Source organism: Seinonella peptonophila, assembly GCF_900129355.1.
Lineage (GTDB): Bacteria > Bacillota > Bacilli > Thermoactinomycetales > Thermoactinomycetaceae > Seinonella > Seinonella peptonophila.
On sequence record NZ_FQVL01000017.1, the window covers coordinates 1 to 53283 of the forward strand.

The window sequence follows — 53283 nt, forward strand, 5'->3', positions numbered from 1 at the left end:
CTGTCTATTTTCATATACAAAACAACCTTTTAGCTAATTAAGACTGATTATATCATATAAGAATAAAAAGGGCAAATGTTCTAAAAACAAATGCCACTAGGCTATCGCCTAGCTGAAATTCACCACCCACTTAGCAACTTGAAGTGGGAGTACTCTTTCAGAAAAACTGATAGAATAAGGGAGAATCGGCTTTGATGATGATTTGGTAGTATTTTTCTTAAACTAATTCGTACATACTGAAGAAAATAGGAAGATAAAAAGTTTAGTAGATTTATATATGAAATGGATGTATTTGAATGAAAAGGAGTAAAAGGCTGTGGAAAAAAGTCAGAGCAATTTACGCTTTGTCGTTGCTGGATTGTTATTAGGTATATTTATGTCATCAATGGATAATACAATTGTTGCGACAGCTATCGGGACAATTGTCGCTGATCTAGGAGGATTAGATCAGTTTGTATGGGTAACTTCTGCTTATATGGTTGCAGTGATGGCTGGTATGCCGATTTTTGGGAAGTTATCGGATATGTATGGGCGTAAGAAATTTTATATTTTTGGTTTGTTTATTTTTTTAATTGGTTCAATTCTATGTGGTACTGCACAAAGTATTGTCCAATTAAGCATTTATCGGGCGATTCAAGGAATTGGTGGGGGAGCCTTGATGCCTATTGCTTTTACCATTGTTTTTGATATTTTCCCGATTGAACAGAGAGGTAAAATGACAGGACTATTGGGAGCTGTTTTTGGTTTCTCAAGTGTATTAGGTCCACTATTAGGCGCATATATTACTGAAAATATAAGCTGGCACTGGATTTTTTATGTCAATGTTCCGATTGGTATATTGTCGTTGATTTTTGTGTTAAAAGCATATAAAGAGAATCATCCTACTGTAAAGCAGCATATCGATTGGTGGGGAGCGATTACGCTTGTGATCTCAGTTGTAAGTTTAATGTTTGCTTTAGAATTAGGTGGAAAAAAATATCAATGGGATTCGCCCCAAATTATTTTGCTTTTTGTATCATTTATTTGTTTCTTTCTTATCTTTTTGTTTGTTGAAAGGAAGGCAAAAGACCCGATTATTTCTTTCTGGATGTTTCAACGAAGAATATTTGCTGCTTCTCAAGTAATTACACTACTATATGGGGCTACATTTGTGATTTTAACCGTTTTTATTCCAATTTTTGTCCAGGCAGTATATGGAGGTACGGCTACAAATGCAGGCCTAATATTAACGCCAATGATGCTAGGTTCGGTTGCTGGAAGTGCAATTGGCGGGGTTTTTCAAACAAAACTAAGTTATCGTAAATTAATGTTGGTCTCAGTGATAGCATTTGCAGTAGGAATGTATCTTTTAAGTACAATGACTCCAGATACAAGCCGTTTCTATCTAACAATGTATATGATCCTAGCTGGCTTTGGTGTTGGATTTTCCTTTTCTCTTCTCCCTTCCTCTTCGATTGATAATATAGAAAGTAAGTTTCGAGGTTCTGCTACTTCTACAAATTCGTTTTTTCGTTCTTTGGGTATGACTATAGGTGTTACCATTTTTGGTGCCATTCAGAGTAAATCTTTTATGAACCAACTTAAAGATGCATTTGCGGAAATGGGGAAGAATCCATTAGCCAAAATTGGCGATCCAAGTACAATTTTTCGGCCTGAGATTCGTCCGAAAATCCCCCAACAAATTTTAGATAAAATTGTGTTAGCAATGTCTTCATCCATTACCCAGCTTTTTCTATATGCTTTAATTCCGATTGCACTTGCATTTATCGCGATATTACTTTTAGGTAGTCGCAAAGTTGAGCCTGAAGATAGATAATTCTTGATTTAATGTGTTGAGGTGGAGTGATTACCCTTAGACTACAGAATATAACTGCTTACAAATTTGGAAGCCCGGATCGGAGCGTCGCCGTGAACTGCGGTCACGAACAGATCATGTAACTTAGTCTACGAGCTGAGGGGAGCGCCCTCCTTTTTTAGTTTTTGTCTTTATTTAACGTAGGTTGATGATAAGTAATTTTTGTTTTATTTGTATGCTTTTCGATTGCATATTCAATGAGACAATCGATCAATTTTGCATAAGGCAAGCCTGAATGGGCCCATAACTGAGGAAACATGCTCTGCGGAGTAAAACCAGGTAGCGTATTAATCTCATTAATTAAAACTTGATTTTCTTCTGTATAATAGAAATCAATTCTTGCCAGCCCAGAACATTGAATCGCTTGAAAGGCACGGAGAGCCATTTCCTTTATCTTTTCATAAGCTTGTGAAGGTATATTGGCTGGAATCATTAATTTTGTATCATTCGCATGATATTTAGAATGATAGTCATAAAAATCACTGCTGAATTGGACTTCGCCTGCTACAGAAGCGATGGGCTGATCATTACCGATCACACCTATTTCGATCTCTTTCCCCTTGACCGCTTCTTCAATGATTACTTTTTGATCATATTTCAGAGACTGATGAATCGCTGCTTCCAGTAATGATATTTCAAGGCATTTTGAAATACCCACACTCGACCCAGCATTCGCTGGTTTTACAAAACAAGGAAAGCCGAGTTCTTGTTCAACTTGTTTACAACATGTTTTTATGTTTTCTTTCAATTTGTGTTGAGTAAAAGATAAGTAATTAGGTTGGGCAAAGCCATGTGTTTGGAAAAGGTCACGTAGGATCACTTTATCCATTGCAATTGCTGAAGCGAGTACATTTGCTCCTACATAAGGAATATCTAATAATTCAAATAAACCTTGGACGGTTCCATCTTCACCATTCACTCCATGTAGTAGCGGAAAAATCACTTGAAGATCTGATGGGGGATCTTGCAGATTTTGTATGCGGGCAAGAGGAGAGATTGAGGCTATGTCTGACGTTTGTCTATCGGTTACATCGATTAATGTTTTCATATCTTTTATCGGTTCTGTGAGTGGAGGACAGGGAATCCAATCGCCCGATTGATTAATATAGACTGGATGTACATCATAACGATCTATATTAATAGCTTGCATAACTGATAAAGCGGTATGTAAGGAAACCTCATGCTCTGTTGATTTACCACCATATAGAATGGCAACCTTTATCTTTTTATTCATCATCATTCACCTCACAGAAGAAGTTTTCAAATTATATTCAGAAGTTGTCGGATTAGGTCTTTAGATTTAACATTTGGTTTTTAAAAAAAAATATGGAATGATTGCCCTAATTGTGGTTGGATATATAATTGAATATGTAGTAAATAAAATTCTCTTTAGTGAGTGAAGCTATTTAACTCCTATATTACGAATATTACAAATACACCACTCGTATAGCTGCTCTTTATCTATGTTGTATATATTAGTTTTTATTTATATATAAAATATAATCGTGACGATTCCTTATTTAAAGGGGATGTGTTAGATTGCGTGATTTAAAAAGATTTTTGGTTGGTAGACCTTTAAAGTCTAGTGCTTTAAAGGAGCAGAGGTTAAATAAGTTAAAAGCCTTAGCTATTCTATCATCAGATGCGCTCTCATCCGTTGCATATGGCCCTGAGCAAATCTTAATTGTTTTAGCATCGATTAGTTTATTAGCTTTTTGGTATTCAATCCCGATCGCATTGTGTGTATTAATTTTGTTAGCAGCGTTAATCCTCTCATATCGCCAAGTGATTTATGCCTATCCTTCGGGAGGTGGTGCATATATTGTCTCCAGAAATAATCTGGGAGAGAATGCAGGTCTCATTGCAGGAGAATCATTATTAATTGACTACATATTAACAGTTGCGGTAAGTGTTTCAGCAGGAACGGATGCACTTACATCAGCCTTTCCCCAACTTCATGATTTTACGGTTTTGATTGCATGTGTATTTGTTGTTTTGATCACCCTTTTAAATTTGCGTGGTGTAACAGAATCGGCATCCATTTTGTCATACCCCGTTTACTTATTTGTTTTTGCTATTCTGGTCATGATTGGTGGAGGATTATGGAAGATTGTCAATGGAGGAATTCCTCAGCATCATACGCCGATCGGTACTTTTGTACCAGGGATTAGTCTCTTTTTACTTTTAAAGGCATTCTCATCGGGATGTTCTGCACTAACTGGTGTTGAAGCTGTATCGAATGCAGTTCCGAATTTTAAAGAACCACCAGCTAAAAATGCAGTTTATACGCTCTTTATGATGGGAAGTATCTTAGCTGTTCTTTTTGCTGGAATTATGTTCTTGGGTTATTGGCTTGGCATTACACCAAAAGCTGAGGAAACTGTGGTTTCGCAAATTGCATCTGAAATTTTTGGGCGAAATTGGGTTTATTTTATGATCCAAGGCACCACAATGTTAATTCTCATATTAGCCGCAAATACTGGTTTTTCTGCCTTTCCATTATTAGCAGTCAATTTGGCACGTGACAAATATATTCCTCGTATGTTTCTCATACGAGGAGATCGATTAGGGTATTCAAATGGGATTGTAACCTTAGGGGCTGCTGCAATCCTGTTAATCATTATTTTTAGAGGTGAGACTGAACATTTAATTCCGCTTTATGCAATTGGTGTATTTATCCCTTTTACTCTTTCTCAATGTGGGATGATTACAAAATGGGTACGTGAAAAATCAGTTGGGTGGGTTTCTAAATTAGTCGTGAACTTGATCGGGGCTATGATTTGTTTTATTGTTGTTACCATCTTTTTTGTAACGAAGTTTACCCAAGTATGGCCTGTTCTCATCTTTGTCCCTCTTATCGTCTATCTTTTTCATCGTATAAAGAAACATTATGTAAGTGTAGAAGAGCAACTTCGACTCACTGAGACAGAAAAGACATTGCAATTAGATGGAAATGTTGTACTTGTACCAGTCGCAGGGATTACAAAAGTGGTGGAAAATTCACTTCATTACGCTGAGTTGATTGGGGATACAGTGTTAGCTGTCTATGTCGCTTTTGATCGAGAAAGTGAAATAGAGATGAAACAAAAATGGGAACAATGGCGACCCAATATTCGGTTGATTACGCTATATTCACAATATCGAAGTATTACACAACCACTAACAAGACTAATCGATATTGTACAAGCAAAAGCGCAAGAAAATAATCATTCTTTAACTGTTGTGATTCCTCAATTTATTACCAAAAAGCGATGGCATGATATATTGCATAATCAATCTGGGCTATTGCTTCGATTATATCTTCTGTATCTGAAAAATATTATTGTGACGACGGTTCCTTATCGGCTAAAAAAGTAAATAAAGGTCAATTTCAGTGAGAGCTTCAAGAAAAACAGCCTTGAGAGAGGGGTGATCCTACTCTCTCAAGGCCCAACGGAATCGTTTGCTTTTTCGCTCGCAAAAAGTGAAACAAATGAAGTTGTTATGGTAATGGTTAATAAATTTTTTTTCCATCAGGATAGATAATGGCAGGGAGTTGTACGTCTTGTGCTTTAGGCCATGTGTAGAGATGCAAATGTTTCATCAATTCTGGATAGAAAAGCACCTTTGCTAGAAAAGGGTCAACTCGCTGCCCATTTACCTGTAAACTAACTGCTGCGTGAAATGGTTGTAAATGTAGAAAATCATCATATTGAAACAGTTTGATCTGTTCACTCCATCTTTGTGCATCTTCAAACGATTGTGTTCGAAAGATCACTTTATTGGCAAAGAGATTATCGATGATTTCATGCATATTAGGGTGAATATCACGGTAGGTAATGGCTCCTGCAACAATGCGAACCCCCAGTTTTAGTGAGTGGATACAAAGCAGTGTCATCATTCGACCCGCAAATCCTGAAAAATCATCAAAAAATAGATTCGTCATGATTTTATTTCCTGAGCTATGCATTCGTTTGGAGTAAAGCAATGTTTGATAGATTTGTGTAATAAACATGCTAAATGTAAACGAATAAAAATCATATCGCCAATCCCAATTCCCGCCATGTAAAAGAACGATCGCTCGTTCATCATAGAGTGCTTTTTCCAAATCAATGGTACAAGGATGGCATAACGTTTTTGTTAAAGGTTCAATAGATAAAATACGATTTAATATATCAACAACTGGCATTAGTGTGGTTGCGTAATATCGACGATTTTTAAAATAATGTATCTGTTCTGACCAATATAGAAAGAGTATAGAATTTCGGGGAAGCGCTTTGATTACTTCATGTCTATATTGATGATTCACAAGTATTTCCCGAATATGTCGTAAATCAATTGAGGGGATCACTTTACGCCATGCTGGAGAGCAATCTCTTACAAGACGCAAAGTCATATAGGCTTGTTTTACATAACTGATATTTTTGATTCGATCTCCATACACGTCTTCCAGTATATTTCCTAATTGTTCTGCAATGATATCAGCAGCTATCTGGTCATTATTTAAAAAATTAATCCCCCAATCTCCTGGATCATCCATATTCATGATATAAACTTTTCTCGTGGGTGGGATAAATGCTAAAAAATGTTCTGCTTCTTCAATCGTACTCGCAATAATAACTGAAGGTTCGTCCTGTCGATAAAATGATGGGATTGCTTGCGACACAACAGCTTTTGTCTTACCATATGGTGGTGCACCAACAAAGAGTACATGGTCTTGTAGCATTTGTTCTGTTAGACCAACGCGTTTTCCTTGTTCCGTTTCAAAGATGGGGATTTTTACTTCCGGCTCTTTTGGTACTAAAGCGGGAACGGGATACCGTTGATTGCTCATGCGAGCCATTCCAGACGTTTTAAGCTGCGAAGAAGGAATCTGTAAGAATCCAGCTAATTGTTTTGCCGAAAATAAAATCTTCGGTCCAAAAAGATGGATTGGTAGGTTCCATCGATGCTCTATATATTTGATTAATTTTGCATATATTCGGTTAATAGGGCGAAGAGGGATCGGTGTGACCGCTTTTTTTAATATGTTGACCAATCCAGTAAGTTCATGCTTTTGCGTAGCAAAAAGACGAATTTTTGATGCAAATGGTGTAACCAGTTTTTTTCGAGTGAATAATTTCCTTTTTTGATATGGAGTGATGAAAAGCTGTATGCCAATCGCTCCATGATGTGAGTCCATGCTCTGTAATAAATGATCGATCATCGAATGTTCATTGATATATTCTTGATCATCGAATGGATAGAAACAAGAGATAAGCCTCTCTTTTAAGCAGGTCGATTCTAGCAGAGTAGGCATATTCATATGGCGATCAACTGCTTCAAATCGTAGGTGAGGATAGGTTGCTTGGAAATTTTTTAAGATCATTTCAAGTAATGAACGATTGGCAGATAGATAAATATTTTTTTGCCCATTTTCCGATATAATTTCCCATGAAAGAGTTTGCGCACCTAAATAATGGTATTGAAATGGATATAAGGGGGATAAGAGACGATGTAAAAAGTGTATAAACGATAACATACTTTTATAATTAGGTTGGTCATATCTACTCAATTTTAGGCGAACTGTATGAAATGTATGAACTTGCTGATGCTGGTGATAGATTCTTGATAATCTTAATAACAGCCATATCAAGAGGCATATTCCCATCAGAGAGCACAATCGAATGCTCCATATTCCAAACATTTTTCTCCTCACTCTCTAATTGATTTTAAAGCATGATTTGACAATTGAATACCTAGCACTTGTTCTACTTCTGGATAAACGGAGGGGTCTTTTACGCTTGAGCTTAATGGTAACTGTTCTTTGGAAATATGGAAAACGGAGATTTTATCTCCTTCTTGTAAATGGCCTACGCTGACTGGTCTACCAGTATTTGTTGAGATCGTTGTAATCACATCTGGAAAAGTGGCGAGACGATTACCTTGAGCATCTTCAACAGCCATATGCTCATTCATAACATGTATAGTGAGAAAATCATTTTCTACTTCGATCGTTATGGTGCCGATATCGAACGCTTGATGGTAGGAAACATCAACTTTTTTAACGATACCTTGACCAAGTATGGCGCCATGTGTTTCTTGGCAGATGGTTTCAAGGATTATTTCAGATCCTTGATCTTCTGCTGCTAAAATTGCTTTCCCTAAATCAATTGCCTTGGAGACCCCACCGATCGCTGCATGTTTTTTGATATAACTCGCGGGTAAGGGATGACGAGCGGCAGCAATAAATCCTCCAGCTAGATCTGCAGCTTTCCTCAAGATGTCTGAAGTACGAGCGGGTGTACCTTTTACCACTAGCTCAAGGTATGATCCTTCTTCAGGCTTTCCACCAACTACTACTTGAATCGTCTCATAATCGAGAGAAGAAGCCAATCCTAGTGACCCCATTTTTCCTGTAGGATGCGCACGAATATCCCCTGTAGCGTCTACAACTACTAAACCTAACGCAGCAGCAGGTAGCCATCCATTGATCGTACTAGACATCCCATTTTGTGGTGTCATCACAGCGACGACTTGATCAGCAAAATTTTCCTGTAATAATTGTACAGCTTTTATATAATCTTTCCCTAACATTTGCCAATTAGTGCCTGCTGGAGCACCTATTGCTGTTGTGGTGACTACAATTGCGTCATCAGGTAGTTCATCGATTGAGACTAGCTTTGGCTTTCCGACAGTAATGGCTGCTTTGCCAATTTCTAATCCATGATCAAACCAACCACCACCACCACAAGCAAATACTGAACCTCCTCTTACTGCTGCTTCAACATCATGTATCGTTAATTCTCTACCCATGAAAGACGCTCCTTTTCAGTCAAATCAATCCATTGAAGATTGTGGTTCTTTGCTGTCGTTATCGCCTCTTTATAACCAGCATCTGCATATCTCATCACACCTAAAGCAGTATCATTATTTAGCGAATGAGAGATTCTCCACTCAGCTTCTTTTGTGCCATCAGCAATTACGGTTACACCTGCGCTTGTCATGTAGCCCATATATCCTCCGCCGCCAGAGTGAATGGCCACTAAATCAGCCATTGAGGAGCAATTGAGCATTGCGTTTAAAAGCGGCCAATCAGAGATTGCATCACTACCATCCTTCATATTTTCAGTCATGATTTTAGGATGCGTCATGGCTCCTGCATCAAGATGATCGCGCGAAAATGCAATAGGTCCATGTAAAATTCCTTGCTGAACCATTTGATTAACGGTTAAGGCAAGTTTTGTCCGATCGCCATGTCCTAACCAGCCAATTCTTGCTGGTAGCCCCTCAATCGGAACATATTGTTTAGCTAAGTTAATCCAATTTCTAAGTGATTGATGTTCTTTCCATTCATTCAAAATATAGTCATCGATGATTTCTATATCTGCTGGGTTTCCAGAAAGTGCAATCCAACGAAAGGGACCAACTGCCTTACTAAATAAAGGACGCAAAAAAGCTTCTGTAAATATATCAATTTGAAAAGCATCCGCAACACCGGCTTGAAAGGCTTGAGAGCGAATATTGTTACCATTATCAAAGACGATTGATCCTTTTTGCTTAAATTCAAGCATTGCTTCCACTTCAGCTGCAATAGATAACCGCGCATCTTTTTGAACTTGCTCTGGTGAGGAAAGTCTTGCGCTTTGAATAGATTCAAGCGTGTAGCCTTTTGGAATATACCCATTTAGTAGATCATGCGCCGCTGTTTGATCTGTTACAATATCAGGAATGATGTTACGTTTGAGTATTTCAGGATAAATTTCGGCTGCATTGCCTACAAGCCCAATCGAAAGTGCTTTTTGCTTCTGTTTTGCAAGTTCAACCCAAGTTAGCGCCTCATCAAGGCTGTCTGTTTTTCTTTGTAAATAGCCAGAGAGAATCCGCTTATCAATTCGCTGTTCATCCACCTCTACACACAAAATAATCCCTTTTGCCATAAAACCAGCTAATGGCTGTGCACCGCCCATTCCGCCTAAGCCTGCTGTTAAAATAAAACGCCCTTTCAAGTCTCCTCTAAAAAACTGACTAGCAATCGCAGAGAAAACTTCATAAGTTCCTTGTAAGACACCTTGTGAACCAATATATTGCCAAGCTCCTGCTGTGAGCCCACCCCAAGCGATGAGCCCCTTTTTCTCTAATTCATAGAAATACTCGCTTTCTGCCCATTTGCCTACCACATTACAATTTGCCATGATAACAATTGGTGCGAAAGGATGTGTCTTAAAGATGCCAATCGGTTTACCTGATTGAATCACCAATGTTTCATCGATTTTCATTTCTTGCAAAGAACGTACAATCTCTTGATATGAAGTCCAATTACGAGCCGCTTTTCCTAGTGCAGCATATACAATCAACTCTTCAGGTCGCTCACCATTTTCTAATACATTTTCCAACATCCGAAGCAGTGCTTCCTGGCGCCAACCTTTACAACGGAGCTGATTACCACGACCAGCTTTAATCGATGTTTGTTTATCCAATGTTCTGACCCATCCTTTCAATAGACTTCGTTGATAAACTCTTCACCTTTTTGACGTTGGTACAGAGGGAACGAAGAGCGCTGTTCCTGTTGTTTATTTTCAAATTCAGCCTTTAACTGACCGCTTTTTAGTAGATTGTAAATTTTATGAATATCGATTGAAAGATTTCTGTCACGGTCTAGAAAAGGAACTTCAGAACGTATAATCTCATATATTTTTTGCGTACCTACTCCGAGTCGAATCCCATTGCGTAAATCAATTGCTTGTGCTGCATGCAGTGCCTCAATTGCTAAAATTTTATATAAGTTATCCAACATTTTTGTTGTCTTTTGAATAACATAAGGTGCATTTGTGGCATGATCTTCCATATCTGCTGCAATGGAGATATAGTCACTTGATATGGGGTTAGCAAGGTGTCGAATTTCTGCATCAAGTGAGGAAAAAGTTTTTTGGATGGTTCCAAAACCATGATAGATCGAATCTTTTGGTGAAAGAAATCTTGTTAACTTTGTAAAACTGGGCATTCCAAGTTTGATGGATCGAAAGCAGGAGCTTTTGGAGAGATGACTAAAAGCAATCCCAATCATCTCAAAGCCTAATACCCAATTGGTAACTTCAAAGTTTGCACTTCCTTGTATTCGTTTCTCCTCAATCATCACAACAGGATTATCATCAGAGGACTGTAATTGAATATGAAGATACTCAACTACACTCATCACTGCATCCCGCACGGACCCATGAATATGACAGGCACTGCGAAAGCTGAGCGGGTCTTGAATAGCCTTGAGTTTATCCGTATTCCAGAGATAACTTCCGCGTAGATAGCTCCTTACATTTTCAATCGAAAGATGTTGACCTGGAAATGATTTTGTTTTCTCGAGACTACGATCAAGCGTATTCATGTTTGCATGAAAGCCTTCTAAAGAAAGTGAATAGATCATATCAGCAGTGTCTAAAAAATCTATAATATCGGCTAACAAGATAGCTCCTTTACCTGAACTATACGAATTTGCACTTACGATGGACAATCCATCTTTTGGACATAGGGTAGCAACTTGTAGTCCAGCTTTATGTATGGCCACAATTGCTTTTAATGTCACACCCTGAAACAGTACATCTCCATGCCCTAATAGAGCTAATCCAAGATGAGCAAGAAAAGCTAAATCGGATACGCCCACTGATCCTTGGGCAGGGATGATCGGATGAATCCCAAAATTGATGAAATCCTTTAATAGCAATACAATTTCAGGATGAATCCCTGTATACCCGAGTAGCCATGAATTGAGTCGAACGGTCATCATGGCACGTACATCTTCAACACTCATAGGGTCACCAGTAGCAACTGCGTGTGATAATAGTAGATTCAAATTAAACTCTGGTAGTTTATGTTTGGGAATCGCTATGTCTTTGTTCCCACCAACACCTCGGTTTAACCCATAAATCGTCTTATCATCCTGTAACATATCATCAACGATTTTTCTTGCTGCTTTCACTTTAGATAGGGCATCAGGGCAAATTTCTATGTATGTTTGTTCTCGAGCAATCTGTCTTACTTGCTGAATCGTTAGGTCGATGCCATTTAAGACAATTGTTTTCTGCTTCATACCCATCATCTTTCCTTTGCATTACAGGATATCATTATTTCGAACTAATTAAGTGTATTTAATACAAAGTAAATATGTTGGTTTAATCAGTTTTATGCTTATTTGTAAATTTACCATTTTAAAAGTTTAGATTCAAGACCCAATTTTCGAATTACACTTCATAAAGGGATCATTGTATCTCTTGGATGAATTCATTCAGAGGGGGTTTTTTGAATAATGGGTTAAGCATTTTGTACATATATGTACAGAAGAGGAAAGAGAGTGAAAGGGGTATTGATTTTGGAGCATTTGGAAGAGGTAATTACTTATGAACAGTCGTTTTGGCTTCATATATTGAAGGATCACTGTCAGTTTATTTATGATGCGTTATCACCAAATGAAAAAAAAGAAGCCCATCGTGCAAAAGAGCTTTATTTTCATATTCAGGAGTTAATTGAGGAGCGAATTTATGACTTGGCAGCGTCTGAAAAAGTCGCCAAGCGATTGAGGAAATTTAAACTTCATCTTTTAAAAAGATTGTTAACCGAAGAGTTTGCTTTCCATCTCTCGCCAACATTTATCAATCATATGGTAAATGAATTAGAAGAATATTTACGGATACTTTCATATCTATGTCAAAACAAAAGAGTTCCACCTTTACATGTCTTGCATCAGCATCTACTCTGGTTACCAGATGCTGCAGGTCATGCTACTGGATTAAATGAGAATATAGATGGTACTGAGAAAGAGTGGTTGAAAAAAACAGAAATTTTCACCAAGCATTTTGAAGCTTTTTACTTAAAAGCCATCGAATTAGCTGGCTATTTACGAACAAATTGCAAAGACTTTCCTGCTTTGAGGAGATTTACTCAAGATGTTGAACTCGAAATAAAATTATTTCAGCGTTTTCTAAAAGAAGTAGAGGAGATGACAACCAGTAAAACTTTATTGGGTACAATTGCACCATTAATGGCAGATCATATGTATAGAGAAGAGTGTTATTATCTCGAGAAGTTGAAATAGAGGAGCATGTTTCCAAACAGAAGGTTACAATACCCCTGGGCGACCTGTGTTCGCCCAAGGGAGTAGACGAGAAGGCTACTTCAACGAAGGCAGATTCATCGTCGTTCCCTTTGTTGCTGTACACGATCAGCATTGTCTGATTATTTAACTTTTCGGACTGAAAGCTTACAGTTTCAATCGTGAGATGAAAGGGGGCGTCATTCGGTATACCCCCTTGTGGGGATGCTTAGATGAATGGTGGGAAGTTTGAGGAACTTATATTTTCTTTGTCATAAACACGCTGTTCGGGTCTTCGATGTAATCCGAAAAAGGCTTATAATACTGAAATCCAAAACTTTCGTATAGTCTTCTTGCTGGTTGAAAGGCGTCCATTGAGCCCATTTCCAGGCTGATCCGCTTGTAGCCGCGTTGCTTTGTTTCTTCAATGATATGTTGAAGGATTCGCCTAGACACACCTTTTCTTCGATGTGCCAAAGCTGTTCGCATCGATTTTATTTCCCCATGTTGGTTGTCTAGCTCTTTAAGTGTTCCACAACCGACCAATTCATCTTCCTTCCATGCACTCCAGATAGTTACTCCCGGCTTTTTTAAGCCCTCCAGATTCAAGGCATGCATACTTTCTAATGGGGAGAGGAGTGACATATTTTGAAGATGTTCGCCAATCAACGCAATAATTTCAGCTCCGGTCAAGTCATCCAATGTAAGATTGATATTCAAAATGATCCCCCACTGAAACGATTATTTAAAAGGTTGGACAAGTTCTTTTCATTAGCTGACCATTTTTAATCCAACGACAGAGAAAATAATTCCAAGTATGCAGCCGATCCGAATCCAGCTCTTCGACTCTTTGAAAAATATCATTCCAACAACGGCAGCCCCAACAGTTCCAATTCCTGTCCAAACCGCGTAAGCTGTCGCCAGCGGTATCGTTTCCATCGCTCGAACAAGCAATTGGAAGCTCAAAATGAATCCAGCAATTAGAATCGTGTTATTGATCCAATTGTCTTTTTGGGCAACACGTTTAATCCCGATGACCCCGACAACTTCCAATAACCCCGCCAAAATAAGCAACATCCAATCCATTACGCTTCACCGCCTTTACTCGACAATTTCAAACCGATGATACATGCTAACAAGGTTAATATAAGTACAATTCTCAAAACGCTAACACCGCCAGACATTACGATTTCCATAATCGTAGTTCCCAAAGTGCCCATTCCAGCAAAAACAGCGTAAGTTGTACCCACGGGTAGCACCTTGGTGGCCCTTATGATCAAATCGAAACTTACTATCAAGGAGATAAGAACGACAATGCTGGGGATGGCCTCGTATTTGAACCCACTTGCCCATACAATTTCCAATAGTCCTCCTATGAGTACATATGTCCATGCTCTCACTTCGCTTATTCGCTTATCCTTTTTTTCTGTCATCGTTCTCTTCCTCCTGTTTTTGAAAAATTGCTAATGTCACTATTGGACATGGAAATATTATTTTCTTGGCAGCTTTCTATTTAACTCCCACTTCAAGCGTCAGCTAAGTGGGTGGTGAATTTCGGTTCAGAGGTAGTCGAATGGCATTTGTTCTGAACATTTGTTTTTGAGGGTAGATCATATATAAAGTAGGAGTGTTACAATTTCAAAGAGTTGAAATAGGGGGCATATTTCTTTAAATAAAATACCCCCTGGGCGACACATGGTCGCCCAGGGGGAGTAGCCGAAGGGCTACTTCGTCGGAGGCGGAGTCTTCCGTCGTCTTGTCCCGCCTGTTCGGGTTGTACACCGGCTCGTCGTCCTCGTCGTCCCCGTTGCTGCACACGATTCGCATCGTCTGATTACCTCCGTAAGGCTCTGGGAGTATATCAATGGCTCCCGGTAGACAATATTGTTTTCATTATACATGGATGTATGACGACTAAACAACAGTTATTCGAAATATCAAACAAAATTCATAAATTGCTTCGTGTGGGCGCAGTATTTCAGATTAAAAAGGAAATATGGAAAGTAGCTCAGAAACTTGGTTTCAAATGATCATGGAACTTTGAACTACTACCACCTCTGTAGGTGGTAGATTCCTGCGAACACCAGACCAACGTCCAGTTATCTTAGCAGGCTCTACCCGCCGTCCCAGCGGTGAAAACAAAGTATGCTCTGCTATGCTCCCTACTTTCGCTTGGTTTTCGCAACTTCGGTGAGCTGGGTGGTTGAAGATTTTACGTTACTGACCCTTTCCAGCAACAACCCCATATCTTCAGTTTTCAAAGAGCTACAACTATTCTAAAAAAAAAAGTGGTTCTAAGCATCCCGCAAAAGGGATACCGAACCACGTCCCATTCACCTCACCGCTTGTAGAAGCGGGAGTACTCTTGGACGAATTTGGATAGAGATGAACGTCATGTTGAATAGAAAAGTAGAAGTGATCAAGAAAATTTGAAGCCTTGAATCATTTAGATCCAAGACTAGAGATGGTTAAACAGTTGCTCTACGTAAAAATAGATATGAAATAATGATATAGAAAAATGTGAATGGGATCAGCCAAAGTGATAGTTGGAATGCTGTATGTTGTGCGAACCAATGAAATAGGGGTGCCAAGTTCAGTAAGGTGATCACACTTGCAATGATTCCAGTAATAAACATGAGAACAATTAATCCTTTTTTACCAAATCGACGGTGGACGCTTGAAGAGAAAAAACCAAGATAAAATAGATGGAAAAGTATACTAAACTGGATGAATATTTGCTGCCATATTGGTCCATCGTTTAGATAAGGTAAATTAAAAAAGTGAAGATTGAGCCCCCAATGGTTCGTCATTGTTTCGATCAAGTTCAAAATGTTCAAGATGATTGCATCACATATTGTGACTAAAACAATCATATATAAGGTACCCCAAAAGTAGTCAGCACGTCGGACACTCATACCAATGGAGAAAGGGAATGTTTCTTTGATGATGAACGCACCAATGATCATGATATAGATATAGATGGATGCAATACCACCTGTATATATTCCTTCTTTGGGATTAGTTGCATTAGCAATAATTAAATTGATTGAAAAGCTGAATAACATAATGATCACAGGAAGGTAGATCAAAGTAAACTTGGTTCGCAGATGCATTTTCATAATATTGAATGATTGGTTCATTTCAGTTCCCCATCCTTTCTACTTGTAAGAGATACGACTAGCTGTTGTAGAGAGAGTGTGTGTAAGTCAAGGTTAAGTTCTTGTATTTGTTCTTTCTCTTTTTTAGATAGTGGACCCTTGATTGTAACGGATGTTAACGTTCCAAGTGTTGACTTTGTGATGATATTTTTCTCTTTTATCAATGACTCTATTTGTTTCTTTGTACCGGTGAGCGTATACCCATAATCGTGCAATTGGTCTGTCTCTTCATCGATTAATACTTCGCCTTGATCAATAACAATGACATGTTCTAATAGTTTACTTACCTCATCGATTAGATGGGTAGATAAAATCACAGTACGAGGATGTGCTGAATAATCTTCAAGGAGGTAATTGTAAAATAAATTTCTAGCTACAGCATCCAAACCTAAGTAAGGTTCATCAAAGATCGTTAAAGGTGCGCGACTTGCTAAACCTATCGTGATTCCAACCGAAGAGAACATACCTCGTGATAATTTTTTCATTCTTTTTTTTAGCGGAAGCCGAAATTCTTCTAGTAGTTGATCTGCAACTTCTTGATCCCAATTTGGGAAAATAGAAGCGGCCGTTTCGATCACATCAATCACTCGAAATACATCTGGATATTTTTGACTTTCTTTTATAAAACAAATTTGGTTTAGAACCACTTGATTTTCAATGGGAGATTCTCCAAATACTTTGATCTCTCCATGACTGGGGAAAATTTGTCCAGTCAGCATTTGCATAATCGTTGTTTTACCCGCACCATTTTTTCCTAATAATCCATAAATCTTATCTTTTTCTATTTGGAATTCTACTTGATTGACTGCGGTGACATCAGAATATTTTTTGGTCAACCCTTTCACTTCGACAATATTATGCATGGTCCTCTCCCCCTTGAATCATTTCGATCAACTCCTGCTTGGTAACGCCCAATTTTTTTGCTTCTAGAATCATCGCAACGACATATTTTTCATAGAATTCTGCTTTTCGTTTTTCGATTAGCTTTGCTCTTGCTCCAGTCGTTACAAACATGCCTATCCCTCGTTTCTTATATAAGATGCCTTCATCTACAAGTAGATTTACTCCCTTTGCCGCAGTAGCTGGATTGATTTTATAGAAAGCAGCAAATTGATTGGTTGAAGGGACTTTTGACTCTTCATCAATTCGTTGTTCCAAAATATCGTTTTCAATCTGCTCTGCGATCTGTAGGAAGATGGGTTGGTTATCGTCAATCAAAAATCCCATATTCCATCACCTCAGTGGTTAATTACTTATGTGATTAACCATATATGTAATGCAGAGATGTGTCAAGGGTAATTGAAAAAAATGTTTTATTTTCACTCATTCATTTGTGGTTCGAATGATCAGTGAGTCTTGCTCAGTATGTAGATAGTAATAAATATGTTTATTTCAAGAAAGCATTGTTCAGCTTTTCACTGTGGTGTTGAAGATTATAGAGATGGATATATTTACGCAAATAAAAATAAACTCAAACACTGTTTAAGTGTTCAAGTTTATTTATAGACAAAACTGATTATCGAGATGGGCAGATAAAGGCGGCAGGAGGTAGCTTTGGTGTCCCAGTGAAACGAAAGGGAAGCCTGCTAGGAAGCGACGTTTATTTCGGTACAATCGGATCGAAACATCGCAGCAGTTTGTGACGGAAAGCGAACAAAATTTGACTTTAGAGACAATCTAAATAATTTTAATCGAGAATATTTTTTAAACAATGTATAATAAAGTTGTATCGATTTGATTGTTAGATAATTGGTCTGTGTATTGATGAATGGATTACATCACTTACATTTTAGTTAACATGCGTAAGGAGGTAGTAACATGGGCGGTTATCCAGGTTTTTAATTTTTGGAGATATGGCATAATGTTGGATCTGTCAGAGTATAGCCAAATCTGCTTAAGCAGATTTGGCTATACTCTTTTTTGTTAAGTTCATATAGAAAGAAAAGGGTTCTGAAAGAGGAGATATCTTGCCGTGAAAACACGGAAACATGAGTAGGCAACAATGGAATTGGTTATCAGATTGAAGAAAAAGTCGTGTAATCGCTAGTGATCGTATTTCACGGCGTAGCTTCGTTTCGGGTTTTCAAGAATGTGTACTTCTGCTTTTATATTTATGATACATTCAAGTTTCCAATTGGATGTTTGTGCTTTTATTTCTACGGAACTGGAAATAATAAACCAACAAGATCATGAGATGCAAACCAGCAAGAACAAAATAGATATTGCTATAAATGAAACCATTTGAGGGGATATTTATCGGGTTCCAATTCCAATGGATATTAGAGCCAAGATCCAGAACCCTACTGTAAATCCCTGTAGATACTGCTTGTACACAGAAATTCAACATCTGTAATATTCCCATCCCTACTCCTGCTTGGTTCTTCGGCAATGTATGTGAAATCGAATTGTTCATCACAATTAACATGAAGGATTGTCCCACATTACCAAGGATCAGAAATGCAGCAATGAATAGGGGAGAACTCCCTGTGAAGGTAGAGAGTAAAATAAAACAGGTAAATAACAAGCTTGATGCTATAAAGAATAGATACGAGTTCCCTTTTAAGTCTGCCAGCTTGCCGCCTTTTCGACCAAAAATGGCAGAGGCTGCTGCCGCAGGAACCATCGCATAGCCAATCCAAGAAGTGGGTAGTTGTTGTACATCGGACAGTAGTAATGGACTGAGCAAATAAAGCGAGGTACCAATCCCGTTGATAAGTAAAGCAACGATCAGACCGAATGTATATCTTTTGTTTGTAAAGATTTCTGGCCTAACAAATGGTGCATCAACTAAGCGGATTCTAATGATGAATAACCCCAAAGTGAGCAAACCACTGATCATGTACCACCATGTTCCATTAGTAACACCAATCAGAAACAAAGCGACGGTAGCAGCTAGCAAACTTCCACCCATCCAATCAAATTTCTCAGCCACTATTTGCTGATCATCCACCAAATATTTACGGTAAAAAGGTAGCATAATAAAGATGAGAAGAGGTACAGCGAATAACCAACGCCAATGGGCAACACTCACAATCAATGCTGAAATAACTGGACCCAATGCACTACCAAGAGCTAAGCCTGTAGCCATCATTCCCAATGCTTTTCCTCTACGTTCAGGAGTGAAATAACGCACGGGAATCAGTACAGCTGTTGCGGGAATAGCACCAGCTCCTAATGCTTGCAAGCACCTTCCTATCAATGCCATGTAGAATGTTTGGGAAAGGAGTCCGACTAGCGACCCCATTGCAAAAACAATTAATCCAAATGTCAACAAGTTTTTGAGCTTATATCGATCAGCTAATTTCCCATATGTGACAGTTCCAATTGCGTAAATTAAACCATAGGCTGAAGAGAGCCAGCTTACTTGGGCGTTGGTAACATCAAATTCTTTGCTGATTTCTGGAAGTATATAAATGAACATAAGTACGCTCATCGATGAAAGCGTAACCGTAAACATCACAATGCGCATTAATATTTCTCCCGTTTGTTCTTTTGTTTGCATTTTCATTATGATGTATACCTCCTATAAAAAACGCTAGGGAAATCCCTAACGAAATATGCTGTAAGAACTTTCTAAAACATGTTTAACGAAAACGACGAAAGAAATTTCGTAAGTCTTCTGTTAACAAATCAGGTACTTCCATTGCCGCGAAGTGTCCACCATGTTCAAACTCTGTCCAGTGTACAATGTCATACTGTTGCTCAGCGAGACGACGTACTGGTAGAGCCAAATCGTGTGGAAAAACCGCCACTCCGATTGGTACTGGGCAGGGCACAGGGCGTCCCTTCGTTTGGGCACTCTCAAAATAAAGACGAGCTGATGATCCAGCGGTACCTGTGATCCAATAAAACATGACGTTGGTAAGTAGACGATCAATTCCAATTGGACGTGCTGGATCAACCCATTCTATAAACTTCTCTGCAATCCAAGCCAGTTGACCAACAGGTGAGTCGGTCAGCGCATAGGAAAGTGTTTGCGGTCGCGTTGACTGAAGTACCATGTAGCCAGCAGGAGAAGATATATAGCGTTTCAAATGTGCAATTCGATCCTCATCTTTCTTAGACAGATTACTAAGTTTATCATTCGGTTTGGGTATAACAAATAGGTAGTTTAGATGTACACCACAGACATGTTCCGGGTCGACCGCAGCTAAGAGACGAGAAATTGCTGAACCCCAATCTCCTCCTTGTGTTCCATATCGGTCATAACCTAATCGTCTCATCAATTCTGCCCAAGCAAGAGCAATCCGTTGCCCATTCCAACCATTCTCAGGAGTGGGACCTGAAAAACCAAAGCCTGGGATCGATGGAATTACCACATGAAAAGCGTTGACAGGATCTTCACCATAAGATCGTGGATCGGTTAATGGACCAATGATATCAAGAAATTCTACGATAGAACCCGGCCATCCATGGGTAAGAATAAGCGGAAATGCATCCTTTTCGGGCGATCGAACATGCAAGAAATGTATGTTTGTACCATCAATCGTTGTGGTGAATTGAGGAAATTCATTTAACTTAGCTTCTTGTTTACGCCAGTCATATGAGGTACGCCAATAATCCACTAACTCCTTCATATATCCGAGCGGCACACCATCATTTCCTCCAATATCAGGTAACTCAACAGGCCAACGAGTTTGGGTCAGGCGAGCTTGCAGATCATCTAGATCACTTTGGGGAATCGTGATGCGAAACGGACGGATCGAAGTGTCACTGTCACAGTTACCTATAAAGTCTTGTTTTAAGGTATTCATCTTGTATCGGCTCCTTTGATGATTGTTGACTTGTCAACTTAATTGAAAGTATAATCCCTTACAGTTGATTAGTCAACTATATCGCCTTGTTATTAAGATGAAAAAGTAGGAATCATTTCAGTAGCTCTTCATTACCCGAATGTATCATTCATCTCCTTTTATTTCAGCCAGCGCATTCATAGTCATCTTTTTTACCTTTTGGACTAAGTCATTCGCTTCTGCTGACGTTAAGCCAGATGAAATCGTTTGGGTCCAATAATCTAGTTTGGTTTTAATAAAATTGCGCATCTCTAACCCTTTAGCTGTCAATGTGACCAAATACGCTCTGCTGTCATTTGGATCTCGAGTTCTCTTTACATAACCGAGCTTTTCAAGTCGTCCAATTGTACGCGCTGTAGCAGCTTTGTTAATAAATAGGTTGGTAGACAGCCGTTCTTGAGAAATACCGTCTTTTTCATACAGATTAACCAAAAAGACGTATTCAGACGAGTTAATATCGTAATGCTTCAATTCCCTGTTCAGATAAATTTGAAATTGACGATGCAGTACTGAAATCCATCTAGCGACGCTTTCTTTTTCCATCTAACTGCTCCTTTGAGAATAGTTGATTCATATATTATATGATAGACATACTGTGTATTTGTTGATGAGTGTTGAATGCAACGGCAATTGGCGCAGTCACACTTGTCTTAAAAAAATTATTTATACCTGATTATGCCTCTTGAGACTCCACACGCTTAAAAGCGTGAGATTCTTGGGTAGTTTGCGCACTCCATTCATTTCTGCTTTGTGCAACTCCCAAGCTAGGGGCTGTCCCATCAGCCCATCCCATACAGTTCTACAACTTCTGTTGCATGTACCTACATGGGCGGCGTACCTGTTACCAGTACGCTAGTTTCGATTCCATCACTCACTCTTATGGTTTTACCAAGCGGGAGAGTTTAGTTTGCCGCTTGAACCTCATACCATAACGTACACAGGAACAAAACCTGCTACAAGCAGGATGAGTACCGCTCATACGTTCGATTATACAAAAAATGGTTGCTCTTAGCAATTCCTTGAAAGGGATTACCGAGCAACGCCGTCTTTCATCCCACGATTCAAACCATGGGCTTTCAACCGGCAGATTTCTGTAAGGATGGTGACTTATGGAAGACTATTTTGTGACTTACCGTCGTTGGAAGGAACATCCGACATTAGAAGTATCTCTGAAGAAAGAATTGCATGCTCTGAATGATTTAAAAGAAATTGAAGATCGATTTTATAAACATTTAGAATTTGGCACTGCTGGTATTCGTGGGCTGATCGGAGGCGGCACCAACCGTATGAACCTCTATACAGTTGTCCAAGCGACGGAAGGATTAGCTAAGTATTTAACTGATCATACCCAAAAAGGCGATCAAAAAGGTGTTGTGATTGCCTATGATACACGGCATATGTCATATGACTTTGCCCGAATTGCCAGTGAAGTTCTTGTGCATTATGGAATAAAGGTATATTTTTTTGATGCAGCACGTCCAACCCCCATGCTTTCTTTTGCCGTACGATATCTACAAGCAGCCGCAGGTGTGATGATAACAGCTAGTCATAATCCCCCAGCTTATAATGGTTACAAAGTATATGGAGAAAATGGTAATCAGGTTGGACCAAATATTTCAGATATAATAACAAAGGAAATAGAGTCCGTTCGTGATAGACTTTGGTTACCTGAGCGCACTATTCACCTTGCGATTGAACAGAAAAAGATTCTGTTAGTGGGTAAAGAAATAGATGAAAAATATAATCAATCCTTGCTAGCCATCCTTTTTCGGCCTGAAATATTGAGCAATCAAAATATGGATGTGCAAGTGGTTTATACCCCCTTATATGGAACTGGCTATAAACCCATTCACAAGGTATTTCAAACCTTAGGCTTTTCAAACCTCCATGTGGTTACCTTACAAACAGAGAATGATCCTCTATTTTCCACAGCTCCGACTCCAAATCCTGAAAAGTTAGAAGCATTTGAGCTTGCAATGGAGCTTGCTCAAAAAATGAAGGCTGATTTAGTTCTCGCTACTGATCCTGATGCAGATCGTATTGGTGTACTCGTCAGTGATGTTATTCATGGATTTCGCATTTTAACAGGTAATCAAATAGGTGTGTTGATGTTACATTACATTTTGACAGAACGAGCCAAAAGAAGGCTGTTGTCTGAACGATCGGTTGTTTTAAAAACAATTGTTTCATCCGAGTTAAGTAATAAGATCGCAAATAGCTTTGGTGTTTCAACGATTGAAACGTTAACAGGGTTTAAATATATTGGAGAAAAAGTGGAAGAGATGAAGCAATCAGGAGAAAACCAATTTGAATTTGGCTTTGAGGAGAGCAATGGCTACTTAATTGGTGATTTTGTTCGAGATAAGGATGGCATCCAAGCTGCTCTATTGCTTTGTGAAATGGCAGCTTATTATAAACAGCAACATTTATCTCTATATGAGGTTTTAGATTCCATTTATCGTGCATATGGTTATCATTTAGATGAACAGCTCTCATTTGAATGGGAAGGAAAAGTTGGACAGAAGCAGATATTCGTGTTTATGGAAGATTTGCGGCGTCATCCTCTAGAAAAAATAGATGATCATCATGTGATTCAAGTAAAAGATTACGAAAATGGTATGGATCAATTACCTCCATCAAATGTAATTAAGTATATCCTAGATGACCATAGCTGGATTGCTATTCGACCTTCTGGAACAGAACCCAAGATAAAAGTATATTTCAGTGCTGTGGCGAAAGAGCGAAAATTAGCCCAGAACAAGATGGATACCATGCGAAAGTATTTAAACCTATACTTTTCTGAATTACAGAAGTTCAAATAAATTTACGGCAGCATCCTATAAATCTCATCCTCTTCTCTTTTCTAAGATGAGGGGGACTGTTGTTGAAATGAAAGTAAAGGGATGTTACGATGATTCTGACTTGAGAACGTTTACAAAAGGGGATGTTCGATTGATCCTTGCAAACCTATATCGAGGTGGGGAAGTGGAAAATTCCCATCGCGGACATGTGGCAATTGTTGATTCACAAGAGAATGTGATTGCTTATGTTGGAAATCCAAAGCATTTAACATATACTCGTTCTACTTTGAAACCAGTCCAAGCGATTCCGCTTATTGAGACCGGGGCGGCTGAGCGATTTTCACTTGATCAGTCAGAGATAGCATTAAGCTGTGCTTCCCATAGTAGCGAAGAGGAGCATGCAGTACGTGTACGTGCCATGTTACAGAAAGCTGGTTTGAGTGAAGCTAATTTGCATTGTGGTGGACATCCACCGCTTAGTCAAAAAGTGTGGGAAAAATTCATTGCTGAAGGAAAAAAATGGACGCCTATTTATAGTAATTGTTCAGGTAAACATGCAGGAATGCTTTTGACAGCTATGCATAAACAAATCTCAATTCATGATTATGAAAAAATGAAGCATCCCATACAACAACAAATTTTATCAGCAATAGTTGAAATGACTCATTTGACCCACGCTGAAATTGGCACAGCTATTGATGGGTGTGGAGTACCTGTTTTTCGAATGCCTTTGAGCAAACTCGCCTTTGTCTATGCTCGGTTAGCAGATCCTAAAAGTGTTAAACAGACAACTCGACAATCTACACTATTTAAAATTGCGGAGGCAATGGTTCACTATCCTGAGTTAGTAGCAGGAAAAGGAAGATTTTGTACGGAGCTAATGAAGGCATTTCAAGGTAGATTAATCGGTAAGGTAGGCGCTGATGGTGTTTACGCAATTGCTGATCGAAAAATGAAGCTTGGCATAGCGGTTAAATTAGAAGATGGTAATCTAAATGTTACATATGCAGTCGTAATGGAACTGCTGCAACAAATGAGAATCGGATCAGAAAATGAGTGGTCTCAGCTACAGACATTTCGAAATCCTCCCATCCTTAACTCGCTTGGGGAGATAGTCGGGGAGATTCGTCCTGTTTTTCAATTGCATCAAACACCTCTTAAATGAAAGCGTTTATTTATCATTGTTCTATCTGAAAGATTGATAGAATAATATGAGATAATAAATTGATGTTTAGGGGATAAATGATGAAAAAAAAGAAGCGGAGAGTAAAAAAACCATATCGTTGGGGAGAATTTGGCAAAGGTTTATTGCTTGGATTTGTTGTTACTGTTCTCGTTACTTGTTCAATCGTTAGTTTTGGTTTCGCAAGTATATTAATGGATATTGCTTTTGTCCTGGCACCTATTATTATTACGCTGATCGGTTTTTTTGTAATCAAGAAATCGAAAGAATGGTTTCATGGCTATCTGATTTTGGCAGTTTTGTGGTTTGTTTTCTATATCGGGAGTATAGCTTGGATCTATTATGTTTTGCCAAAGCTGCTTAAAGTGTAAATCCCTTCCTCCTGGGAGGGAAGGATTTTTGATATTAACTTGAAATATGGATCATCATGTGCTATGATAATTTCAGTTGCATGAATTTGAGTATATAATTCCTACATTAGAAAGAGTTATTATCTCGAACTAGTAACTTTTTTTAATGTAGGAATTTTTTATTTCAAGCATGGTCAACAATTTCTTTTTGGAGGGATCAGTTACATGATCGAAGGTACAGTAAAATGGTTTAATTCAGATAAGGGATTTGGATTTATTGAAGTAGAGGGTAGAGATGATGTATTTGTTCATTATTCTGCTATCAATGCTCAAGGTTTCAAAGCTTTAAATGAAGGTGACCGTGTTAGCTTTGAAATCACACAAGGTAACCGTGGTGAACAAGCTGCTAACGTAGTAAAGATCTAATTAAAAAAGTGTTGTTGCTAACTTGCAACAACACTTTTTTTATTTAAGGAAGAATCGCTCCGATATTAGAGTAGATGGAGGAGCATTTACATTTCATTCAATTGATCTTGACTATATTAAACACATAATTCCTTCATCAATTCTAATAATTGTTTTCCTACTTCTGGAGTTCGCCGACCCATTCCGCATGAACACGCTATATCGACTGGATATCCCAACAATTCGTCAATTTTTGCTTGAATTTGCTTTAATTCATCTACACTGCGTTTTTCATGTACGAATCCAGCGATGAAACGTGTTTCTTGAGGAATTCGAAGCTCTTTTAATGGTTGGTAAAACGCATCTGATAACGTTGGTGGCTGATCACCTTCTGCGAGTGGAAAATGAATATAGCTTAATTGATGTGTTTGAGGCCATTTTGCAATGATTTGATTCATAAAGTAAATTATCTTATGTAAAGATTGAGGATGAGTCAAGGCTTTATTTTTTAAATCACCATAGCATAAATGGATTCCAATCGAAGCAGGAGTAGAAAAATAATGAATCAAATTGAATAAACTTTTTAAAGCGAAATTCATTAAAAATTTTGGTAACTTATAGGCTAAACCAAGTTCAGCAGGAATCTCGATTTGGATAATGACATCTTGATTTGCTTCTGCAAGAATCTCATTTACTTCAAAAGCTAGTCGCTGGTTCATTGCGTCTATATAACGAAAAGCCTGTAAAGGTTGCATTGCAAATAACGCAGGAACCAATCCTGTAGGAATTCCTACTTGAAATTTTAAATGAGGTAACTTTTTTTCTTCTCGTAATTGCTGAAATATAGGATAACTTTGTTTGAAAAACTCATGATAGTGAAAATTCAAATGTCTGACTAAATCAACTGGTGATTTTTTTGGCTTTAACTTGGCGATCGAATCATAATCGACAGGAGAACCTTGCTCGTAGTTTCCTTTTTTAATGAGCTGCCAGTTTTTTTGATCAGATGCAAAGTCATCAATAATATAACTGGCCCATGAAGATCGTTTACCTAAAGGATACTTCTCTGAGATTTCACCAATTTCTCCATCCGGTAAACTAATTAATGTATCTCCTAACACATTGACAGCTTGTCTCATCGCTTCATCTTCGCTCTTAAAAGGTAAGCTGCCGACTAATAACGTTTTTCTAGGTGTCATTTTTACCCTCCAGCTATTCACATGTTGTGAGTGAATGTGATCTATATAGAAAATTATACTTTCATATAGATTAGCAAATGTTTATATTTATTAATAGAAAAATGAGAGCATAACCCATCTACTAATTGAGTGTTATTTATAAAGGTATACTTTGCCCAAGTGATTAAAGCTGTTTTCTTAATTGTTATCATAATTATTTGATTTATCAGTAAATTAGGCAAAGCGAAATGGTGAATGGGGATGTCCAAGATAATCTTTGCAATTAAAACATATATTATTATATTGGTAAGCTAAATTTAGAATACGAACAAATATGTTTGAATTTTAATTACTAAAGTGCGCTTCAAGAAAATTTTGGGCACGCCAAAACAACCAGTCAACTGGTTATCGCGGCGATTTGAGCGGTTGTCACCCGATTAACAATATTGAGTTTTATAGTTGTGGGAGGGAGCTATGTTATCGCTCAACCTTCAACCACATGTGGAATAGAGCCGCAACCAATATTGGTATGGGCAAGATCCACAGGTTCTCCATCTTCAAGATCCCTAGGGCGTAAGAGATGGAGAGCATAGCCCCAGCCAGCTGACCGAGACCAACGCCCGCTAGTTGATAAGCGGACTCACCACGTGACCGCGAGCGAGCATGTTTAGAGGCTAGCATGCCAAAACATACGCGTCCTCCAGCCGAAGCAACTCCTAATAGGAGCACCGCAGCAACCCCCCAGAGGTCTCCTATCCTCAGGAGAATTAGCCCTCCTATGGTGGATATCATGAGAGCGATGGTTACCGATCTGTCTCCAAACCGGCTTGAGGTCCATACCACAGGCCCACTGAATGTCCCTTGCGCAAGACTTAGGATACTCAGCAAGATAAGCCCGTGATCTGGGTATTGGAACTGAAGCATTGCCACTACGAGAGTTCCACTCGCGACAACAACGCTATACGGCCAAACGACTTTCATCGCCTGGATATCGAAGATTTCATACCACTTGGAAGTAGTAGCGTCTTCAGTCAGTTCCTTCTTCTCTCTAGAGGGAGGGGGAAGAAGTCTTCTTATTGCCCACCAGGCGACGAACCCAGCGATGAGAAGGCTCCCTTTCCAGACCCACCGTGGGGTTTGTGAGATGTTTAGGACATACAACACCCCTACTGCAACTGTTGCTGCCCAGTAATTAGCGGTTCGGAAGAACGAACTGCCTCTCCGATGGTCATCCTTCTCTTTCGGAAGGCGTTCTTGGAAGCTCATCGAAACTGTCGTAAGGGCGACATGTATGATGAGGCTGTATGCCATGTAGGCCATAATGGCCATCGGGATTGGCAATGGCATGGCCACAATCGCTATGCTTGCGGCTGCGATTATGGGGAGTGCTCCTCGTAGGGACTTGGTGCCTGAACCCATATGGGCTCCAAAAGCTCGTCCCGCTTGAGCTGCTACATAGAATGCGACAGCGAGGAAGGGGACAACCTTGGCATTTACTAGGGAGTTGGCACCCTGGTAAAAGTAGTTGACATGACCCGCTAGAAGCAGGCCGATGACGGAAATGGGTAGGACGCCAGGAGCTCGAACCCACTTGTGACGATCCCAGAGAGACTGAAACATATTCCTCCTCGGATTGACAACCACCCATCGTTTAACCCTCAAGGTTTACGCCTTTCAGCGACTTCTCCCATAAGGGACCATGGTTCCTCTTGACCATAGGATGGGGGACTACCTTATTCAAATCTAGCATATTGTTAATATAATGGCAAACTCTTCCCTATTTTATGGGGTTTATGAAGATTCCCTTGTTCCATTATCTAGCCTCGAAAGAGATGAATTTACGAGAGGTGGAGATGGTTGATCTTGAGGATGAGGTGAAGGTGTTTTTTGCGTATTTGTCTTCTGTTCTCCATTTCTTCTTCTTCTCCCTCTACTTCTGGAGCCTCTTTTATTCGTATTCTCTTCTTTAGCATGGTGAATTGGCAAAGGATTCGTCTTTTCTTGAGTTTTTATACTCTTTTTTGCATACTCCACTCCATCAAAAATTGTTTGTAATTCATTATTAGATAAATCAGCGATCGAAAAAGAAAATCCAAGTCCTATATATGCTGTACGCTGAAGGAGTTCAATTAAGTGATAGTGTGTATAGTTAGTATTGTCTTTAGAGGGAGTATGATTACTTGATATAAAATTATATCCCAATATAAAATGATTCATTACATTCAGTTGGTCCCTTTTCGCGTGTTCTTTTTCTTGGTAAGTATGAAAGGTTCTGGTAAAAGCTTCAAAGACAGATTTGGGTATATCTGGATAATCTCGGTGTTTATTAGGCTGTTTTATTATGATATGAAGCTGTTTGGTTGCAGTTGTTAGAAAGTCGGTAGAACATAGTTCAGGAGTACTAAAATATTGTCCTGCTTGCCAAATAATTTGTTCCAAGTTGTTTTTTGGTTTTTCTTTATCTCCAATTGCTCCCCGTAAAAATAGATCAAATAAATCGCTGCGTTCTGTTCTAATAATTTTTCTTAATAATGGAAGTAATTTTTCTGGAAACTTGTCTGGTCTTGCTATCCGAATATAATTGTGATATTCGTTACACTTTGCTGCAAATTCTCTACCTGCTTTGATGGAGATAGGAGCTTTGTCATCACTTTCATTTTTAGTGAAAATAAATGTGCCTTGATCTGTTATTCCAAGGTTTCCTAGATATTGTTTGGCGATTTCTTCTTTTGCTGCTCCATATGAAGAATAACCTATAAGAAATGCGGCAAAGTTATCTAGTTTTAATTCCTCTGGAAATGAAGTATGAAAACGATACCTAAATCCATGATGTTGACTTGCTATCAAATCAAAATCAACAGTCAAATTTTCTGATGAATCTTTTCCAGCAATTTGTTGTCCGAGGGCATATGCTTGTAGAAATAAAGTATCGTCTGCTTCTACAGCTTTTTGATGGACGATTGATTGATAGATTCCTGATTGATAAAAGCCTGTTGTAATCTTCTCTTTTTCAAAGATACCAAACCATGAATTATCCGCTGCTTCCCAAGTGGATGTTTCAATTGATTTACTTCTGATTTGGTCTGCAAATCCTTGTGACAAAGCCCACAAGAAGTAACTATTTTTTCGGTTTATTGCTTCTTCTAATATATCGCTAATTGTTCCTTGTTCTTTTTCCTGTTTAGCTAATTGATCGTTTTTTGTCATGTGGATAGGCAGCGAATATTGATTCTCTATCTCTAAAAATTTTTTTTGCGGATTGGGATAAAGTCTGTTTGCCAGAAGAAAACCTTTGGTAACAAAAGAAATTTTATCTAAAGAAGCAATTTCCTGAGTGAAATTAGCATGTGGATATCTTTTTCGAAAAAGAAAACCTGCAGCAAAGCTAAAGAACAAGGTAGGATCACCTTGGATTGGAATACGCACAGCTAATAAAGGTAAATCATATTTTTTACGTTCATCTTTAGATAGGGTGGGAAAATCGTGAATTGACAAGGAGTCTAATTGCTTATTTAACTGATCAAGATCATAAGAACCAGTAAGTAATTGCTTTCCAACATCATTAAGAAGTTGCTCAGCTTTATTTGTGTAATGTCCGTCTTCGTCCAATAAAATTTGGAGCAAATCACCGCGATTTTGTTCAATGATGGTTAATACAAATTCAGGTATTGTTGCAGCGACTCGTTGATCGCCTGTTTTATATAGGTCAAAATGGGTATGAGGAGTCTCTTTTGCCAATCGTTTTCCAGCTTGAAAGTATAGGGGTAACGCTGGTAATTTTAGTTCCTGTTTCCATGTCTCATACTGACTTAGTAACTTCATAAGGATTGGAAGATTGACTTCTCTTTTGTTTTGCACTCTTAGAAAAAAACCAATAAAGAAAGTTTTCCATTTCTCGACCGCAAATTCTTGATTAGAGAGATTTCCCAGTTTTTTTAAGATCAACTCCTCTTCAAATCTCTTATCAAAAATATATGGGATTTCTACTGGACTTTTTGGAGCATTTGTTTTATCAAATTCAGAAGAAGAGTGAGCATCACCAGTTACAAAATAACGTCCCCATTGATAAGCATGATCATATAGAAGAAAAGCTTGATGAAATTTTGTAGGTTGTTTTGATTGAGGGAAATGGGATAAATCCTTCCCGGCAATACCAGCAACGACACCATTTGCGATGGCATGTAGAGTAAAGATTACTTCTCGTTTATTTTCCCTGTTTAATACATCTTCTAAATATGAAGCAAAAGTCATATCCATATCTGATCGATTCAACCAACTATCTAAAGTAGAAAAATGTTCGTTCATCGATAGCTCTCCTTCTGCCGCATCATCTTTATATGCCTATTATATAAAATGAAATCGATAATTAAAAATTCTCTACAAAATATACGAGCATAATGTTTATTAAATATGATTGGGAGTAGCAATCTAGATAAAAGGAGATTTCGGAATTGAATATATATTAATATATATATGAAGAGTATTATAGTTTATAATTAGAATTGAACATAAAGGAGGGTCATATTTGAAAAGAATATTAATTGTACTTACATGTTTTGTTCTATTATTTTCCGTTTCTATTGTGAGCGCATCAGCTAAGGGCGATTCAAAAGCTAACACCATACTGAATTCTGGTCAAGTTCTAATTGACTGGAACCAAATTTCTACAGTTGATGGTATATCCCTTTCTACTAAAGCGATTTCTGCTGATACTAAGAAGAAAGTTATTGCGAGAATTATAGAACAAACAGATAGCAAACATGTAAAAATTCATGTATTTACAAAAAAGGATAAATATGATGGCTTTTTTAAGAAATTAACAAAAGGTGCTAATAAACTATCACTCCAAGCAAGTTATTGTACTACCGGATTCCCGGACTATAGATGCGGCTATTTTTGGGAGCATATTAACAGAAATGAAAACCAAGCAGGTAAAGTATTTTCTAACGCTTTAGACGAACCAGCTGCATACTATGTGGGTGATGAATATAATGATATATTTTCATCGGTAATGCCTGTTTGTAATCAGGCAACAGAATATACCACCGATATTAACTTTGGAGGATTATATGAATCATATTATATGCCTAAAAATATTGAATGTAATTCAGTCATCAGACCTTGGTATAACTTGAGTTCTGAGTTTAATGATAAAATATCTTCTGTAGGAACTTTCTATTATTAATAACAAGAAAGTAACCCATTCACTTAACGAGACTTACGGTGGAAGCTTTGCTGGAAGAAACTTTCCGCTTTTTCGTCGCTTCAGCCCATCATCTTGCGAATCTAACTGTACTACAGCAAGAAGATTTCCAAGGAGATCGTAGTAGATAATTATTGCTATACTTCAAAGATTAAAACCTATTTATAATAAAAAGAGGGGTAGGATCACAAATCTAACCCTTTTTTTATTTACAAGAAATAGCAAATAAGTGTTTTATCTCGATAGAAATGATAAACATCCGAAAGCCCACCGCCGTCCCTTGTGAGGACTTGGATGAGCTGACTCAACGTAATTAAGGTTCCTATAAGGAGGAGCTATTTTCATACATTTGGACCACACCCCATGTCCAGAATGTCTGTTTTCGCTTCTTGAGAATAGTCCTTTCCAAATACATCTTCATAAGTTTTTATGGTTCTATTGCTTTACCCAGATGTAAAATCGCCTACCACCATTTCTAAATATCTAGGGTGTACCTGTATTTTTGAAGGGGTATGGTGCAGTTTCTCACCATCACAGTCAATCAACAAGGATGGATTGGACTGAACTTCTAATTGGTTGCAATGAAAATAAGCCAAATCAGAACCAGTTGGCAGTTGATCCATTATTCTAGATTCTAATAATGACCAAAGTAAGTCAATGGATAAATCACGGATTATTAGTACATCTAGCAATCCATCTACCACACTACTTCGTGGAAAAAAAGTGGTCATCCCGCCTAGATAGGAGCCATTTCCAACTATCATCATCACTACTTCGTCTTGATAGTTAAAGGTATCTGTTTGGATCGATATTTCGAACCGTTGAGGGTCAGATATGGTTTGTAATGCACTCAAGTAGTAGGCAAGTCGCCCCCAGTCTTTTTTGAGTCCTTTATGAATCTGTTGTGATACTTGGGTAATACATCCAATTCCCCAAAAATTTAAAAAGTAGTTTCCATTATGAGAACCAATGTCAATATGTCTTGTACGTAAATCGAGAATTTGTTCCACTGCTAGTCGGTGGTCTTGAGATATCCCCAATGCACGGGTGAAATCGTTACAAGTTCCTCCTGGTAAAATGGCAAATAAAGGACGATTGGGTTGATGGGCTAGTGCATTCACACATTCATGTACAGTTCCATCTCCGCCGATGGCAATCAGTAAATCTACATCCGAAGCAATTTCATCAATGATTCTTTTCCCGTCTCCAGGTTTTTCTGTATAGTGTAGGGTTACATTGGTACTTATGTGTTGAAGCCGATTCACTATATAAGGTAGGTCTTCACGTAGTGATTGGTTTCCTGCATTAGAATTAATAATCAGTGCGATGGTATCCATATTTTACCCTTCCTATAATTAATCATTTCATAATTATATTGCATTGGGTAATGGGTTGAAAGCAGTAAATGGTGAAACAAATTCATGATGTCAGACTTGTTTTTACTCTTAGGATTTATCAGAAATGGACAACACGGAGATATAGGATGTACAGTACAAATTACCTAGTTTGAACGGATAAGAATACTGCATGGCAATATAGGTTGGTTAGAAGTGATAGAACAAGTTAGCAGAATATGAGCATACCAAAACTATCGTGGTAGTCAAAAACAATGGAGAATTCAGGGTTTTCTTAGAACGAATCCGGTTGATACAATAAAGTAATTATTAAATTCATTTGTATTTTTTATTTGGGTGTGGTTCCGCTCTCGTGAACTTCATCATGTAGAAAAAAGATAATTGATTAGCTGATCGTATTTGACAAATTAATAAAAGAAGGAGAGGAAGACTATGAATAAAAAATATCATATTATGTAATCATTTTTATTTTTAGTATACTAATCGGGATTTTTTTAATTAACTTATATGTTGGTGCAATCCATTTTTAAAGTTACCAACTATCACACTAATGAATGTTGTCAATATGCTGAATCCGAATAAAAATATAAGTTTTAGAGGTTTTGACCTTTCCAAATTATTTAGGGGTACCAGCATTTTAACAAAAGCGTACGTTAAGCAAAAAATGAGAGGAAAGCAGCCGATTTCTATCAATCTTTCTGAAAGAGTACTCCCACTTCAAGCAGCTTGTTAAGTGGGTGGTGAATTTCAGCTAGGCGATAGCCTAGAGGTATTTTGCGCTTGCTGGAGCAGTGAGATGAAAAGAATATATACCAGCAGACTCTCCATAAACCAAGATTATTGTGATGTGTGACCATATTTATTCTCCAAGGCTTTTTTTAGCGATTTTAGGTCTGTTTCAACCTTAGCTGCATCGCTTGCAAAATCTTCATCTTTTATACTGGGATGTTGAAACATCATGAATGATACCTCTGATCCCGATCCATTGGGGACAACACGAACGGCATTGTAATCCTCATGACCCTTTGCTTCAAAGGTTACATATTGATCCGCGACTCCAAATTCATTTTTGGGTGCAAAACTAACTTTCATGGGTCCTTCTGTCGTATCAACAATCCATTCATTATTTATTTTCCGAATGGGAGAGCGGGTAAAAGAGCCTCCCCATTCTGTGAATTTTTCTGGATCTAAAATAAATGCATATACTTGTTCAGGCGAACATTTGATTGAAATGTGAACGACTTTTACGTTATAGGTAGACATATTAGACCACTCCTACTTTATTTAATGTAGCTACTCAAACAGATAATTAAATTTCCAATAGAATTTTTGATAACGCTACCCATACAGCATCTAAATCTCACCACATCTTCAAGTGAATAATTCAATGATTTTTTCGTATCCTCTGTAAATCTACTAAATCTAATTCACTTACATTTTATTTCCTCTTCTTCACCTTGGTTTTAGTATGTCAGCATTAGCATATACTTCAGTCCAAGCAAGTTTGGGCCTTGTTGATGGATACCCAAATTGTTTGCGATACTTTTTTCTTTCTAAACTAAAATCGTGCCATCTTTTGATGTTTCCTTCATGATTAGCGTGATGAACGATGCAACGCAATGAATCTTCTACACAAGGATCCATCCAATAACCATACATCAATTCCAATCGATTAATTAAATCGGATCCGGATTCATTTTTTACTTCATCGAGCGAGTAATAGCCTAAATCGATCATCCATCCTGCTACCTTTGGACCAATTGATGAAACTGATTGAAATATTGCCAATGCCCGAATATATCTAGCGCGTTTAAAAGAACACTGCAAACAGTTAGAGAGTTCTTCAATAGTCCGGTCAGGAATCTCATTTAATTTGATCTTAAAGGACCTTAATCGCGATCTTTCTTCCTGCTCCAAAGGAAGTTTAGGAGAAGAAACCACAGTAATTTCACTCTCTTTCCATGAATTCTTTTATTATTGAGATGCGATCTAAACAAAATTTTCAACTATTGCACGCCGTGAAACAAAGAAGTACATAAAAGCGCTATACAAAATAATCTCAAGCATGAAAAGAGTCACATTCGTATACGCAAAAGATTGTTCCGTTAAAAAGAACGGATGAAATGGAAAGTTAAGAAAGGAGACATCCAACAATTTAGCTGCCACGGATGTACCTAATTCTTGTGCAATGAACAACCCTAAGTTAAACACACCCATTCCAATTCCAATCTGATTCTCATGGATCGTAGAAGACACACTTTCGGTTAATGATGTTTGAGAGAAAGCATTGCCTATATTCAAGATCATCAAGGCTATTGCTATCCACCATACCCATTGACCAATGCTCATCCAAATGAATAGGAAACCAACAACCCTAACGCCCAGCAATCGTAACATACCGCGTAATGATTGTGTTGTTTATAGCCGGGATAGCTGAAGCTCCTAATCCTTGAATAGCACGAAAAAGAATAATGGTTACGTAATGATCACGAAAAAAGAAACCAAGAACGGAACTAGAGACATAAACAATGATTCCAATCACCATAAGATGCTTTAGGCTAAACAAATCACTAAGTTTTCCAAACATAATGGATCCGATTCCGAAAAAAAGAATAAAAATTGTTGTGAACCAACTGACTTCTGAAGGTTGTAAAAGAAATTGCTTTGAAATACTTGGTGTTGCTATATTAAATACCATTTCATTCAGAACAGAGAAAAAGATGACATAAAGGATCCAAGGTACAATTCGTTTTATGTCATCTTGACTTGGAGGGGAAGTTGCTACAATTGACATAAGATACCTCCTTTGCATTGGATTTGTTAAAAACTATAACCTTTACTTCAAGATAAAAAATAGTAAAAAACGGACCTCATAAATCCGTTTTTACAACTGTTTGGGCAGCATCCCATAATAACGTTTAAAGTTTTTAATAAAATGTGATTGGTCATAGTAGCCGTATTTCAAGGCAATGTCCGTAAAGCTGCTACTAGTGCCGTTATAGAGTTCCTGTAGGATGAATTGAAACCTAATAATTCCTATCATTTCCTTTGGGCTTAACCCCAGTTCTTGATCAAAGATTCTCCTCATATGTCTTTTCGAAAAACTGAGCTTTTCCGCCAGATCCGATATTGAAATATTTCCCTTAAACGCGTATATATATTGCATACTTTCGAGCAACAAGGAATTGGCTGGAGTGTTGCTTAAAGCCAATAAATGAATTAGTTTTCGCTCCACAATTTCAATGATTTTTGAGACTACTTGAGTGGATAATATTTCTTCAACCATGAATAGCCCTTCCATTCCCCATATATCTTCCAGAAAAACATGTTGTCCGATAAATGAAGAGGCGGGAAATTTTAAAATAGAGTGTGCTGCCTCTGGATAGAAGCGGATGCCGAACAATGATTGGGATTTAGAAAGTCTCAAGACTTCAAATCGAGTCATCAATCCTTCGACAAAGGCAGCTTTCCAAGAAGAGGTGGACTGACGGTCAATGATTATATCTATGCAACCATCAGGGAGGATTCGATGTAACTGATTTTTATTTTCTGCATGAAAATCCATAGTCCAATAACAAACAACATGTGAGGCTAAGCTTTTGCACGAAACATATTCTTGGTAGCTGTAATCGGGGTTCTCTATCTGTTGCAATTTAGGTGGCTGTATAGGAAGATAATTGTTCATCATTAATCAAGATACCACCTTATCATTATTTGCTAGACATTCATTTGCTAAATGTTAGATGTCAATATTTCCTTATTTAAGTAGAAATTTACATATCGATCGATGGAAAGAGAGTTTGAACTCCTTTTTTGGGAACTTTCCGTTTCTAACAAGCAAGTATGTTGAGATCATTTGGTGCTTTCATATCCGCTAATCTACATTGTGGATAAGATTGTAAAATATATGGGTAATTGATGTCCGATAAGGTTTCAAATAAGTCGAGAATACCATGCCCGGTGAGGCGAATCAACACACAAGAGGTGGAATCATGCACTCATCTTTTCCAATTTCTTCCCAAGCTGAAGACTGGATTCAGCGATTCATTGATGATCTCTGAAAACGCGACAAATATTAGCTGCCAATTCTTTCTGTCCTAATAAAGCAAATTGTAAATTATCGAAACATGTATGTATTTATATCAGATACATATGAACCTTTTTATACTGAATCCATAATTTTGATAAAAAGGTTACTCAACACAGTTTACAGTCGTTTGTAACCACGGGAGATAATGCATGGACATATTAGATCATGATTATCAAGTGTTAGTAGATAGCGTATTATCCAGTGAGGACAATCCGACAGTACAAACAAAGGATGCTTGAACGCCCGAAAGCCCACCGCTGTCTCTTGTGAGGACTTGGGTGGGCTTTCGAGTTTGCCATGACGGAGACGGGTCTTCGTGTTAGCGAATCTTTTTGCTGCCCACCATGTAGGTGAGCGACGAGAAGATGATCGCGACGACGATGATCGAGGCGTAGAAGTCTTCTCTGTCGAGCATGAGTTGAGGGTCCGCGATGGAGAGGACACCGATGAGCGTTCCACCGAATCCTCCAGCGGCAACACAACCGATGAAGAGTGCGACTTCTCCCTTGAAGGAGAGTTCGGTGTCGTCACCCACGACCAGCTTGATCCAGAACAGCTTAATCCAAAGGAGGGTGCCTGTCCCGAATATGAGACCAAGACCCAAACCAGTGATCACGTTCACGTCGACTCCTGTTTCCCGTCTGAAAATGGTTCGGCTTGTAATCCGGTTCTCCAAGGTTTACTTGGATTTTATCTAGGTGGTTGTTGACTCCAGACTACTAGACAAAAGAAACGATGCTTAATGGTAGATAGCACATAATTTTGGATAAAAAAACTTTACTTCTTCTCCAGAATTGCAACCTCATAAACAATGAATGAATTAATAAATAGGCTTTTCAGCATCGCAATATTCAATAGGTAATCATTTATTTTAAGAATGATCAAGATCATGATCAACTTCCTCATGCAATTGGAGAGCGCTATACAGTAAATGGAGATGGTACTCAACTACAGGCGTAAAAAATTATTTCGAGCAATATGTTTTTTTCTATTGTTCATTAAATTTATACAATGTGCCAATCGCTCTATTCCTTGTTTAATTTTACTTTCATTTACTTGCGAAATGCTTAATCGAAGGAGATTTTCCTTTTTATATTCTGGTAAAAACATTCTAGAGGCTTCATCAACATATACATGCTGCTCGTTTAGCATATGAACGAGCTGTTTGGCTGTCATATTCTCAGGTAAATTGATGGATAGATAGAATCCCGAAGTCGGTTTAGAAAAATGAGTATTAGCCGGTAGCAATAGGTCACATGATTCTTGAAGGATTTGCATTTTAGTGCGATATACTTCTTTTATTTTTTTGAGATGGCTATTAAACATACCACTTTTAAAATAGATTTCTAGGGCACCTTGAGATAGTGCTGAACTATTAAAGTCCGAACTAAATTTATATCGTAAAAAATTATTCATCATGATGGAAGGAAGAACGACTGTAGCAATCCTTAATCCTGGTAGGAAAATTTTCGAGAAGCTTTTAATATAAATTATTCTCCCAGAAGGATCAAAAGAAAATAAAGGGTCTGATTTTGCATTTGGATCAAGGTCTCCTAAAAAATCATCTTCGACTATATATACATCGTATTTTTCAGCTAACTCAACGATTTTTTTCTTTTCATTATTTGTATAAGAATGTCCAAGTGGGTTGTGAAATCTTGGGATAATATAGAAAAATTTTATATCATTGTTTCGAAAAATGTATGCCAGACGATCAAGATCAATGCCTTCCATCGTTAACTCAATACCCAAAGTATTCATTTGTTGTAGATTGATGGACTCAAGGAATCCAAAATATGTGGGCTGCTCGATTAGAATATTGTTTTTTCCATTTGGAAATGGCATAGAAACTAATAAATGGAGGGCTTGTTGCGAGCCAGAAACAATGACTACTCTTTCAGGTTGAGTAAATACCTGTAGATTCTGCAAATATTTCGTTAGTTGTACTCGTAATGAGTACAGCCCTTGTTGATCAGAGTATGTAAAAAGCTCTTCTTTATATTGTTCAATTGCTTGATTGATACAATGTTGAAATTCAACATAAGGCATAACATTTTTATCTGGACCAGCAGACAAGAAATCAATCACGTCATTTTCATTCGTTGTGTTTTGTAATTCACTCACTACATAGTAGCCACTTTTAGGAACAGAATAAATGATATGCTCTTTTTCTAATTCTTCGTATGCTTTTATGACCGTATTTTTGCTACATGAAAAATGTTCAGATAGCTGACGAACAGAAGGGAGTTTACTTCCTGCAATAAGTGTTTTATTTGCTAGTCGATGCTTCATCTCTTCCATAATCTCAATATATTTGGCGCTCATCCATTTATCCTCCTTTATCTGTCATGGTACAGATAGTTGAAAGAATGGTTTGTTTTTTTATGTGTGCCTTTTATGATGTTAATTATAACGAAACTGTACTTTGATGGAAATGAAAAATGGTACAGATGTGATACCAATAAAAGATAGGGGTAGGATCAGGTGAAGAGGGAAATCAGAGAGAGATTTGGATTATTGTTGGGATTACTTGGTGTCATTTGTTTTAGTTTAACACTCCCGGCTACAAGTATTGCAGTAAAGTATTTTGGAACTACAGTTGTCGGTTTAGGAAGAACAGTTGTTGCTGCTATTTTAGTGGCAGTGGTATTGTTTGTTCGAAAAGAAGAGCTGCCTTCTCTCCGCCAATTCAAAAGTCTGATTCTTGTTGCGGTAGGTGCTGTTTTAGGATTTCCTCTTCTTACTTCGTGGGCAATGGAATCCTTGCCTGTTTCTCACGGTGCTGTGGAAGTAGCACTGTTACCATTATCAACAGCCGGATTTGCTATGATTAGAGCAAGGGAATTCCCTTCTCTCAAATTTTGGATTTCAAGTGTAATTGGTTCTTTGGCAGTTATTATTTATGCACTTCACCTTGGATTCGGTTCATTAAAATTTGCCGATTTTGCCTTACTGCTAGCAGTAATAATACTTGGACTTAGTTATGCAGAAGGCGGGAGACTATCGAAAGAAATAGGCAGCTGGCAAGTGATTGCCTGGGCTATTTTAATTGTTGCTCCGTTTTTTATTATTCCTGTTGGTCTAAATCTTACAAGTGAAATGCTCCATGCCCCCCTACAAGCTTGGGTTAGTTTTGTATATCTCGCAGTAGTTAGTCAATTTTTAGCATATGTTGCTTGGTATAGCGGAATGGCCATGGGGGGAATAGCAAGAGTGAGTCAGATTCAATATTTACAACCATTTTTAATGATTCTATTTGCAGCTGTATTTCTGGATGAATCCATTACAATATTCACGATTATAATAGCAGTGATTGTTGTCTTTTCTGTGATATCAGGCAAAAATGCTCCCATATCAAAAAAAGAATCTGTATCAGAAAAAAACTAATGCATATGAAATGATTGTGAAGAAATCTAACGACTGTTTGAATCTTATGCTTAGAGTACTTTCAGATCCAAATGAAGATGTTCCAATTGGGGAACTGATGAGGATTAAGTAATGTGGTATTAAGAACAGTAGGTGAAAGATAACGAAATCAAAGAGAGGATCTTGTTGAACTTGGAGAAATATGTGATATTTCCGATATTGGAAGTGGTTCTAGTATCTGACCTCGAATTTTAAAGAGCAGTGCCGGAAATTTATTCGATTTAATTGATTTGTTACCCGAGAAAAAAAGCCAGATGTTTCGGTATTTGTTAGTTCAATCCAAGGTCTAAAGAACATGGTCATGAAGTGAAATTAAATCTGAAATATATAATTCAATTGCCTCTATCACGTAAAATGAGGATGAATCATTTTTAGGAGGTAAAGGTGTGACAAATCTTTATATAGCTAGGCATGGGCAAACAGAGTGGAATATGAAAAAACAAATTCAAGGCTGGAAAGATTCCCAGTTAACATCTATGGGTGTTCAGCAAGCACAAGTGCTTGGAAAGCGAATGCATCATGTTCCGCTTCATGTTATTTATACAAGTTCAAGCGGGCGAGCATATCAGACCGCTACTCAATTGGTTGGAGAAAGACAGATCGAGATTATGAAAACAGATGCTTTACGAGAAATTAGTTTTGGGATGTGGGAGGGTAAAAAATGGTCTGAGATGGAAGCATTATATCCAAAAGAATTAGAAATCATGACTGATCATCCGGATCAATTTGAAGCAATAGTGACTCAAGGAGAGACTTTTTTTGAGGTACAAGAGCGAATTGCTTCTTTTGTTCATTCTACCCTAGAGAAACATAAAGGAGAAAATCTCCTTTTTGTTACCCACTCGATTACGATCAAGGTTTTGGTGAATTATTTTCGTGGCGGTGTTCTAAAGTATTTGTGGGAAGGTCCAGATAGTCATTGGGCAAGCCTATATCACTTGAGTTTTAAGGAAGATCAGGTGAAGATTTTGTTTGAAGATGAAGAAATCGGGACTTACCCTTATCATTTTGCAACATAAAAATGCGTGTAGATAATTTACTCGTATCTTCTTTTTGAAACAGTTTTTAACTATTGAGGGTTGAGAAATGTGATTTTTGCTTGTAGGGCAAAGTTTATAATAAAGCTCTCAAAGAGAGAGAAGGGATTTCACAGTTTACCGAACTAAAAAATAGAAAAGGTCGATGAAATTGAACTTTTACCACATCTGATCGATACGGAGTTCAAGGAAGAAATTCATGGCATTCTAAAAAATTATTTATGGTATATTCTATTCTATGACAAATATAATGAGTATGTTGACATCCGGAACAAAGGTGAATTTCTTTATGACCAATCCGGCGGACGAATTGGAATAGACAATGACGCGGGGCTAAAATGGGCACATGTATCCAGCTTAGAAGAGGGAATTGATCTCTATCTCAATAATCCTGAAGAATATGACAACCGAAAATAATTAGGCCTCCATCGCGGAGGCTTTTACTTTGGTTGAATATCAAACTTGATTTCTTGACTAGTTAGAAAGTTAGGTTTATAGATAAGTTCAAACGTTTTTACATTAGGTACATCAAAACGAAGCTTACCTGTTACTTTCTTGCCTTGATTAACTTCACCGCCGAATTGGCTTATATCCTGACCACTGAAATAGGGTTCTAATTTTCCACCAGATGTATCATAAAGATTAAAGTCTGTGTCAGATAGGAACCAGGATTGACTACCTTTATTCTGTCCTTCAACTTCAAGCACCAATACATTACCCTTTTTAGCTGGAACATACTGTTCGGCTTCTTGTATCTTTGCCGATTTGATGATAAGCATTGTATCTCCAATCTTTACAATGTCCCCAACTTTATAGATTTGTTTGGGCGCCTGTGGATTATCTTGGCTTTGTGTTGTGTTGTTAGTTGACCCTGTTTTTATCACAGGTTGGTCAGAGTCAGCAAACACAAACACGGCCACGAAAGCCAACATGATCAGCGCAATAATCCCACCACAGCCGAAAAGTCCGAGTTTTAAAAATCGATTCATACGAATATCTCCAAGAAACAGATACTCCATATCCATTGGGGAATCGGTATATTTTCCGGATTACTATGGGTGTTGTTATTTCTCGTTTGATGAGATATTGATCAAATTCATCCATAGGTCTTATGCCTCTTCGTGGTAGAAAACAGCGATGCTTCCGTCTTCAGATTGATCCACAATATAGCGACCTTCTAAGTTAGCTACTTGATGTAAGAAGTATTTTGAAAAATAGTACTCTGAAATAAAACTACATCCTCCTAATCTTTTTAATTACTACTTTACTATGAGGAATACTTGGCATGTTTACCATACTGAAACTTAAATCCTGATCAGGAACTTCGTATTCAATTCGATTGATTAGATAATCAAGACTCACTTTCATGACTTCCATAGTGATCCACTCCCCGGCACAGCGGTGTCCTAGAAAGTAATCGCCACCTCCCTGTGGAATAAAGCTGAAGGGACTCCTTTCCCATTTGTCAAACCGATCTGGATTGAACATATCGGGATTTTCCCATATTTTATGGTCGTGATTTGTGCCATAGAGATCAAGCAAAGTTAGTGTACCTTCTTTAAATTGATAGCCCTTCCATATGAAATCTTTCTTTACTATTGCTATGACAAACGGGAAAAATGGGTAAAAGCGACGAACTTCTTGTATAAACATCTGAACATATTTTTCATCGTAAGTTTCAAGTTTCTTTCTTACTTCTGGATAATGATGCAAGGCCACTGCGATGAAATTTATGAATATAGCGATTGCAACAATCGGTCTTAAGATATTGATCACTTCCACAGCAACTGTCTCAGTGTCTAAAAGATTTCCTTCCATATCACGATGCCAGGAAAAATGGTGTAATGCGGTATCTTCGGGAACATTCACATTCCCATTACGAACCTTATCAATGACTTCTCCAATCCACTTTTCTACCCGATTCCGTGCATTTCGCCCTAACCAATGAATGGGACCGACTGTAGCTGCCGACTCAAACATCGCTCCTAAATCTTTTGTTAACCTCCGAACTTCGTCTTCTTTTACAGGTACACCTGCCCACTGATAGGCTACCTTACACATCATTTCCTTTACTTCATCATAAAGAATCACTACATCCATCTGTTTCCATTTATCCACTGCTACTTCCCATTGTTTTTTTGTAATGTTGATTAACTTTTTCAGTCCTTCAGGCGACATGATCGACATAAACATTTCCTTACGATGTTTATGTGCTTGTCCATCTAAGGCCTGAATACCGTTTTTGCCAAACAAGGTTTGCACCACTCTATTTGGCGCTGCATCCTTCCTCTTGAATTTATCAGTGTCATAAAATAATTCCGCAGCTTCTTTTCCTCCTATGCAGATCGCTTTCTGCCCAAGCAAATGAGTTTCGAAAACATCAGAATTGAAACTCTTACGTCTGTTGAAAATATATAGATATCCTTCTCGCAAAAGGTTCAAAGTATGGTCTATTCCTTCTTCATGAGGCATTCGGTTGGTATTTGACATATGATCTATCCCCGTTTCATTAAATGGCTTCATATTTGTTAATTATTTCCTTTTGGCGAAGGGATATGCGCATCAGTAGATCAGTTTTAGACCGTGAATTAGAAATGGATTTTCCCCAAACAATGCAAAGAGCCTGATTTCCGAAAAATGGAATCAGGCTCTTGCGTTTTTTAATTCAACGAGTGATTAACTGATAAATTTGGAAAAAAGATGATCATAACGAATAAGGACTACTGCACGAATCTATGGAAAATGGAGAGATCGATGAAATCCATTCAAATAGAATACTTGCAACTTATCATCAGTATTTTTCGAAAAGAATCAAGCCAAGGAAAAATGGCTGATTACATCTGAATTAAGTCAGGTAGATCCTAATCCGCATGGTATAACCATCGCACATGAAGAACCTAGCTCAATCATCGCTTTGTCATCGATCTGATGTCAGATGAATTCTTTTTTGAAAGAAAGGTTCGAAAGAAGTAAGCCCCATGTCAAAGATACAGGGCTTATTTTTGTGTCGTTGAAAAAATAAAACACCCGATTACTATATTAGTCACAGTTTTTAAGTTCCATAATAGATGATCATGCTTAGATGAGTGGTTTTTTTACCTGTATTGTAATATGAATGAAGGTCATCTGCTTTGAATTTAATGCAATCCCCAGGTTTAACTTTGTAATGTTGATTATTTGTATCTATGGTTAATTCTCCTTCAAATACAATAATGAACTCTTCAGTTCCATCCTTATGTGCAGTCGATTCCAGTTTGCCTCCCGGATCGATCTCAACAGAATAAACTTCAAATCGTTTATCCTCGTCAAAAAGAAAATATGGATAAGCCCGATATTTTCCATTATCTTCATCAAGCATTTGAACATCAGCTTTCGAAATCACTGTAGTCTCTGGTTGTGGATAGTTGAGTAATGAAGTGAAAGAAACTTTGAGGCCATTCGCTATTTTCCATATTGTGGTGATAGTAGGGCTTGATTCACCTCTTTCGATTTGACCAATCATTGTTTTACTAACTCCAGATAATTCCGCTACCTTTTCTAAGCTCAGTTTTTTGCTTTTTCGTAAGGTTTTTAAGTTTTTAGCTACAATCAAATGTATCTCTTCCATAAATACTCTTCTCACTTTCGTTTACAATATAACGTACGAATTGTACAATAAAATGGTATAATGCTTTATATTGTCTTTTTTGCACACTATAACATCCAGAAAGAAGAGGAGCAACTCATGCCTAAATTGTCTTTTTTATTATTTATTTTTGTTTCTAGTTTCACTCCAGGACCCAATAACATCATGTCTATGATGTTAGCTAATCGCTATGGACTAAAAAGAACACTGCCATTTTGTTTTGGAGTAGGTACTGGTTTTTTTGTGGTCATGATCGGGTGTATTTACTTTAATCTAGTGCTACAATCATTTGTTCCTAAGATTGAATCATTTATGGTCATTGTGGGCTCTGCATATATGATTTATTTGGCTGTTAAAATTATCATTGGTAAAACAGATGATGACGAAAATAGCAACACCAAAAGAATCGGTTTTATCACAGGAACTCTCTTACAATTTATTAATCCAAAAGGTATTCTGTATGGAATAACTGTGATATCAACATTTATTATTCCTTATCATACATCAAAAATAAGTTTACTTTTGTTCTCGATATTTATTGCTTTTATTGGCTTTATAAGTACATTTTCATGGAGTTTATTTGGTTCGGTGTTTAATCGATTTTTATCACAATATCGCGTACAATTTAATATATTGATGGCTTTGTTACTGATATATTGTTCTGTTTCCATTATTTTCGAGCAAAGATGAACCCCAACAAAAAACGATTCTTAAAATCTACATGACGGAAGTCTTGAGGTTTTTGAGCCATTAGCGTCCATAATCCGTGTAGTTGTGCAATGGAAAATGTGTTTTTTGTTCCCCTCCAACAAGATATTGAAGATCAGGCCTAATTTTCCAAGGAGAACCATCGGAAAATCTTCGTTTTGTATATCGTTCGAATCTAACATAAACTATCTAATATCCATTTTTGTTAATTAGTTTTATTTCTTATTACAAGCCATTTCAAAAACTTTGAATGATTTTTGAAATGGCTAGCCACCTGCTAAACACAAGTAGTTGGCTTATTGGTATCTAAAATATTAAGAAGATTTGTTCGTACATATGAGCGAATTGAATCACCAATAAAGTAAAATACTTATAATAATAACAAATAAATGGACAAAGGATGAAAGGTTATGATTTATATTTATAACGATTATGGTGGAACACATACCACGTCGATGGCTGCTGCATATCATTTGAAAAAATTGCCTCAAGCCGAAAGAAAGTTAACTTCGGAAGAGATTTTAAATATTAAATATTTCAATCAACTCACGAAAAAGGATTTTGGAAAACTTATTTTTCATGGCAATGATGAAGATGGAAACCCAGTCTATACAATCGGACGGAAGAGAGAGAAGCTAGTTGTTCCGTCATTGAAAGAATTGACTTTACTATTACAAACTAAATTTCATTTTAATGAGAAAATCGTGTTCTCCAACACATCGCCTACTGTTCCAATGGTTATGTCATTGGGGGGATTTTTTTCAAGAGGATTGAAGATGGATTTTATCGGTGTGCCTTTATTAGTAAAAGGCGCAAAAAAGTGCTGTGATAATATTTATCGATTAGTTGAAAATACGAAGAGAGTGGGTAAAACTTCTTTCAATGAGAATGTAGTGATCTTAGATAATAAACAGTATAAGTAAAAAGAATGTCGATTCAGAGATAAATTCATCAACCTTGCTTATATGTTATGATATTTGCCAGCTTTAATTGGTTATCTAATATAAAAACATATTTGTACTCACGGAAACAATAGAAAACTTGACATAAACTAAAAACGTTGGTACATTTAATTTAGACATTTAGATTATTATCTAAATGTCTAAATCGATCTAAACAGAGGTGAACTTGTGAATGACGTTTTTAAAGCACTTGCTGATCCAACAAGACGTATGATTTTGGATTTACTTAAAGATAAAGATTTGTCTGCTGGTGACATCGCTAATCATTTTTCAATGACAAAGCCATCAATTAGTAATCATTTATCGATCTTGAAAAAAGCAGAACTTGTTCTAGCAGAAAAGCAAGGTCAATTTATTATCTACTCCCTAAACACGACATTGTTTCAAGATGTAATCAAGTGGATGCTTGAGTTGAGAGGAGAAACCTAATGAACAAATTCGTATTGAGAGGTTATAGTTGGGTAGCATTTATTTTCTGTATTATAACGATTGGTGTACATTTGTTCTTATATCCAAAGTTACCATCTATAGTGCCCTATCACTGGAATATACACGGGGAGGTAGACCGAACAGGTCCTAAATATTTGTTACTGATTTTTTCCTGTCTACCGATGATCATGTATGGATTCTTATTATTTTTTCCAAATTTTGATCGCAAAAAGAATGCCTATAACAAACATAAAAAAGCCTATTCTGTGTTTTTATTGGTCATCGTTCTTTTTCTATCTGTCATTTCAGTAGTAATCTTACTTATATCCCTTGGTTATTCGATAGATATCATCTCTGCTTTAGGAGCTATTTTGGGAATGACGTTACTCATTACTGGTAATTATATGCGGCAAATCAGACCCAACTCTATGTTCGGAATCCGGACACCTTGGTCTATTGCTTCAGAGAGAAATTGGCGATCTACACATCGGCTTGGCTCTGTTTTATTTGCACTGAGTGGTCTGTTGATGATCATAAGTGCCTTGATTCAAAGTACTTGGTTAATGATTTTAGGAACGACAATCTTAATTCTATCTTCAATTTTTTTGTTTATTTATTCTTATCTACTTTCCAAAAAGTGAATTAGAGTGGAGACGTTAACATGTTAAAAAAACAAGCAAATCGCCAAAAGAGGGCGATGATAGCGGCAGAAACGTTAGAGATTTTGATGAATGGATCATATAAAACCAATTCTGGGGACACGGTCACCATCTATCACGAACTTGCCAATTCCAAAAGAGAAAGTATTCTCTATAGGCCAAATAAAACTTCGCTTATCAACACTCAGTTACATGCTCAAAAGAAACTCAATCAACTGATTGAGATTACAGAGGAGACAACACTTGCAGCAGCTTACAGATTAGTTGTCAAAGAAGATATGACTAAAACCATTTGTCTAAACTTTGCATCTGCGAAAAATCCAGGTGGTGGATTTAAAGGTGGCAGTCAAGCGCAAGAAGAAAGTTTAGTTCGTGCATCAGGCTTATATGATTGTATCGCGCAAATGAGTGAAATGTATGATTATAATCGGAAACTTCGAACATGTTTATATTCTGACTACCGTATTTATTCTCCGCGTGTACCTGTTTTCCGCGATGATTTGGATCGTCTGCTTGATGAACCATATCAAGTTTCTTTTATTACAGCTCCTGCTGTTAATGCAGGTGTTGTCCGCAATCGTGAATCATACAATATCGATTTAATTCAAGGAACTATGGAGGAGCGAATAAGGAAGATTCTGGCAATCGCGATTGAAAGAGAATATAAAGCAATCATATTGGGTGCATTTGGATGTGGTGTATTTCGAAATCATCCAGAGGACGTAGCAGAGTATTTCAAAAAGGTACTTGTCGATGAAGGATATTACAAGTATTTTGATAAGATCGTTTTTGCTATTTATGACCGTTCTAAAAATAAGGGTCATTTGAACGCTTTTAAAAGGGTATTAGGTTGCGACTGAATTCAAAGACCTAATAAAACTGCCTTCATTTGTGGAAACTTTAGAAAATGGGCGAGGAGGGGTGGCGATGGATAAAAAAGTGCAAGTACAGAAATTTGATAAACAAGCAAAAAAATATGAAAAGATGCAGAAAAATGATCCAATAGCAAAGTTTCGTAAGAGAATTTTCCCAGAAGCAGAAGGAAGAGTATTGGAGGTTGCTATCGGAGCGGGTCTAAACCTTCCTTTTTATAAAAATGTAACCGAATTGGTCGGAATCGATTTCAGCCTGGAGATGTTACGAGTGGCCAAACAAGCGAGTTTACAATATTCCTTTCCAATCAAATTGAATCAAGCTGATGTGGAGACAGCCGAATTTGAAGCGAACAGTTTTGATACCATTGTCTCTTCACTTTCATTTTGTACATATGAAAACCCTATACATGTGATGAATCAATTTTCAAAATGGTGCAAACCAAATGGAAAAATATTAATGCTAGAACATGGGAAAAGTACAAATCGTATGTTGAGCATCTTACAGAAAGCGATTGATCCTTTGGCCTTCAAAATGATTGGTTGCCATCAGGATCGGGAGATTTTACACTATGTAAATTCTTCAAATCTAGAAGTGTTGAATGTTAACAGGTCTATAGCTGGGCTACTGTATTTCATCTGGGCACGTCCAATAGGACAATGACGAGACTTGAACAAACTATTTCAAAAGAAATTGAACGGAAATGTTTTTGTTACAGAAATCTGCCATCTTTCATCCCACGGTTTGAATCGTGGGATGAAAGATGGCGTTGCTCGGTAATCCCTTTCAAGGGATTGCTAAGAGCAACCATTTCTGTATAATCGAACACATGAGCGGTGCTCATCCTGCTTGTAGCAGGCTTTGTTCCTGTGTACGTTATGGTATGAGGTTCAAGCGCCGAACCCCTCTCTTCCGCTTGGTAAAACCATAAGAGTGAGTGATGGAACCGAAACTAGCGTACTGGTAACAGGTACGCCGCCCATGTAGATACATGCAACAGAAGTTGTAGAACTGCATGGGATGGGCTGATGGGACAGCCCCTAGCTTGGGAGTTGCACGAAGCAGAAATGAATGGAGTGCGCAAACTACCCAAGAATCCCACGCTTTTAAGCGTGTGGAGTCTCAATTCGCCGCTTGAATTAGTAAATCCAGAATACACAAGCCAAACTTGCAAGTGTGGTCATCAAGCGAAAGCAAATCGAAACGACCTCAAGTTTCGACGTAAAGAGTGTGGGCATATCTGTCATGCTGATCTCAACGGAGCCATTCATGTAGCGAAAGCAATTTCGGATTTAGCAGCCTAGCGTACTGGTAACAGGTATACCACCCATGTGGATACATTTCTAACCGCATGGGATGGGGTGATGAAACGCCCCCTGAACTTGAGCATTGTCCAAAACGGAAACGGATTGCGGACGTTAACGACTCAAGAATCCCACGCTTTCAAGTGCGTGGCGTGTGAAGTGTCAATTAATAAACAGTGCCCTAAATCCAATGTTTTTTTCGAATAATACAGTAGATATATTATCATTTTCTTAGTCAGGAGGTTAAGTTTTCAATGAAAATAAATTTAACCTATTTCCTTGAAAAAAGAATTTCTATTATGGAACATAAGGAACATCTAGATGACCATGAAAAAGCACTTTTAAACAATCTAAAAGAAGCACTAGATGTTATTTTGAATGAATCGGATTTAGATAAGCTGGTTAAACTAACGCAGCAGTTGGAAGACATTAAATTTATAAGAAACTTTAGAATGGTATAAGTGAAATTCAAGACTTATATTGCTATGAAAAAAAATCAGATATTTTATGAGATAGACAAGCCTAATTAGGGCTGTTGAAAAAAGGTTTCGGGATCTGTACTTGAAACCTTTTTTATTTCTAGAGAAGGAATAATCCGAATCACATGATAATAAAACCACTTATCCCAATGATTTTCTAACTTCAGTGGTATGTTTTTTTATGTTGGACATAATCCAAGAAAAAGCGGATCATGTGAAATTGGAAGGAGAAATGGTAGGGATTTATGAGCGATTTTCAATCGAGTATTCTATTTTGTAGAAGTGAGACATACAAACTTAGAAAAAAGCAAGCATCCATCTTTCAAGGACGGAGCTTGCTTTTGTATTATTTCCATGGAAACTGATCTAGTCTCTGGAAATAACGATTTTTGCGACTCCCATCTTTCATACTCTCTTCATATAATTCTAATATAATTGAACCGTTTACTCGCATTTTTTTCTTTGGTATTTTGATGGTTTGTTGGAAGGTTCCCCATTTGGGTGCACCGTTCGAAGCTGTTCCATATCCTTTCTTCAAGATATTGTGACCATCACTTACTTCATAGTGATACGTAGCTTCCCAAACCCTCGCTTCCCCTTTTACATGATAGATATATTGTGTAGAACCTGTAACATAACGAAATGCTTGGTTCTGATATTTCTTGTTGTCGATTGTTTTAAGTGGGATTGTGAGTTTATGGATCTCTGATCCATTGGCTTGGCTTTCTTCAAATAATTCAAGGGTGAGCTCTTTGCCTTTTACCTTACTTTTTGTCAGAGTGAGGTCCAAAGAGAACTTTCCCCATTGCGGTGCTCCCTTACTGGCAGTTTTAAATCCTTGTGCGACTATTTTTTTCCCAGCTTTTACTCGATAATGTAGAGTTGCTTCCCAAACTTTCGCCTCTCCTTTGATTTGAAATTGGATTTTTGGATCGTCAACCTTTACTTGACGAAAAGCAGGATTGGCTTTTTGATATGGGTTAGCAAAGGCTGGTGATGTACTAAAAAGTAGCATAAGCAACAGGAAAACAAGCGAAAATTTTTTCATATTTCTCCTCCAACAAAATGTATTTCATAACTATCATAAATGAAAATAGAGGCATTTTTCTATCAAATTAGGAAAATAAATTCACATTCAACAAAAAAGGGTGCAACTATTAAATCTATTAAAGAGCCTGTTACATAATTACTCGCTAAACGCAAAGGGTTAGCGGTTCCAAGGTGCTTTTCGAGTGTAAATATCCATTCTCTTATTCATTAATCGATCCAGTAAATAAACCAATACCACCCACATCACATGTCGGTAGTAGCGTAAATCCCTTGGAGTCGAGGTTGTTCCAAGTCATACAACATCTTGAGAGTCGAGAAAAAACTATCGATTCGTGAGCATTTTGGGAGTAACTTTTTACCTAAGCCACGATTCACAAATCGCCAATTTTGCTTTCGATGAGCGGATCGATAGAGTTCAGGAGATGAGGATCGACTAAAGAAAAAAGTTGGGATAGAGGATGGTTTCTCGATGAAAGTCGTACTACACTCATGATGATTCCCCCTTTGTGGACGATGGTTAAGTGAGAGCTTTCATCTAACCACATCTTGGCGGGTTTTTCTATTCCTTAATTTCGATTAATGCAACAAGCTCCCTATATTTTGAAGGGGTTACTTTCCATCACAAGCAGCAATCGAATCTATTATATTAGCGCGAGGAGTGAACCTTGTGGTTGCCACGCTTTTCATTTTTGCCTATTTAGTGGAAATAATAATTATTTACATAATGACGGAATTTCTATCAGTCTTTCTGAAAGAGTACTCCCACTTCAAGCAGCTTGCTAAGTGGGTGGTGAATTTCAGCTAGGCGATAGCCTAGAGGTATTTGTTTACATAATATTTCCATCTTTCTATTTTTATATGATATAATCAGTCTCAATTGATTGAAAGGCTGTTATACATATGAAATGAGATAGTAACAATCATTCAGTGTTCCGCTTGCGTTACCATTTAGTTTTGGTTATCAAATATCGTCGAAAAGTAATCAATCATAAGGTATCTGAAAAAGCAAAACAAATGTTTATCGACATTGGAAGTAAGTATCATATAACATTGCTAGAGTGGAACCACGATCAAGACCATGTTCACGTGTTGTTTAAAGCACATCCTAAAACTGAACTTTCAAAATTTATCAATGCTTACAAAAGTGCCAGTTCTCGCATCATCAAAAAAGAATTTCCTCATATCAAAAAGCAACTGTGGAAGGAGTACTTCTGGTCTAGAAGTTTTTGTCTTCTAACTACAGGCGGTGCCCCAATTGACGTAATAAGCAAGTATATTGAAAATCAAGGAAAGTGAGGTGAAAAGAAATGCACAAAGCA

At 37.6% G+C, this 53283-nt stretch carries 46 protein-coding genes and 2 pseudogenes; 19 read left to right on the top strand and 29 right to left on the bottom strand.

What is annotated here, in order from left to right; translation table 11 throughout:
* The first annotated feature begins 376 nt into the window (after window positions 1–376).
* A complete protein-coding gene (locus BUB71_RS17025) occupies window positions 377–1816 on the top strand; it encodes an MDR family MFS transporter (protein WP_245815701.1) in 1440 nt (479 codons plus the stop codon).
* A gap of 157 nt (window positions 1817–1973) precedes the next feature.
* Here the strand turns inward: BUB71_RS17025 and BUB71_RS17030 are convergent, their stop codons facing one another.
* Window positions 1974–3089 carry a D-alanine--D-alanine ligase gene (locus tag BUB71_RS17030; protein ID WP_073157803.1) on the bottom strand — a complete coding sequence of 372 codons (1116 nt, stop codon included), beginning with the start codon at window positions 3087–3089 and terminating at the stop codon, window positions 1974–1976.
* A gap of 305 nt (window positions 3090–3394) precedes the next feature.
* Here BUB71_RS17030 and BUB71_RS17035 point away from each other — a divergent pair, with 305 nt between their 5' ends.
* A complete protein-coding gene (locus BUB71_RS17035; RefSeq protein WP_073157806.1) occupies window positions 3395–5212 on the top strand; it encodes an APC family permease in 1818 nt (605 codons plus the stop codon).
* Window positions 5213–5348: 136 nt separating this feature from the next.
* Here BUB71_RS17035 and BUB71_RS17040 read toward each other — a convergent pair whose 3' ends face one another.
* From BUB71_RS17040 to BUB71_RS17055, 4 genes are read right to left on the bottom strand one after another with little or no spacing between them, the layout of a single operon-like run.
* Window positions 5349–7469: a type IV secretory system conjugative DNA transfer family protein gene (locus BUB71_RS17040; RefSeq protein ID WP_139279171.1), complete on the bottom strand. Its 2121-nt coding sequence runs from the start codon at window positions 7467–7469 to the stop codon at window positions 5349–5351.
* Between the two features lie 59 nt (window positions 7470–7528).
* Window positions 7529–8629, bottom strand: coding sequence for a DUF917 domain-containing protein (locus tag BUB71_RS17045; RefSeq protein WP_073157812.1), 1101 nt, complete (start codon window positions 8627–8629; stop codon window positions 7529–7531).
* Complete coding sequence (locus BUB71_RS17050) at window positions 8614–10293, bottom strand: urocanate hydratase (protein WP_073157817.1); 1680 nt, start codon at window positions 10291–10293, stop codon at window positions 8614–8616. The genes BUB71_RS17045 and BUB71_RS17050 overlap by 16 nt, the downstream gene beginning before the upstream one ends.
* 17 nt (window positions 10294–10310) lie before the next feature.
* Window positions 10311–11897, bottom strand: coding sequence for an HAL/PAL/TAL family ammonia-lyase (locus tag BUB71_RS17055; protein ID WP_175552416.1), 1587 nt, complete (start codon window positions 11895–11897; stop codon window positions 10311–10313).
* A gap of 261 nt (window positions 11898–12158) precedes the next feature.
* Here BUB71_RS17055 and BUB71_RS17060 point away from each other — a divergent pair, with 261 nt between their 5' ends.
* On the top strand, window positions 12159–12899 hold the full coding sequence (locus BUB71_RS17060; protein WP_245815691.1) for a DUF2935 domain-containing protein: 741 nt from the start codon (window positions 12159–12161) through the stop codon (window positions 12897–12899).
* 255 nt (window positions 12900–13154) lie between these two features.
* On the opposite strand, the gene BUB71_RS17065 is transcribed toward BUB71_RS17060, so the two are convergent.
* From BUB71_RS17065 to BUB71_RS17105, 9 genes are all read right to left on the bottom strand, one after another.
* Window positions 13155–13610 carry a GNAT family N-acetyltransferase gene (locus tag BUB71_RS17065; protein ID WP_073157950.1) on the bottom strand — a complete coding sequence of 152 codons (456 nt, stop codon included), beginning with the start codon at window positions 13608–13610 and terminating at the stop codon, window positions 13155–13157.
* Between the two features lie 57 nt (window positions 13611–13667).
* On the bottom strand, window positions 13668–13982 hold the full coding sequence (locus BUB71_RS17070; protein WP_073157825.1) for a DMT family transporter: 315 nt from the start codon (window positions 13980–13982) through the stop codon (window positions 13668–13670).
* Complete coding sequence (locus tag BUB71_RS17075) at window positions 13982–14329, bottom strand: DMT family transporter (RefSeq protein WP_073157829.1); 348 nt, start codon at window positions 14327–14329, stop codon at window positions 13982–13984. Before BUB71_RS17075 ends, BUB71_RS17070 begins: the two co-directional genes overlap by 1 nt.
* A 1035-nt stretch (window positions 14330–15364) precedes the next feature.
* A complete protein-coding gene (locus tag BUB71_RS17080; protein WP_073157832.1) occupies window positions 15365–16036 on the bottom strand; it encodes a hypothetical protein in 672 nt (223 codons plus the stop codon).
* Window positions 16033–16917 (bottom strand): ABC transporter ATP-binding protein, encoded by an 885-nt coding sequence (locus BUB71_RS17085; protein ID WP_073157838.1) that lies wholly within the window; start codon window positions 16915–16917, stop codon window positions 16033–16035. Before BUB71_RS17085 ends, BUB71_RS17080 begins: the two co-directional genes overlap by 4 nt.
* Entirely contained in the window at window positions 16910–17281 is a 372-nt protein-coding gene (locus BUB71_RS17090; protein WP_073157842.1) for a GntR family transcriptional regulator, read from the bottom strand. The genes BUB71_RS17085 and BUB71_RS17090 overlap by 8 nt, the downstream gene beginning before the upstream one ends.
* Window positions 17282–18176: 895 nt before the next feature.
* Window positions 18177–19562: an MFS transporter gene (locus BUB71_RS17095; RefSeq protein WP_073157845.1), complete on the bottom strand. Its 1386-nt coding sequence runs from the start codon at window positions 19560–19562 to the stop codon at window positions 18177–18179.
* A gap of 76 nt (window positions 19563–19638) precedes the next feature.
* On the bottom strand, window positions 19639–20808 hold the full coding sequence (locus BUB71_RS17100; RefSeq protein ID WP_073157848.1) for an epoxide hydrolase family protein: 1170 nt from the start codon (window positions 20806–20808) through the stop codon (window positions 19639–19641).
* Between the two features lie 144 nt (window positions 20809–20952).
* The gene (locus tag BUB71_RS17105) at window positions 20953–21390 is read right to left on the bottom strand and encodes a MarR family winged helix-turn-helix transcriptional regulator (protein ID WP_073157851.1); all 438 of its coding nucleotides are present in this window, start codon (window positions 21388–21390) and stop codon (window positions 20953–20955) included.
* Window positions 21391–21956: 566 nt separating this feature from the next.
* Between BUB71_RS17105 and BUB71_RS17110 the strand changes: the two genes are divergently transcribed.
* From BUB71_RS17110 to BUB71_RS17125, 4 genes are all read left to right on the top strand, one after another.
* Window positions 21957–23669, top strand: coding sequence for a phospho-sugar mutase (locus BUB71_RS17110; protein ID WP_073157854.1), 1713 nt, complete (start codon window positions 21957–21959; stop codon window positions 23667–23669).
* Window positions 23670–23736: 67 nt separating this feature from the next.
* On the top strand, window positions 23737–24813 hold the full coding sequence (locus BUB71_RS17115; protein ID WP_175552417.1) for an asparaginase: 1077 nt from the start codon (window positions 23737–23739) through the stop codon (window positions 24811–24813).
* 77 nt (window positions 24814–24890) lie between these two features.
* Window positions 24891–25202: a hypothetical protein gene (locus tag BUB71_RS17120; protein WP_139279172.1), complete on the top strand. Its 312-nt coding sequence runs from the start codon at window positions 24891–24893 to the stop codon at window positions 25200–25202.
* A gap of 204 nt (window positions 25203–25406) precedes the next feature.
* A complete protein-coding gene (locus BUB71_RS17125; RefSeq protein ID WP_073157860.1) occupies window positions 25407–25607 on the top strand; it encodes a cold-shock protein in 201 nt (66 codons plus the stop codon).
* 116 nt (window positions 25608–25723) lie between these two features.
* On the opposite strand, the gene BUB71_RS17130 is transcribed toward BUB71_RS17125, so the two are convergent.
* The 3 genes from BUB71_RS17130 to BUB71_RS17140 all read right to left on the bottom strand — a co-directional run bounded on the left by BUB71_RS17130 (window position 25724) and on the right by BUB71_RS17140 (window position 31069).
* A complete protein-coding gene (locus BUB71_RS17130) occupies window positions 25724–26785 on the bottom strand; it encodes a hypothetical protein (protein WP_073157864.1) in 1062 nt (353 codons plus the stop codon).
* A 456-nt stretch (window positions 26786–27241) separates the two neighbouring features.
* Window positions 27242–28426, bottom strand: a complete 1185-nt coding sequence (locus BUB71_RS17135; protein ID WP_139279173.1) for a hypothetical protein — start codon at window positions 28424–28426, stop codon at window positions 27242–27244.
* A gap of 129 nt (window positions 28427–28555) precedes the next feature.
* Window positions 28556–31069, bottom strand: a complete 2514-nt coding sequence (locus BUB71_RS17140; protein ID WP_073157872.1) for a hypothetical protein — start codon at window positions 31067–31069, stop codon at window positions 28556–28558.
* Window positions 31070–31289: 220 nt separating this feature from the next.
* Between BUB71_RS17140 and BUB71_RS17145 the strand changes: the two genes are divergently transcribed.
* The gene (locus BUB71_RS17145; RefSeq protein WP_073157875.1) at window positions 31290–31949 is read left to right on the top strand and encodes a hypothetical protein; all 660 of its coding nucleotides are present in this window, start codon (window positions 31290–31292) and stop codon (window positions 31947–31949) included.
* A 461-nt stretch (window positions 31950–32410) separates the two neighbouring features.
* Here the strand turns inward: BUB71_RS17145 and BUB71_RS17150 are convergent, their stop codons facing one another.
* The 8 genes from BUB71_RS17150 to BUB71_RS17185 all read right to left on the bottom strand — a co-directional run bounded on the left by BUB71_RS17150 (window position 32411) and on the right by BUB71_RS17185 (window position 39737).
* The gene (locus tag BUB71_RS17150) at window positions 32411–33304 is read right to left on the bottom strand and encodes a diacylglycerol/lipid kinase family protein (protein WP_073157878.1); all 894 of its coding nucleotides are present in this window, start codon (window positions 33302–33304) and stop codon (window positions 32411–32413) included.
* Between the two features lie 855 nt (window positions 33305–34159).
* A complete protein-coding gene (locus BUB71_RS17155) occupies window positions 34160–34585 on the bottom strand; it encodes an SRPBCC family protein (protein ID WP_073157882.1) in 426 nt (141 codons plus the stop codon).
* Window positions 34586–34774: 189 nt separating this feature from the next.
* The gene (locus BUB71_RS17160) at window positions 34775–35110 is read right to left on the bottom strand and encodes a helix-hairpin-helix domain-containing protein (protein WP_340148311.1); all 336 of its coding nucleotides are present in this window, start codon (window positions 35108–35110) and stop codon (window positions 34775–34777) included.
* Window positions 35111–35311: 201 nt separating this feature from the next.
* The gene (locus BUB71_RS17165; protein WP_073157889.1) at window positions 35312–35632 is read right to left on the bottom strand and encodes a hypothetical protein; all 321 of its coding nucleotides are present in this window, start codon (window positions 35630–35632) and stop codon (window positions 35312–35314) included.
* A gap of 64 nt (window positions 35633–35696) precedes the next feature.
* Window positions 35697–36116, bottom strand: a complete 420-nt coding sequence (locus BUB71_RS17170; protein ID WP_073157892.1) for an MFS transporter — start codon at window positions 36114–36116, stop codon at window positions 35697–35699.
* 90 nt (window positions 36117–36206) lie between these two features.
* Window positions 36207–37010, bottom strand: a complete 804-nt coding sequence (locus tag BUB71_RS17175) for a helix-turn-helix transcriptional regulator (protein WP_073157895.1) — start codon at window positions 37008–37010, stop codon at window positions 36207–36209.
* A gap of 721 nt (window positions 37011–37731) precedes the next feature.
* On the bottom strand, window positions 37732–38028 hold the full coding sequence (locus BUB71_RS19270; protein WP_139279174.1) for a hypothetical protein: 297 nt from the start codon (window positions 38026–38028) through the stop codon (window positions 37732–37734).
* A 332-nt stretch (window positions 38029–38360) separates the two neighbouring features.
* The gene (locus tag BUB71_RS17185) at window positions 38361–39737 is read right to left on the bottom strand and encodes an aminotransferase-like domain-containing protein (RefSeq protein ID WP_073157901.1); all 1377 of its coding nucleotides are present in this window, start codon (window positions 39735–39737) and stop codon (window positions 38361–38363) included.
* 159 nt (window positions 39738–39896) lie between these two features.
* Here BUB71_RS17185 and BUB71_RS17190 point away from each other — a divergent pair, with 159 nt between their 5' ends.
* Window positions 39897–40799: a DMT family transporter gene (locus BUB71_RS17190; RefSeq protein WP_073157905.1), complete on the top strand. Its 903-nt coding sequence runs from the start codon at window positions 39897–39899 to the stop codon at window positions 40797–40799.
* A gap of 425 nt (window positions 40800–41224) precedes the next feature.
* Entirely contained in the window at window positions 41225–41857 is a 633-nt protein-coding gene (locus BUB71_RS17195) for a histidine phosphatase family protein (protein WP_073157910.1), read from the top strand.
* Window positions 41858–42315: 458 nt separating this feature from the next.
* On the opposite strand, the gene BUB71_RS17200 is transcribed toward BUB71_RS17195, so the two are convergent.
* The 3 genes from BUB71_RS17200 to BUB71_RS17210 form a co-directional block, all read right to left on the bottom strand.
* Window positions 42316–42864, bottom strand: coding sequence for a DUF4352 domain-containing protein (locus BUB71_RS17200; RefSeq protein ID WP_073157913.1), 549 nt, complete (start codon window positions 42862–42864; stop codon window positions 42316–42318).
* A 244-nt stretch (window positions 42865–43108) separates the two neighbouring features.
* The gene (locus tag BUB71_RS17205; RefSeq protein WP_073157956.1) at window positions 43109–44365 is read right to left on the bottom strand and encodes a CYP152 family fatty-acid peroxygenase CypC; all 1257 of its coding nucleotides are present in this window, start codon (window positions 44363–44365) and stop codon (window positions 43109–43111) included.
* Between the two features lie 562 nt (window positions 44366–44927).
* Window positions 44928–45482 (bottom strand): helix-turn-helix domain-containing protein, encoded by a 555-nt coding sequence (locus BUB71_RS17210; protein WP_073157917.1) that lies wholly within the window; start codon window positions 45480–45482, stop codon window positions 44928–44930.
* Between the two features lie 117 nt (window positions 45483–45599).
* On the opposite strand from BUB71_RS17210, the gene BUB71_RS17215 reads away from it, so the two are divergent.
* The 8 genes and pseudogenes from BUB71_RS17215 to BUB71_RS17250 all read left to right on the top strand — a co-directional run bounded on the left by BUB71_RS17215 (window position 45600) and on the right by BUB71_RS17250 (window position 50896).
* A complete protein-coding gene (locus BUB71_RS17215; RefSeq protein ID WP_073157921.1) occupies window positions 45600–46190 on the top strand; it encodes a LysE family transporter in 591 nt (196 codons plus the stop codon).
* Window positions 46191–46618: 428 nt separating this feature from the next.
* Window positions 46619–47131: a DUF3189 family protein gene (locus BUB71_RS17220; RefSeq protein ID WP_073157924.1), complete on the top strand. Its 513-nt coding sequence runs from the start codon at window positions 46619–46621 to the stop codon at window positions 47129–47131.
* Window positions 47132–47338: 207 nt separating this feature from the next.
* On the top strand, window positions 47339–47599 hold the full coding sequence (locus tag BUB71_RS17225; protein ID WP_073157928.1) for an autorepressor SdpR family transcription factor: 261 nt from the start codon (window positions 47339–47341) through the stop codon (window positions 47597–47599).
* Window positions 47599–48240, top strand: a complete 642-nt coding sequence (locus BUB71_RS17230) for an SdpI family protein (protein ID WP_073157931.1) — start codon at window positions 47599–47601, stop codon at window positions 48238–48240. The genes BUB71_RS17225 and BUB71_RS17230 overlap by 1 nt, the downstream gene beginning before the upstream one ends.
* 20 nt (window positions 48241–48260) lie before the next feature.
* On the top strand, window positions 48261–49118 hold the full coding sequence (locus tag BUB71_RS17235) for a TIGR02452 family protein (RefSeq protein WP_073157934.1): 858 nt from the start codon (window positions 48261–48263) through the stop codon (window positions 49116–49118).
* A 67-nt stretch (window positions 49119–49185) separates the two neighbouring features.
* Window positions 49186–49794 (top strand): class I SAM-dependent methyltransferase, encoded by a 609-nt coding sequence (locus BUB71_RS17240; protein WP_073157937.1) that lies wholly within the window; start codon window positions 49186–49188, stop codon window positions 49792–49794.
* 392 nt (window positions 49795–50186) lie between these two features.
* Window positions 50187–50435, top strand: a pseudogene (locus BUB71_RS20100) (zinc ribbon domain-containing protein); the annotation flags it as partial.
* Window positions 50436–50689: 254 nt separating this feature from the next.
* Entirely contained in the window at window positions 50690–50896 is a 207-nt protein-coding gene (locus BUB71_RS17250) for a hypothetical protein (RefSeq protein ID WP_073157940.1), read from the top strand.
* A gap of 364 nt (window positions 50897–51260) precedes the next feature.
* Here the strand turns inward: BUB71_RS17250 and BUB71_RS17255 are convergent, their stop codons facing one another.
* Window positions 51261–51962 (bottom strand): Gmad2 immunoglobulin-like domain-containing protein, encoded by a 702-nt coding sequence (locus BUB71_RS17255; protein WP_073157943.1) that lies wholly within the window; start codon window positions 51960–51962, stop codon window positions 51261–51263.
* A gap of 911 nt (window positions 51963–52873) precedes the next feature.
* Between BUB71_RS17255 and tnpA the strand changes: the two are divergent.
* Window positions 52874–53260 (top strand): annotated as a pseudogene (tnpA, locus tag BUB71_RS17260) (IS200/IS605 family transposase); the annotation flags it as partial.
* Window positions 53261–53283: the final 23 nt, after the last annotated feature.

Coding starts and splice junctions, on each gene's coding strand:
- BUB71_RS17205 (WP_073157956.1), bottom strand. CDS start 44,365: ATGTCAAATACCAACCGAATGCCTCATGAAGAAGGAATAGACCATACT.
- BUB71_RS17025 (WP_245815701.1), top strand. CDS start 377: ATGTCATCAATGGATAATACAATTGTTGCGACAGCTATCGGGACAATT.
- BUB71_RS17220 (WP_073157924.1), top strand. CDS start 46,619: ATGATTTATATTTATAACGATTATGGTGGAACACATACCACGTCGATG.
- BUB71_RS17185 (WP_073157901.1), bottom strand. CDS start 39,737: ATGAGCGCCAAATATATTGAGATTATGGAAGAGATGAAGCATCGACTA.
- BUB71_RS17155 (WP_073157882.1), bottom strand. CDS start 34,585: ATGTCTACCTATAACGTAAAAGTCGTTCACATTTCAATCAAATGTTCG.
- BUB71_RS17150 (WP_073157878.1), bottom strand. CDS start 33,304: ATGGATACCATCGCACTGATTATTAATTCTAATGCAGGAAACCAATCA.
- BUB71_RS17130 (WP_073157864.1), bottom strand. CDS start 26,785: ATGACACCTAGAAAAACGTTATTAGTCGGCAGCTTACCTTTTAAGAGC.
- BUB71_RS17030 (WP_073157803.1), bottom strand. CDS start 3,089: ATGAATAAAAAGATAAAGGTTGCCATTCTATATGGTGGTAAATCAACA.
- BUB71_RS17250 (WP_073157940.1), top strand. CDS start 50,690: ATGAAAATAAATTTAACCTATTTCCTTGAAAAAAGAATTTCTATTATG.
- BUB71_RS17075 (WP_073157829.1), bottom strand. CDS start 14,329: ATGACAGAAAAAAAGGATAAGCGAATAAGCGAAGTGAGAGCATGGACA.
- BUB71_RS17215 (WP_073157921.1), top strand. CDS start 45,600: ATGCCTAAATTGTCTTTTTTATTATTTATTTTTGTTTCTAGTTTCACT.
- BUB71_RS17055 (WP_175552416.1), bottom strand. CDS start 11,897: ATGAAGCAGAAAACAATTGTCTTAAATGGCATCGACCTAACGATTCAG.
- BUB71_RS17100 (WP_073157848.1), bottom strand. CDS start 20,808: ATGAATACCTTAAAACAAGACTTTATAGGTAACTGTGACAGTGACACT.
- BUB71_RS17045 (WP_073157812.1), bottom strand. CDS start 8,629: ATGGGTAGAGAATTAACGATACATGATGTTGAAGCAGCAGTAAGAGGA.
- BUB71_RS17115 (WP_175552417.1), top strand. CDS start 23,737: ATGAAAGTAAAGGGATGTTACGATGATTCTGACTTGAGAACGTTTACA.
- BUB71_RS17240 (WP_073157937.1), top strand. CDS start 49,186: ATGGATAAAAAAGTGCAAGTACAGAAATTTGATAAACAAGCAAAAAAA.
- BUB71_RS17095 (WP_073157845.1), bottom strand. CDS start 19,562: ATGAAAATGCAAACAAAAGAACAAACGGGAGAAATATTAATGCGCATT.
- BUB71_RS17170 (WP_073157892.1), bottom strand. CDS start 36,116: ATGTCAATTGTAGCAACTTCCCCTCCAAGTCAAGATGACATAAAACGA.
- BUB71_RS17105 (WP_073157851.1), bottom strand. CDS start 21,390: ATGGAAAAAGAAAGCGTCGCTAGATGGATTTCAGTACTGCATCGTCAA.
- BUB71_RS17070 (WP_073157825.1), bottom strand. CDS start 13,982: ATGGATTGGATGTTGCTTATTTTGGCGGGGTTATTGGAAGTTGTCGGG.
- BUB71_RS17090 (WP_073157842.1), bottom strand. CDS start 17,281: ATGGGATTTTTGATTGACGATAACCAACCCATCTTCCTACAGATCGCA.
- BUB71_RS17080 (WP_073157832.1), bottom strand. CDS start 16,036: ATGAACCAATCATTCAATATTATGAAAATGCATCTGCGAACCAAGTTT.
- BUB71_RS17140 (WP_073157872.1), bottom strand. CDS start 31,069: ATGAACGAACATTTTTCTACTTTAGATAGTTGGTTGAATCGATCAGAT.
- BUB71_RS17110 (WP_073157854.1), top strand. CDS start 21,957: ATGGAAGACTATTTTGTGACTTACCGTCGTTGGAAGGAACATCCGACA.
- BUB71_RS17230 (WP_073157931.1), top strand. CDS start 47,599: ATGAACAAATTCGTATTGAGAGGTTATAGTTGGGTAGCATTTATTTTC.
- BUB71_RS17120 (WP_139279172.1), top strand. CDS start 24,891: ATGATGAAAAAAAAGAAGCGGAGAGTAAAAAAACCATATCGTTGGGGA.
- BUB71_RS17085 (WP_073157838.1), bottom strand. CDS start 16,917: ATGCATAATATTGTCGAAGTGAAAGGGTTGACCAAAAAATATTCTGAT.
- BUB71_RS17210 (WP_073157917.1), bottom strand. CDS start 45,482: ATGGAAGAGATACATTTGATTGTAGCTAAAAACTTAAAAACCTTACGA.
- BUB71_RS17255 (WP_073157943.1), bottom strand. CDS start 51,962: ATGAAAAAATTTTCGCTTGTTTTCCTGTTGCTTATGCTACTTTTTAGT.
- BUB71_RS17200 (WP_073157913.1), bottom strand. CDS start 42,864: ATGAATCGATTTTTAAAACTCGGACTTTTCGGCTGTGGTGGGATTATT.
- BUB71_RS17125 (WP_073157860.1), top strand. CDS start 25,407: ATGATCGAAGGTACAGTAAAATGGTTTAATTCAGATAAGGGATTTGGA.
- BUB71_RS17175 (WP_073157895.1), bottom strand. CDS start 37,010: ATGATGAACAATTATCTTCCTATACAGCCACCTAAATTGCAACAGATA.
- BUB71_RS17235 (WP_073157934.1), top strand. CDS start 48,261: ATGTTAAAAAAACAAGCAAATCGCCAAAAGAGGGCGATGATAGCGGCA.